Annotated in this window: 55 protein-coding genes (1 of these 55 running past the window's edge); 34 read left to right on the top strand and 21 right to left on the bottom strand. The window is 64.5% G+C overall.

Annotated features, from left to right (window positions below):
• The first annotated feature begins 98 nt into the window (after positions 1-98).
• The 6 genes from MST27_RS15280 to MST27_RS15255 all read left to right on the top strand — a co-directional run bounded on the left by MST27_RS15280 (position 99) and on the right by MST27_RS15255 (position 7,190).
• The gene (locus tag MST27_RS15280; RefSeq protein WP_243606800.1) at positions 99-1,658 is read left to right on the top strand and encodes an MFS transporter; all 1,560 of its coding nucleotides are present in this window, start codon (positions 99-101) and stop codon (positions 1,656-1,658) included.
• Positions 1,659-1,664: 6 nt separating this feature from the next.
• Positions 1,665-2,678 (top strand): HlyD family secretion protein, encoded by a 1,014-nt coding sequence (locus MST27_RS15275; protein ID WP_243606799.1) that lies wholly within the window; start codon positions 1,665-1,667, stop codon positions 2,676-2,678.
• Between the two features lie 72 nt (positions 2,679-2,750).
• Positions 2,751-3,338: a cyclodeaminase/cyclohydrolase family protein gene (locus MST27_RS15270; protein ID WP_243606798.1), complete on the top strand. Its 588-nt coding sequence runs from the start codon at positions 2,751-2,753 to the stop codon at positions 3,336-3,338.
• A 249-nt stretch (positions 3,339-3,587) separates the two neighbouring features.
• A complete protein-coding gene (locus MST27_RS15265) occupies positions 3,588-4,754 on the top strand; it encodes an iron-containing alcohol dehydrogenase (protein WP_243606797.1) in 1,167 nt (388 codons plus the stop codon).
• 4 nt (positions 4,755-4,758) lie between these two features.
• Entirely contained in the window at positions 4,759-6,261 is a 1,503-nt protein-coding gene (locus MST27_RS15260; RefSeq protein ID WP_243606796.1) for a CoA-acylating methylmalonate-semialdehyde dehydrogenase, read from the top strand.
• A 164-nt stretch (positions 6,262-6,425) separates the two neighbouring features.
• Positions 6,426-7,190: an IclR family transcriptional regulator gene (locus tag MST27_RS15255; RefSeq protein WP_243606795.1), complete on the top strand. Its 765-nt coding sequence runs from the start codon at positions 6,426-6,428 to the stop codon at positions 7,188-7,190.
• Between the two features lie 141 nt (positions 7,191-7,331).
• Here MST27_RS15255 and rep read toward each other — a convergent pair whose 3' ends face one another.
• The gene (rep, locus tag MST27_RS15250) at positions 7,332-9,341 is read right to left on the bottom strand and encodes a DNA helicase Rep (protein ID WP_243606794.1); all 2,010 of its coding nucleotides are present in this window, start codon (positions 9,339-9,341) and stop codon (positions 7,332-7,334) included.
• Positions 9,342-9,602: 261 nt separating this feature from the next.
• Between rep and MST27_RS15245 the strand changes: the two genes are divergently transcribed.
• Positions 9,603-11,240 carry a putative bifunctional diguanylate cyclase/phosphodiesterase gene (locus MST27_RS15245; protein ID WP_275973262.1) on the top strand — a complete coding sequence of 546 codons (1,638 nt, stop codon included), beginning with the start codon at positions 9,603-9,605 and terminating at the stop codon, positions 11,238-11,240.
• Positions 11,241-11,275: 35 nt separating this feature from the next.
• On the opposite strand, the gene MST27_RS15240 is transcribed toward MST27_RS15245, so the two are convergent.
• From MST27_RS15240 to MST27_RS15230, 3 genes are all read right to left on the bottom strand, one after another.
• Positions 11,276-13,240, bottom strand: a complete 1,965-nt coding sequence (locus MST27_RS15240; RefSeq protein ID WP_243606792.1) for a BCCT family transporter — start codon at positions 13,238-13,240, stop codon at positions 11,276-11,278.
• A gap of 200 nt (positions 13,241-13,440) precedes the next feature.
• Positions 13,441-14,940 (bottom strand): YifB family Mg chelatase-like AAA ATPase, encoded by a 1,500-nt coding sequence (locus tag MST27_RS15235; RefSeq protein ID WP_243606791.1) that lies wholly within the window; start codon positions 14,938-14,940, stop codon positions 13,441-13,443.
• A gap of 29 nt (positions 14,941-14,969) precedes the next feature.
• Positions 14,970-15,233: an accessory factor UbiK family protein gene (locus tag MST27_RS15230; RefSeq protein WP_243606790.1), complete on the bottom strand. Its 264-nt coding sequence runs from the start codon at positions 15,231-15,233 to the stop codon at positions 14,970-14,972.
• A gap of 387 nt (positions 15,234-15,620) precedes the next feature.
• On the opposite strand from MST27_RS15230, the gene glnK reads away from it, so the two are divergent.
• The 5 genes from glnK to sutA all read left to right on the top strand — a co-directional run bounded on the left by glnK (position 15,621) and on the right by sutA (position 19,668).
• Positions 15,621-15,959 carry a P-II family nitrogen regulator gene (gene glnK / locus MST27_RS15225; RefSeq protein ID WP_003096476.1) on the top strand — a complete coding sequence of 113 codons (339 nt, stop codon included), beginning with the start codon at positions 15,621-15,623 and terminating at the stop codon, positions 15,957-15,959.
• Positions 15,960-16,079: 120 nt separating this feature from the next.
• Positions 16,080-17,396 (top strand): ammonium transporter, encoded by a 1,317-nt coding sequence (locus MST27_RS15220; RefSeq protein ID WP_243606789.1) that lies wholly within the window; start codon positions 16,080-16,082, stop codon positions 17,394-17,396.
• Positions 17,397-17,474: 78 nt separating this feature from the next.
• Positions 17,475-18,728 carry an ammonium transporter gene (locus MST27_RS15215; protein WP_243606788.1) on the top strand — a complete coding sequence of 418 codons (1,254 nt, stop codon included), beginning with the start codon at positions 17,475-17,477 and terminating at the stop codon, positions 18,726-18,728.
• Between the two features lie 98 nt (positions 18,729-18,826).
• Positions 18,827-19,252, top strand: a complete 426-nt coding sequence (locus tag MST27_RS15210; RefSeq protein WP_243606787.1) for a secondary thiamine-phosphate synthase enzyme YjbQ — start codon at positions 18,827-18,829, stop codon at positions 19,250-19,252.
• Between the two features lie 74 nt (positions 19,253-19,326).
• A complete protein-coding gene (sutA, locus tag MST27_RS15205; RefSeq protein WP_243606786.1) occupies positions 19,327-19,668 on the top strand; it encodes a transcriptional regulator SutA in 342 nt (113 codons plus the stop codon).
• A gap of 69 nt (positions 19,669-19,737) precedes the next feature.
• On the opposite strand, the gene MST27_RS15200 is transcribed toward sutA, so the two are convergent.
• Genes MST27_RS15200 through lptM form a run of 6 tightly spaced genes read right to left on the bottom strand, consistent with a single transcriptional unit; the run spans position 19,738 to position 24,310 of the window.
• Positions 19,738-20,433 (bottom strand): HAD family hydrolase, encoded by a 696-nt coding sequence (locus MST27_RS15200; protein ID WP_243606785.1) that lies wholly within the window; start codon positions 20,431-20,433, stop codon positions 19,738-19,740.
• Positions 20,430-21,335: a tyrosine recombinase XerC gene (xerC, locus tag MST27_RS15195; RefSeq protein ID WP_243606784.1), complete on the bottom strand. Its 906-nt coding sequence runs from the start codon at positions 21,333-21,335 to the stop codon at positions 20,430-20,432. Before xerC ends, MST27_RS15200 begins: the two co-directional genes overlap by 4 nt.
• Positions 21,336-21,376: 41 nt before the next feature.
• Positions 21,377-22,072 (bottom strand): DUF484 family protein, encoded by a 696-nt coding sequence (locus MST27_RS15190; RefSeq protein ID WP_243606783.1) that lies wholly within the window; start codon positions 22,070-22,072, stop codon positions 21,377-21,379.
• Positions 22,069-22,899, bottom strand: a complete 831-nt coding sequence (gene dapF / locus MST27_RS15185; protein WP_243606782.1) for a diaminopimelate epimerase — start codon at positions 22,897-22,899, stop codon at positions 22,069-22,071. Before dapF ends, MST27_RS15190 begins: the two co-directional genes overlap by 4 nt.
• Positions 22,900-22,909: 10 nt before the next feature.
• Positions 22,910-24,157: a diaminopimelate decarboxylase gene (gene lysA / locus MST27_RS15180; RefSeq protein WP_243606781.1), complete on the bottom strand. Its 1,248-nt coding sequence runs from the start codon at positions 24,155-24,157 to the stop codon at positions 22,910-22,912.
• Between the two features lie 12 nt (positions 24,158-24,169).
• Positions 24,170-24,310, bottom strand: coding sequence for an LPS translocon maturation chaperone LptM (gene lptM, locus MST27_RS15175; RefSeq protein ID WP_243606780.1), 141 nt, complete (start codon positions 24,308-24,310; stop codon positions 24,170-24,172).
• A gap of 196 nt (positions 24,311-24,506) precedes the next feature.
• Here lptM and cyaY point away from each other — a divergent pair, with 196 nt between their 5' ends.
• A complete protein-coding gene (gene cyaY, locus MST27_RS15170; protein WP_243606779.1) occupies positions 24,507-24,839 on the top strand; it encodes an iron donor protein CyaY in 333 nt (110 codons plus the stop codon).
• Between the two features lie 163 nt (positions 24,840-25,002).
• Positions 25,003-25,413: a nucleoside diphosphate kinase regulator gene (rnk, locus tag MST27_RS15165; RefSeq protein WP_243606778.1), complete on the top strand. Its 411-nt coding sequence runs from the start codon at positions 25,003-25,005 to the stop codon at positions 25,411-25,413.
• 16 nt (positions 25,414-25,429) lie between these two features.
• Here the strand turns inward: rnk and MST27_RS15160 are convergent, their stop codons facing one another.
• The 3 genes from MST27_RS15160 to MST27_RS15150 form a co-directional block, all read right to left on the bottom strand.
• A complete protein-coding gene (locus MST27_RS15160; RefSeq protein ID WP_243606777.1) occupies positions 25,430-28,258 on the bottom strand; it encodes a class I adenylate cyclase in 2,829 nt (942 codons plus the stop codon).
• Positions 28,259-28,398: 140 nt separating this feature from the next.
• Complete coding sequence (locus tag MST27_RS15155; protein ID WP_243606776.1) at positions 28,399-28,644, bottom strand: TIGR02647 family protein; 246 nt, start codon at positions 28,642-28,644, stop codon at positions 28,399-28,401.
• A 78-nt stretch (positions 28,645-28,722) separates the two neighbouring features.
• Positions 28,723-28,992 carry a hypothetical protein gene (locus MST27_RS15150; RefSeq protein WP_243606775.1) on the bottom strand — a complete coding sequence of 90 codons (270 nt, stop codon included), beginning with the start codon at positions 28,990-28,992 and terminating at the stop codon, positions 28,723-28,725.
• Positions 28,993-29,127: 135 nt separating this feature from the next.
• Between MST27_RS15150 and MST27_RS15145 the strand changes: the two genes are divergently transcribed.
• Positions 29,128-30,093 carry a magnesium transporter CorA family protein gene (locus MST27_RS15145; protein ID WP_243606774.1) on the top strand — a complete coding sequence of 322 codons (966 nt, stop codon included), beginning with the start codon at positions 29,128-29,130 and terminating at the stop codon, positions 30,091-30,093.
• Here MST27_RS15145 and MST27_RS15140 read toward each other — a convergent pair whose 3' ends face one another.
• The 4 genes from MST27_RS15140 to MST27_RS22800 form a co-directional block, all read right to left on the bottom strand.
• Positions 30,094-30,627: a hypothetical protein gene (locus MST27_RS15140; RefSeq protein ID WP_243606773.1), complete on the bottom strand. Its 534-nt coding sequence runs from the start codon at positions 30,625-30,627 to the stop codon at positions 30,094-30,096.
• 68 nt (positions 30,628-30,695) lie between these two features.
• Positions 30,696-31,178: a GNAT family N-acetyltransferase gene (locus tag MST27_RS15135; RefSeq protein ID WP_243606772.1), complete on the bottom strand. Its 483-nt coding sequence runs from the start codon at positions 31,176-31,178 to the stop codon at positions 30,696-30,698.
• A gap of 91 nt (positions 31,179-31,269) precedes the next feature.
• Positions 31,270-32,664: an argininosuccinate lyase gene (gene argH, locus MST27_RS15130; RefSeq protein WP_243606771.1), complete on the bottom strand. Its 1,395-nt coding sequence runs from the start codon at positions 32,662-32,664 to the stop codon at positions 31,270-31,272.
• A 97-nt stretch (positions 32,665-32,761) separates the two neighbouring features.
• Complete coding sequence (locus MST27_RS22800; protein ID WP_243606770.1) at positions 32,762-34,693, bottom strand: methyl-accepting chemotaxis protein; 1,932 nt, start codon at positions 34,691-34,693, stop codon at positions 32,762-32,764.
• A gap of 268 nt (positions 34,694-34,961) precedes the next feature.
• Between MST27_RS22800 and MST27_RS15120 the strand changes: the two genes are divergently transcribed.
• From MST27_RS15120 to MST27_RS15080, 9 genes are all read left to right on the top strand, one after another.
• Positions 34,962-36,044 carry a sensor histidine kinase gene (locus tag MST27_RS15120; RefSeq protein WP_243606769.1) on the top strand — a complete coding sequence of 361 codons (1,083 nt, stop codon included), beginning with the start codon at positions 34,962-34,964 and terminating at the stop codon, positions 36,042-36,044.
• A complete protein-coding gene (locus MST27_RS15115; RefSeq protein ID WP_243606768.1) occupies positions 36,041-36,787 on the top strand; it encodes a LytR/AlgR family response regulator transcription factor in 747 nt (248 codons plus the stop codon). Before MST27_RS15120 ends, MST27_RS15115 begins: the two co-directional genes overlap by 4 nt.
• 204 nt (positions 36,788-36,991) lie before the next feature.
• Positions 36,992-37,930, top strand: coding sequence for a hydroxymethylbilane synthase (gene hemC, locus MST27_RS15110; protein ID WP_243606767.1), 939 nt, complete (start codon positions 36,992-36,994; stop codon positions 37,928-37,930).
• Positions 37,927-38,697: a uroporphyrinogen-III synthase gene (locus MST27_RS15105; RefSeq protein ID WP_243606766.1), complete on the top strand. Its 771-nt coding sequence runs from the start codon at positions 37,927-37,929 to the stop codon at positions 38,695-38,697. The genes hemC and MST27_RS15105 overlap by 4 nt, the downstream gene beginning before the upstream one ends.
• 16 nt (positions 38,698-38,713) lie before the next feature.
• Positions 38,714-39,961 (top strand): uroporphyrinogen-III C-methyltransferase, encoded by a 1,248-nt coding sequence (locus MST27_RS15100; protein ID WP_243606765.1) that lies wholly within the window; start codon positions 38,714-38,716, stop codon positions 39,959-39,961.
• Positions 39,958-41,193: a heme biosynthesis HemY N-terminal domain-containing protein gene (locus MST27_RS15095; RefSeq protein WP_243606764.1), complete on the top strand. Its 1,236-nt coding sequence runs from the start codon at positions 39,958-39,960 to the stop codon at positions 41,191-41,193. Before MST27_RS15100 ends, MST27_RS15095 begins: the two co-directional genes overlap by 4 nt.
• Before the next feature lie 118 nt (positions 41,194-41,311).
• Positions 41,312-41,803 carry a disulfide bond formation protein B gene (locus tag MST27_RS15090; RefSeq protein WP_243606763.1) on the top strand — a complete coding sequence of 164 codons (492 nt, stop codon included), beginning with the start codon at positions 41,312-41,314 and terminating at the stop codon, positions 41,801-41,803.
• A 253-nt stretch (positions 41,804-42,056) separates the two neighbouring features.
• Entirely contained in the window at positions 42,057-42,521 is a 465-nt protein-coding gene (gene rsd / locus MST27_RS15085; RefSeq protein ID WP_243606762.1) for a sigma D regulator, read from the top strand.
• Between the two features lie 80 nt (positions 42,522-42,601).
• Positions 42,602-43,438, top strand: coding sequence for an AlgP family protein (locus MST27_RS15080; protein WP_420864251.1), 837 nt, complete (start codon positions 42,602-42,604; stop codon positions 43,436-43,438).
• On the opposite strand, the gene MST27_RS15075 is transcribed toward MST27_RS15080, so the two are convergent.
• A complete protein-coding gene (locus MST27_RS15075; protein WP_243606761.1) occupies positions 43,411-43,896 on the bottom strand; it encodes a TIGR02444 family protein in 486 nt (161 codons plus the stop codon). The genes MST27_RS15080 and MST27_RS15075 overlap by 28 nt on opposite strands.
• A gap of 64 nt (positions 43,897-43,960) precedes the next feature.
• Between MST27_RS15075 and MST27_RS15070 the strand changes: the two genes are divergently transcribed.
• Genes MST27_RS15070 through MST27_RS15050 form a run of 5 tightly spaced genes read left to right on the top strand, consistent with a single transcriptional unit; the run spans position 43,961 to position 48,373 of the window.
• Positions 43,961-45,871, top strand: a complete 1,911-nt coding sequence (locus MST27_RS15070; RefSeq protein WP_243606760.1) for an ATP-binding cassette domain-containing protein — start codon at positions 43,961-43,963, stop codon at positions 45,869-45,871.
• Positions 45,868-46,449, top strand: a complete 582-nt coding sequence (locus tag MST27_RS15065) for a mechanosensitive ion channel family protein (protein ID WP_243606759.1) — start codon at positions 45,868-45,870, stop codon at positions 46,447-46,449. Before MST27_RS15070 ends, MST27_RS15065 begins: the two co-directional genes overlap by 4 nt.
• A gap of 5 nt (positions 46,450-46,454) precedes the next feature.
• The gene (locus MST27_RS15060; protein WP_243606758.1) at positions 46,455-47,216 is read left to right on the top strand and encodes a TerC family protein; all 762 of its coding nucleotides are present in this window, start codon (positions 46,455-46,457) and stop codon (positions 47,214-47,216) included.
• Between the two features lie 54 nt (positions 47,217-47,270).
• Entirely contained in the window at positions 47,271-47,903 is a 633-nt protein-coding gene (locus MST27_RS15055; protein WP_243606757.1) for a LysE family transporter, read from the top strand.
• Between the two features lie 8 nt (positions 47,904-47,911).
• On the top strand, positions 47,912-48,373 hold the full coding sequence (locus tag MST27_RS15050) for a YaiI/YqxD family protein (protein WP_243606939.1): 462 nt from the start codon (positions 47,912-47,914) through the stop codon (positions 48,371-48,373).
• Between the two features lie 10 nt (positions 48,374-48,383).
• Here MST27_RS15050 and MST27_RS15045 read toward each other — a convergent pair whose 3' ends face one another.
• Positions 48,384-48,854, bottom strand: a complete 471-nt coding sequence (locus tag MST27_RS15045) for a thioesterase family protein (RefSeq protein ID WP_243606756.1) — start codon at positions 48,852-48,854, stop codon at positions 48,384-48,386.
• A 139-nt stretch (positions 48,855-48,993) separates the two neighbouring features.
• Complete coding sequence (elbB, locus tag MST27_RS15040; RefSeq protein WP_243606755.1) at positions 48,994-49,659, bottom strand: isoprenoid biosynthesis glyoxalase ElbB; 666 nt, start codon at positions 49,657-49,659, stop codon at positions 48,994-48,996.
• A 302-nt stretch (positions 49,660-49,961) separates the two neighbouring features.
• On the opposite strand from elbB, the gene hemB reads away from it, so the two are divergent.
• Complete coding sequence (gene hemB / locus MST27_RS15035; protein WP_243606754.1) at positions 49,962-50,975, top strand: porphobilinogen synthase; 1,014 nt, start codon at positions 49,962-49,964, stop codon at positions 50,973-50,975.
• A 43-nt stretch (positions 50,976-51,018) separates the two neighbouring features.
• Entirely contained in the window at positions 51,019-53,226 is a 2,208-nt protein-coding gene (gene ppk1 / locus MST27_RS15030) for a polyphosphate kinase 1 (protein WP_275973246.1), read from the top strand.
• Positions 53,227-53,272: 46 nt separating this feature from the next.
• On the opposite strand, the gene ppx is transcribed toward ppk1, so the two are convergent.
• On the bottom strand, positions 53,273-54,775 hold the full coding sequence (gene ppx, locus MST27_RS15025) for an exopolyphosphatase (protein ID WP_243606752.1): 1,503 nt from the start codon (positions 54,773-54,775) through the stop codon (positions 53,273-53,275).
• A gap of 35 nt (positions 54,776-54,810) precedes the next feature.
• Between ppx and MST27_RS15020 the strand changes: the two genes are divergently transcribed.
• The 3 genes from MST27_RS15020 to rho all read left to right on the top strand — a co-directional run.
• Positions 54,811-54,975 carry a hypothetical protein gene (locus MST27_RS15020; protein WP_243606751.1) on the top strand — a complete coding sequence of 55 codons (165 nt, stop codon included), beginning with the start codon at positions 54,811-54,813 and terminating at the stop codon, positions 54,973-54,975.
• Positions 54,972-55,298, top strand: a complete 327-nt coding sequence (gene trxA, locus MST27_RS15015; RefSeq protein ID WP_003283463.1) for a thioredoxin TrxA — start codon at positions 54,972-54,974, stop codon at positions 55,296-55,298. Before MST27_RS15020 ends, trxA begins: the two co-directional genes overlap by 4 nt.
• 232 nt (positions 55,299-55,530) lie before the next feature.
• On the top strand, positions 55,531-55,690 hold the beginning of the coding sequence (rho, locus tag MST27_RS15010) for a transcription termination factor Rho (protein ID WP_243606750.1). It continues 1,100 nt past the right edge of the window; 160 of the gene's 1,260 nt are visible here — the first part of the coding sequence; the start codon lies at positions 55,531-55,533; its stop codon lies off the right edge, out of view.

Raw genomic sequence — 55,690 nt, 5'->3', positions numbered from 1 at the left:
CGCCTGCATTGTGTTTGTACCGTTAGGCGGTACACTGTACCGGTTTTTTATCCTGATGACAGTTCCTGACCCATGGCCTGCCGTGGGTAACGCTTACCATGAACACTTCCGTAATTCGAGCCCATGGCGAGGCGGCCCCGGTGGTTGCGAGTCCGCCGGTGCCTTTGCCCTTCACGTTTCGGCTGGCGCTGGGGCTGGTCGGGGTGCTGCTGGCCACGCTCACCGCAGGCATCAACAGCCGGATCACCTCCATTGCGCTGGCGGATCTGCGAGGCGCGTTTGGCATCGGCTATGACGCCGGCACCTGGTTCACCGCCTGCTACGCGGCCGCCGAGGTCGCGGCGATGTTTGTCGCCCCCTGGCTCGCGGTGACCTTCTCGTTGCGCCGCTTTGGCATCACCATGACCCTGATTTTCGCCGGCCTGGGCGTGCTATGCCCGTTGGCGCCGACGGCCGACAGCCTGATGCTGCTGCGCATCCTGCAAGGATTGGCCGCCGGTTCGCTGCCGCCCCTGCTGATGACCGCCGCGCTGCGCTTTCTGCCCTGGCACGCCAAGATCTACGGGTTGGGCGCCTATGCGCTGACGGCCACCTTCGGACCGAACCTCGCGTTGCCGTTGTCGGCGCTTTGGACGGAGGGTGTCGGCTGGCAATGGGTGTTCTGGCAGATCGTTCCGCCTTGCCTGATGGGCGCTGCGCTGATCGCGTATGGCCTGCCGCAAGACCCGCTGCGGCTGGAGCGTTTCAAGGGCGCGGACTGGCAGGGCGCGCTGCTGGGTTGCGTCGGCATCGTCTGTCTGGTGCTCGCGCTGGAGCAGGGGGAACGGCTCGATTGGCTGCACTCGCCGCTGATCCGGGCGCTGCTCGTCGGCGCCGGCGTGCTGCTACCGCTGTTCCTGTTGCACGAATGGTCCCACCCGCAACCGCTGATCAAGCTTCAGCTGCTCGCCCGGCGCAACTTCGCCTACGGCGTTTCAACGCTGGCGCTGATGATGCTCGTGGTGACCATCGGCAATCTGCCGCTTCTGTACATGAGCCAGGTCCACGGCTTTCGTCCGCTGCAGGTCGCGCCGCTGGCGTTGGGCCACGCGCTGGCGCAACTGCTGCTGGCGCCGCTGGTGGCCACGCTGATCAATCGCCGAGGGGTGGATGCGCGTTGGGTTGCCGGGCTCGGGTTGCTGCTGTTGTCGATGGCCTGCCTGGCGGGGAGTCAGCTGACGTCCGCGTGGGCGATGGAGAATTTCTACCTCATCCAGACCTTCCAGGCGGTGGGACAGCCGATGGTCGTGGTGCCGCTTCTGATGATTTCGACCGGCGTGGTCCACCCCATGGAGGGGCCGTTCGCCTCCGCCATGGTCAATGGCATTCGGGGTGTGTGCACTGTCGTCGGGGTGGCCCTGATGGATGCCCTGCTTGGTCACCGGGAGCAGTTCCATTCGTTCGTGTTGCTCGACCACCTGGCCGCGCGCGGCCATCACCCGGCGGCTGGAACCCTGGCTGATCTCGCCGGCCGGGTAAGCGATCAGGCGCATGTGCTCGCGATGGCGGACGCCTACCTGGCGGTCATCGCCGTGCTGGCCGTGATGTTCCTCTTGCTGCTGTTCCTGCCGACCCGGGCATACCCGCCGCCACCCCCAAAAGTTACCGCCCCACATTGAGTCAATATGAACGCGAAACTCTTGCTGCTTCCCGCCGCTGCCGTCCTGCTCGTTGGCGGCCTTTACGCGGCCACCGGCCCGTCCGATCCCAGTACCCATGATGCCTATGTGCGTGCCGATGCCACCTGGATCGCGCCCAAGATCGCCGGGCACGTGGCCGAGGTGCTCGTGCAGGACAACCAGACCGTCAAGGCCGGGCAGCCGCTGGTGCGCCTCGACGACCGCGACTACCGCATCGCCGTAACGCTGGCGGAGGCGGATGTCACCGCGGCGCGCGCGGCCATCGAGAACCTGCAGGCGACACTGAGCCGGCAGGACGCCCTCATCGAACAGGCCGCGGCCACCCTACGCGCCGACACGGCCTCGCTCGGGTTCGCGCAGGCCAGCGCCGCGCGTTATCAGGCGCTGTCCAAGCTTGGCGCCGTGCCCCGTGAAGAGCAGGAGAAGGCCAGCGCCGAGCTGCAGCAATGGCTCGCCGTGCGGGATCGCGACCGGGCGGCGCAGGCAGCTGCCAGCAAGGAAACGGCCGTGATCGATGCCCAGATCAGCCAGGCCAAGGCCGCCCTGGCCCGGGCAGAGGCGGTGCGTGACCAGGCTGCCCTGCAACTCTCCTACACCGAAATTCGTGCGCCCTTCGATGGCACGGTCGGGGCGCGTTCCGTTACCCCGGGTGCCTACGTCGCACCCGGCAACAACCTGCTGGCACTCGTTCCGCTGGCCGATCTGTACGTGACGGCCAACTTCCGCGAGACCGAGCTCGCCGGCATCCAGGCCGGGCAGTCGGTCATGCTGCGCGTCGATGCGCTGCCGGATGTGGCCTTGCGCGGCCATGTGCAGAGCCTGGCGCCAGCGACGGGTGTCACCTTCTCCGCCATCGTTCCGGACAACGCCACTGGCAACTTCACCAAGGTGGTGCAGCGCGTGCCGGTAAAGATCGTCTTCGAGCCCGACCAGCCGGAGCTGGCGCAACTGCGGGTCGGCATGTCAGTCATACCGACATTGCTGAACGTGGCCCACTGAGCCCCCGGCAACTCTCCCGGGGCCATCCAGGTCTGAAGGCTTCATGCAGATCAATGGCACCGGAGGCTGAAAATGCCAAGAAAAGAAGGCGTCTGGGAGCTGCCGCTGGCGGATTTCCGGGCTGCGACGGCGGCTGGCAAGCCCACCCCCGGTTGCGGCGCCGCCGCTGCCGTCACGGCAGATATCGGCCTTGCGCTGGTGGTGAAAGGGCTGCGTATCAGTGAAGCGCACGGTTCCGACCCGGCTCGTCTGCGGCTGTTGCACGCCGCCGAAGCGCTATTGGGCCGGCCGGGCAGCTTCGCCGGCGACGACATGCAGGCCTTCGACGATTACCTGACCGCCGCCCGCGACGGCGACGCCGATGACAAGCACGCAGCCGCGCGTCAGGCCTGTGCCGTTCCCCTGGCCTTGGCGCACTGCTGCCTGGAAGCCCTCGAAGTGGCCGCCGAGGCATGGCCTTGCGTAGCCGCGAACGTCCAGAGCGACGTTCAGGCCGGTGCGGTGCTCATCCACGCCGCCCTCAGCGCCGCCTTGATCAATGTCGATGTTGACCGGGCGAGCCTTGATGAGGCTGCGCGGGAGCAAGCCGGACGGTCACGCCAACGCCTGCAGATGGAAGGCGACACGCTCCTGCGGCGATGGCGCGATGCCCGCCGCTAGTGGCCAGGTGCGGTCCCGCTGGCACGCTGCGCTGCCTTCCTGCGGAGGGAGGCGAGCCGCGCTTCGGACGGTTCTACAGTCTGCATTCATCTATACCCTTGAGCGATATCGAGAATAAACGTCTCGTTTTAGGTTGACGTATAGGGGTGTTGTTTCTAGTCTCGAAGCTGATCGATACGAGTTATCAGGATCACGACAAACGAGACCTGCGCACCGTTCGCGCGGCGCGAATGTCCACCGGAGAACACCATGAGCCATCGCATCGTCCTGCCGCGCCTGATGGAAATCGGCGCCGGCGCCAGCCAGCAGATCGTCTCCGTGCTGCATAACCTGGGCTGTAAACGCCCTCTGATCGTCACCGACCGGATGATGGTCGAACTCGGCTACGTGGCGCGTATCAGCGAGACCCTGGCAAAAGCCGACATCCCCAGCGACTGCTTCGCCGACACCTTGCCAGAACCGACCGCCGCCTCGATTCGGGCCGGCGTCGAGATGGTCCGCCAAGGCGATTACGATTCGATCATCGCCCTCGGTGGCGGCAGCCCGATCGACTCGGCCAAGGCCATCGGCATCCTTGGCAAGTTCGGCGGCGAGATGCGCGACTACCGTTTTCCACGCGACGTCAGCGAGGCCGGGCTGCCACTGATCGCCATTCCCACCACCGCCGGCACCGGCTCGGAGGCGACGCGCTTCACCATCATCACCGACGAAACCAGCGACGAGAAAATGCTCTGTGCGGGCCTTGGCTTCATGCCCGTCGCCGCCTTGATCGACTACGAGCTGACCCTGTCGCTGCCGCCGCGTGTCACCGCCGACACCGGCATCGACGCGCTGACCCATGCCATCGAAGCCTACGTCAGCCGCAAGGCCAGCCTCTACGGTGATGCCCAGGCGCTCGAGGCCATGCGCCTGTTGGCGCCGAACCTGCGCGCGGCCTACCACGAACCCGCTAATCGCTCCGCCCGCGAGGCGATGATGCTCGGTGCGACCCTGGCCGGTATCGCTTTTTCCAACGCCTCGGTGGCGCTGGTGCATGGCATGAGCCGGCCGATCGGCGCGTTCTTCCACGTGCCGCACGGGCTCTCGAACGCCATGTTGCTGCCCGCGATCACGGCCTTCTCGATACCGGCAGCGCCGGCGCGTTACGCCGATTGCGCCCGTGCCATGGGCGTTGCGGCGCAGACCGACGACATCGATACCGCGAACGCCAAGTTGCTCGATGAGCTGCGCGCGCTGAACCGGGAGCTCAAGGTGCCGAGCCCGGCCGAGTTCGGCATCGCCCGCGAGCGCTTCTTCGAACTGCGCGAGACCATGGCGAAGCAGGCGCTGGCCTCCGGGTCACCCGGCAACAATCCGCGCGTGCCGACCGAGGCGGAAATCATCGACCTCTACGAAACTGTCTGGAACCAGGAGTGACGCCATGAAGACCCTCGGTAACCTGATCAACAACGAAGCCGTCCCGGGCCGCTCCGACCGCCATGCGACCGTCTACAACCCGGCCACTGGCGAGCCGCGTCTGTACGTTTCGCTGTCCTCGGCCAATGAAACACGCGAAGCCATCGCCGCCGCGCATGCAGCATTCGATGGTTGGGCGAAGACGCCACCTCTGGTGCGCGCCCGCGTCATGTTCCGCTTCAAGGCACTGCTCGAAGAGCGCCGCGACGACCTGGCCCGGCTGATCTCGCTGGAACACGGCAAGGTGTTCTCCGATGCGCAGGGCGAAGTCACGCGTGGGCTGGAGGTGGTGGAGTTCGCCTGCGGGATTCCACACCTGCTCAAGGGCGACTTCTCGCCCAATGTCGGCCGGGATATCGACTCCAACTCGCTGATGCAGCCGCTGGGCGTCTGTGTCGGGATCACACCCTTCAACTTCCCGGCCATGGTGCCGTTGTGGATGTTGCCCGTGGCCATCGCCTGCGGAAATACCTTCGTCCTCAAACCGTCGGAGAAGGACCCCAGTGCGACCATGCTGCTTGGCGAGCTGCTGGCCGAGGCCGGGCTGCCGCCGGGCGTGTTGAACATCGTCAACGGTGACAAGCAGGCGGTGGACGTACTGCTGACCGACAAGCGTGTACAGGCGGTGAGCTTCGTGGGTTCGACGCCCATCGCCGAGTACATTTACAAGACTGCTTCGGCACACGGCAAGCGCTGCCAGGCGTTGGGCGGGGCGAAGAATCATATGGTGGTCATGCCCGATGCCGATCCGCAGCAGGTGGTCAGCTCGTTGATGGGCGCTGCCTACGGCTCGGCCGGGGAGCGCTGCATGGCGATCTCGGTGGCGGTGTGCGTGGGCGAGGCGGTCGCTGACAAGCTGGTCGGCATGCTGAAGGACGAGATCGGACGGATGCGCGTCGGCCCGGGTACGGGCGTCGAGCCCGAGCCGCACATGGGCCCGCTGGTGACGCGCGAGCACCAGAGGAAGGTTGCCGGGTACATCGATCTGGGTGTCGAGGAGGGCGCGGAGCTGGTCTGCGACGGGCGCGGGCTGAAGGTCGAGGGGTACGAGAATGGCTTCTATCTCGGCCCGACGCTCTTCGATCGGGTGACCCCGGAGATGCGCATCTATAAAGAGGAAATCTTCGGGCCGGTGCTGGTTGTCATGCGCGTTGATTCCTTCGACGCGGCCCTCAAGCTGGTGAATGAACACGAGTATGGCAACGGCACCTCCATCTTCACCCGCGACGGCGACACCGCACGCCAGTACGAGGAAGAGGTGAAGGTGGGCATGGTCGGCATCAACGTGCCCATCCCGGTGCCCATGGCGTTCTATTGCTTCGGTGGCTGGAAACGCTCGATCTTCGGGCCGCTGAACATGCACGGCCCGGACGGGGTGCGCTTCTTCACCCGAATGAAGACCGTAACCCGGCGCTGGCCGACTGGGATCCGTGCCGGGGCGGACTTCTCGATGCCGACCATGAAGTGACGGACAGGTGCGGCCGACCAAGTGCGGCTGGCCAGGCGCGCCCGACTTGTCGTAGGCGTTTCAGCGTGCTGGCGGGGCGCTCTAGTGATCGCCAGCACGCTGGCGCCTACGAACGTTCAGTACGTCAGTCCTCAAAACTTCTCCATTCGACAACAGGGCATGTGATGCGCAGTACCCCCCGCGAAAAAGGCTCCTCCATTACCCGCGTCCTCGAAATCATCGAGGCGGTGGCCTCGGCTCAGGCGCCGCTGACGCCCAGCGCGCTGGCGGAGTACCTGGATATCCCCAAGGCCAGTGCCCATCGCCTGGTGCAGACGCTGGAGAAGGAGGGCTTCCTGCAGTTTGGCTTGCGCGGCGGGCTCTTGCCTGGCGACCGGCTGCACAGGACGGCAGTGGATATCCTGCGCAGCGGGCAGCACAAGGCGTTGCGCCAGGCGATCCTGCGGCAGCTTTCGGACGAGATCGGCGAGACGTGCGGCCTGTCCATACCGGACGGCCTGGACATGCTCTATTTCGACCGCGTGCAGACCAACTGGCCACTGCAGATCAACTTGCCCGTCGGCACCCGCACGCCGCTTTGGTGCACGGCCAGCGGCAAGCTCTACCTGGCTTCGCTCCCGGATGAGCGGCTGCAACGCATCCTGCCGAGGCTGCCGATCCAGCGCATGGCGCGCAATACGCTGACCGATCTCAGCGCCCTGCGTGACGATCTGGCGCGTATTCGGGACGAAGGCATGGCCACCGACTCCGAAGAATTCATCGACGGCATGGTCGCCTGCGCCGTCCCGGTGCGCGATGCGCGGGGTGAGCTGAGCGCCTGCCTGTTCACGCATGCGCCGGTGATCCGGTGTTCGATGGAGGCGCTGCTCGCTTTCGTGCCCCGTCTGCGCCTGGCGGCAAAGGAACTGGAGGCGATCGTCGCCGGCTGACTCAGGCAGTACGCCAAACGACGAGACGACCCCGACCTGTAGGCGCCAGCTTGCTGGCGGTTGGCAGCTTCCCGACCAACGATGATCGCGAGCAAGCGTGCTGCTCCACAAAGGGCAGCGGTGCGGTTCGCGATGCCGCCGTTACTTCTTCAGCATCGCGCGCATGGCGGCCAGGGCGTCGTTGCCGCGGGCGGTCTTGACCTCGGCCGGCGCGTCTTCCTGGCCTTCCCATTGGAGGTCCTCCTGCGGCAGTTCGTCGAGGAAGCGGCTGGGCATGCATTCGATGATTTCGCCGTACTGCTTGCGCTTGGCGGCGAAGGTCATCGCCAGGTTCTGCCGCGCACGGGTGATGCCGACATAAGCCAGGCGGCGCTCTTCCTCGATGGTGTCGGCTTCGATGCTGGAGCGGTGCGGCAGGATTTCTTCCTCCACGCCCATGATGAACACGTAGGGAAACTCCAGTCCCTTGGACGCGTGCAGGGTCATCATCTGCACACCTTCGGCGCCTTCTTCCTCTTCCTGCTGGCGTTCGAGCATGTCGCGCAACACGAGCTTGGCGATGGCCTCCTCAATGGTCATGTCGCCGTCTTCGTCCTTTTCCAGGGTGTTCTTCAACGCATCGATGAGGAACCAGACGTTGCCCATGCGGAAGTCCGCCGCCTTGTCGCTGGAGGTCTGCGAGCGCACCCAGGTCTCGTAGTCGATGTCCATGACCATGCTGCGCAGCGCGGCGATCGGATCGTTCTGCGCGCATTGCTGGCGCAGGTTGTCCATGTAGTGCTTGAAGCGCGACAGGCGCTCGGTGTAGCGGCTGTCGAGGTGTTCGCCGAGGCCGATTTCGTCACAGGCGGCGTACATCGAGATCTTGCGCGCGGTGGCGTAGTTGCCGAGCTTCTCCAGCGTGGTCGAGCCGATCTCGCGACGCGGTACGTTGATCACCCGCAGGAAGGCATTGTCGTCGTCCGGATTGACCAGCAGGCGGAAGTAGCTCATCAGGTCCTTCACTTCCTGGCGAGCGAAGAAGCTGGTGCCACCGGAGAGCCGATAGGGCACCTGGTGGTGCTGCAGCTTCAGCTCGATGAGCTTGGCCTGGTAGTTGCCCCGGTAGAGGATGGCGAAATCGCTGTAGGGGCGGCCGGTCTTCAGGTGCAGGGTGAGGATTTCCACCGCGACGCGCTCGGCCTCGGCATCCTCGTTGCGGCAGCGGATGACTCGGATCGGGTCGCCGTGCCCCATTTCGGACCACAGCTGCTTTTCGAAGGCGTGCGGGTTGTTGGCGATCAGGATGTTCGCGCATTTGAGGATGCGGCTGGTCGAGCGGTAGTTCTGCTCGAGCATCACGACCTTGAGCGAGGGAAAGTCCTCCTTGAGCTGCATGAGGTTTTCCGGTCGTGCGCCGCGCCAGGCGTAGATCGACTGGTCGTCATCGCCCACCACGGTGAAGTGCGCGCGCTCCTGGACCAGCAATTTCACCAGCAGGTACTGGCTGGCGTTGGTGTCCTGGTATTCGTCGACGAGCATGTAGCGCACCCGGTTGCGCCATTTCTCCAGCACCTCGGGGTGATTCTGGAACAGCTTGACCGGCTGCATGATCAGGTCGTCGAAGTCCACCGCGTTGTAGGCTTTGAGCGTGCGCTGGTAGTGCGTATAGACGATTGCCGCGGTCTGCTCCTTCGGATTGCGCGCGTTTTCCAGCGCCTCTTCCGGCAGGATCAGGTCGTTCTTCCAGTTGCCGATGTAGCCCTTGATTTCGTCGACGCCGTCGTCGCCGGCGTACTCCTTCTGCATGATGTCGGTCAGCAGGGCCTTGATGTCGCCTTCATCGAAGATCGAGAAACCCGGCTTGTAGCCGAGCTTGGCGTATTCCTTGCGGATGATGTTCAGGCCGAGGTTGTGAAAGGTCGAGACGGTCAACCCACGGCCTTCGCCACCGCGCAAGAGGCTGCTGACGCGCTCCTTCATTTCCCGCGCGGCCTTGTTGGTGAAGGTCACGGCGACGATGTATTGGGCGCGGATGCCGCATTGCTGAATCAGGTAGGCGATCTTGCGCGTGATCACGCTGGTCTTGCCGGAGCCGGCACCGGCGAGCACCAGCATGGGGCCGCCGACGTAGTTCACGGCTTCCTGCTGCCGGGGGTTGAGTCGGGACATCGTCGTTTGGTCTGTCGAAGGGGGGCGAGAGTTTAGCAGGGCTGGCGGCTCGATTTGAGGCCCACCGGCGGGCACGATGACCGGTCGTCGCCCGCGGGGCTGGGTTATGGGCCGCAATGCTCTAGTCTATGCGCCGCGGCGAGCGCATCAGGCGGCAAGGCCTGCGACCCGCTTGACACAAGGAGGTGTAACCCCAGGTGCCTGCACGCCTGACCGCTTCGTATGAACCGGGGAACCACCGTGACATCGTCCGTATCACTTTTGCGCCTGGTCCTGCTCGCCGACGAACCCGCATGGCGCGAGCGCCTCGTTTCGGCGCTGGGGCTGCTACCCGACCCGCATCCACTCATCGTCGCGCCGGACTGGGCGACCGCCATGGCGCACATGGCCGAGCCCGTCTCCAGCGTGCTGCTGGCTGCGCCCGCGCAGCGGCCCGCTTCTGCGCGCTTCCCCTGGCCGACGGTGCTGCTGGTCGAGGCGGAACTGAGCGAGACGCCCGAAGGCGTCATCGACTGGCTGATCGGCCCGTCGCTGGAGCTGGAGCCGCTGCGCCGTTGCCTGCGTTATGCCCGCGAGCGCTGCAACCTGCATGACATCGTCCAGCGCCTGGCCAAACAGGACGCTTTGACGGGCATAACCAACCGTCAGGGTTTCCAGGCGCTGCTGGCGACCCGACTGATGGATGATGCCGGCGAGGCGCTGGTACTGGGCGTGCTCGACCTGGACAACTTTCGCCGAGTCAACGATGCCCTCGGGCATCGGGCCGGGGATCGGTTGATCCTGCAGGTCGTGGCGCGCCTGAAGGCCGAGCTGGAGGTAGGCGACCGTCTAGCCCGGCTTGGCGGCGACGAATTCGGGCTGTTGCTCGACGCGAGCCAGACCGGTCGTATCGAGCGCCTGGCCGATCGACTGATGGGAACGCTGGCCGAGCCTTACTGGCTGGACGGCGAAAGCCTGATGATCGGCTGCAGCCTCGGACTGGCGCATGCGAAGCCGGGGGCGGATGCCGACCAGCTGTTCTGGCTGGCGCAGATCGCCATGCGTCAGGCCAAGGCGAAGCAGGGTTGCACCTGGTACCTCTACAACGAGCGAGTCAACCGTAGCGCCGGCAGCCTCGCCGACCTGGAAGACGAGTTGCGTCGTGCGTTGCGGCGCGATGATCTGGAACTGCATTACCAGCCAAGGCTGTGTATCGAGACGGGGCGCATCGTCGGCATGGAAGCGCTGGTGCGCTGGCCCCACGCCGAGCGCGGCCTGCTGGCGCCCGACGAGTTCATCCCCATGGCCGAGGAGAGCGGGTTGATCGTGCCGCTGGGGTACTGGGTCATCGCCCGCGCCCTGCGGGACCTGCAGAGCCTGCGCGAAAGTGGCGTTGGCGAATTGCACATGGCGGTGAACCTGTCGTTTCGGCAGTTCCAAGACAGCCAGCTGCTGGCGACCCTCGAGCGATTGATCGCCGAGCGCGGCGTAGACCCGCACTGGCTGGAGTTCGAACTCACCGAGACGGCGGTGATGCGCCGCAGCGATCAGGTGCGCGGCACCATGAACGCGCTTGCCGCGCTCGGCGTACGTTTTTCACTGGACGATTTCGGCACCGGTTTCTCTTCGTTCGTGCACCTGAGTCGGTTGCCGATCAGCCTGCTCAAGATCGACAAGAGCTTCGTCGACCAGATGGCCGCGCGTCCGCAGAACGGACGGCTGGTCCGGGCGATGATCGGGCTGGCGCACGACCTGGGGCTGGAGGTGGTGGCCGAGGGCGTCGAAGGCGCGGCCCAGCTCGGGCAACTGCGTCGCTTCGGTGCCGACCAGGTTCAGGGTTACCTGATCAGCAAGCCGTTGCCACTGGCCGAGCTGCGGCCCCTGCTCGACCGGGGGCACCGCCTCGAGATGCGTGGCTGAAACGAAGCGCCGGGCTGAAGCCCGGCGCGGTGTTGCTAGCGAACCATGTGCAAGAAGTGCATGTGCTTCTCGTACTGGTCGAGGATGTCGCCTATCACCCCTTCACGGCTCCAGCCCATCACGTCGTAGTTCTGCCCCCCTTCCTTGAGGTGTACCTCGGCACGGAAGTAGTTGCGCTCGTCTTCGTCTTCCTCGGTGGCGACGAAGCTGGGCATCGGGTAGCCGCGCGGACGGATCTGGTAGATGAAGTCTGGCGCGCCTTCGTGGGTGATCTCCAGGCCGGTGCGCTTGTCCTCCCCGCTGGTCAGCTCGACGCTGTAGCCCTGCTTGCGCAGCTCCTCGGCGACGGCGGCACAGGCGGGTGCGGCGGTTTCACTGATGAAACGCTCGACGTCGCGGCGTCGCGGGTACATGGTCAGGTTCTGCACGCGACGGCGCCAGCCGCCTTCGGATACCGGCGCGGTCGGCGTGGTGTTGATCGCCTGGTAGCGCAGCCCCTGCTTGGTGGCATCGAGGCGCAGCGCCTTGAGCAGCCCCCACATCGAGCAGAGCAAGGCCAGGGTGAACGGCAGGGCGCTGGCGATGGTGGCCGTCTGCAAGGCCGTCAGCCCGTCGGCGAGCAGCAGCGCGATGGCGACGGTGCCCATGGAGGCGGTCCAGAAAATCCGCTGCCAGACCGGCGTCTGGCCTTCGCCACCCGAGGCGAGCATGTCGACGACCAGCGCGCCGGAGTCGGCCGAGGTCACGAAGAACACCACGACCATGATCATCGCGATGGTCGACAGCACGGCCGCGAAGGGGAAGTGCTCGAGGAAGGCGAACAGCGCCAGCGAACTGTCTCGTTCGATGGCTTCGCCCAGGCTGGTGACATGGTCCCAGAGGATCATGTGGATCGCGGTGTCGCCGAACACGGTCATCCACAGCAGCGTGAAGCCGGTCGGTACCAGCAGTACGCCGGTGACGAAGTCGCGGATGGTCCGACCACGCGAGATGCGCGCGATGAACAGGCCGACGAAGGGCGACCAGGCCAGCCACCAGCCCCAGTAGAACAGCGTCCAGCCGCCGATCCAGTCATTTGGCTCGTAGGCGTAGAGGTTGAACGTCTTGTTGACGATGTCCGACAGGTAGCTACCGGTGTTCTGCACGAAGGTCTGCAGAATGAACACGGTCGGGCCGGCAACCAGCACCACCAGCACCAGCAGCACGGCCAGCGTCAGGTTCAGCTCCGACAGGCGTCGCACGCCCTTGTCCAGGCCGGTGACCACGGAGATGGTCGCCAGCACCGTGGTGCCCGCGATCAGCGCGATCTGTACCGGCACGGAGATCGGCACCCCATAGAGATGGTTCAGACCCGAGTTGATCTGGGTGACGCCCAGGCCCAGCGATGTCGCGACGCCGAGCACGGTGCCGATGATGGCGAAGATGTCCACCGCATGGCCGATCGGGCCGTAGATGCGCTCGCCGATCAGCGGGTACAGGGCCGAACGCAGGGTCAGTGGCAGGCCGTGGCGGTAGCTGAAGTACGCCAGGATCAACGCGACGATGGCGTAGATCGCCCAGGCATGCAGGCCCCAGTGGAAGAAGGTGATCTTCATGGCTTCGTAAGCGGCCTCGCTGGTGCCGCCTTCGCCTACCGGGGGCGAGAGGAAGTGCATCACCGGCTCGGCGACGCCGAAGAACATCAGGCCGATGCCCATCCCCGCGGAGAACAGCATGGAGAACCAGGTCAGGTTGCTGTAGTCCGGCTCGCTGTGGTCGGGGCCGAGCTTGATGTCGCCGTAGCGGCTGAGTGCGAGCAGCACGACCATCAGCAGAATGATCGCTACCGCGATGATGTAGAGCCAGCTGACATTGGCGATGATCCAGGCCTGGACGTCACTGAACAGCGCCTGGGCGTTTTCGGAGAAGGCGACGCTGTAGATGACCAGCGCGATGATGAGTACGGCAGAGCCGATGAAAACAGGTGGGTTGAGGGTGGGAGAAGACTTGTTGGCCTCCATGCTGCGCTCCTTGATTCGTCGATTTGGGGAGTGGCCGCCTGTGGCGAAGAGGGCGCAATCTAGCATATTGGTCAGCTTTTGACCGGACTAGAGGCCATCGCCGTCTCGTCGGGGACAATGAATCGGACCTCCGCAGTGGGCGAATTGTGCCGTTGCGCTTGCCGTCCGACCGCTGCGTAGAGGCGCCGCGCGGCTGTCGATCAGCCGGATTGGCTGGAGGGACGGTATTGCAGGGCTTCGGCCAAGTGCCCTCGGCCGATCGACTCGGCCCGCTCGAGATCCGCCAGCGTCCGGGCCACCTTGAGGATGCGGTGCGCCGCGCGCAGCGACAGGCCGAGTCGCTCGCAGGCGCGCTCCAGCCAGCGCTGATCCTCCGGCTGCAAATGGCAATGCTGGCGCAGGCCGGACAGGTCGAGAAACGCGTTGGCGCAGCCTTGACGAGCAAGCTGGATGCGCCGTGCCTCGGCCACCTGAACGGCCACCGCTGCGGTCGTCTCGCTACCGGCTTGCGGCGCATTGAGCGCCGTGGCCTCGCGGGCGACGGTCAGGTGCAGGTCGATGCGGTCGAGCAGTGGCCCGGACAGCTTGCCGCGGTAGCGCTGGATCTGATCCGGCGAGCAGCGGCAGCGACCGCTGGGGTCGCCCAGGTAACCGCAGGGGCAGGGGTTCATCGCGGCGACCAATTGGAAGCGGGCCGGAAACTTCACCTTGTCCCGAGCCCGGGCGATGACGATGTGGCCGGACTCCAGCGGCTCGCGAAGAACCTCCAGCACCTTGCGATCGAACTCGGGCAACTCATCGAGAAAGAGCACGCCCTGATGTGCCAGGGTGATCTCGCCTGGCCGTGGTCGACTGCCGCCGCCGACCAGCGCCGGCCCCGATGCACTGTGATGGGGCTGCCGGAACGGCCGTTGCGGCCAGTGTTCGAGCGGGGACTGACTGGCCACCGAATGGATGGCGGCGACTTCCAGTGCTTCCTGTTCCTGTAGTGGTGGCAGCAGGCCGGGCAGACGGCTGGCCAGAAGTGTCTTTCCGGTACCCGGCGGGCCGGAGAACAGCAGGTTGTGAGCGCCGGCGGCCGCGACCAGCAGGCCCCGCTTCGCCGCGGCCTGGCCCTGCACGTCGGCGAGGTCCGGATAGGGCAGCTCCTGGCGCAGCAGGCCTTGCGCCTGGAAGGGTTCGAGTGGCGTCACGCCGTTGAAATGCGCGGCGACCTCGAGCAGATGGTCGGCTGCGTAGACCACCAGACCCGAGGCCAGGCTGGCTTCCTCCGCGTTCGCCCGCGGCACCAGCAGTGCACGCCCGGCCTTGCGCGCGGCGAGTGCGGCGGGCAGTACGCCCTGCACCGGTCGCAAGGCGCCCGACAAGGCCAGTTCGCCGAGGCACTCGAGGCCGTCCAGCCGATCACCGGGCACCTGACCACCGGCTGCGAGGATGCCCAGCGCGATGGCCAGATCGAAGCGGCCACCGTCCTTCGGCAGATCGGCTGGGGCGAGGTTGAGGGTGATGCGGCGGGCAGGAAAGTCGAAGCCGGACGTGAGGATGGCGCTGCGGACGCGGTCCTTGCTTTCCTTCACAGCGGTTTCCGGAAGGCCGACCAGGGCCAGCGAGGGCAGGCCGTTGGCCAGGTGCGCCTCGACCGTGACGGCAGGCGCTTCCACGCCGAGCTGTGCCCGGCTGTGGACAATGGCGAGGGACATCGATCACTCCTTTGATCGGTGCCGCCGGATCACTCGTCGGCGGCGGGGGTTAGCTTCTCTTCCAGTTCGGCGACCTTGGCCTCGAGGGCCTCCAGGCGGGCTCGGGTGCGGGCCAATACGACCATCTGGCTGTCGAATTCCTCCCGACTGACCACGTCCAGCTTGCTCAGCGCACCCTGGACGATGCCCTTGAACTGGGCTTCGATTTCGCTGCGCGAGAGGGGCGTTTCGCCGTTGAACAGGCGCGAGGCCTGAGAGCCGATGGCGTCGAGAAAAGCTTTGGGCGGGAACATAGCATCACCTGTTTCTGAGCGGCGTGCAGTGTAGCACGGTCGTCTGCCGTAACTTAGGGCGGGCACCGTGCCCGTTTCCGGGCATGGTGTCGGATGCCATGGCACCAAATTGGTGCGTCGTTTCGCTTGTGGCGCCGGGTGCTGCTGCGCTGAAACGCGGCAAACCGCTGTTTTTCGGAGATTGGCACTGAATCTGCTTTGCTCAGCGTGACGCATGCACCAACGAATGAAGGGTGCACAGGCGATTCGGGACGTTTCGTCGGATTGGTTGATGGTGTCGGAGGGGCGCGCGGCGATGCCGGCGCGTTACAAGAGCCAGACACTGAGCTTAGACTTGAGCCGGGTTCGTACTTCTGGGGCAAGTCCACCTAAACGGGAGAAGTTTTCATGAAACTAGTCACTGCCATCATCAAGCCGTTCAAGCTGGACGACGTACGCGAGTCGCTGTCCGAAATCGGCGTCCAGGGCATCACGGTCACCGAAGTCAAGGGTTTCGGGCGCCAGAAAGGCCATACCGAGCTCTACCGCGGCGCCGAATACGTGGTCGATTTTCTGCCGAAGGTGAAGATCGACGTGGCCATTGCCGATGACCAGCTCGACCGCGTGATCGAGGCCATCACCAAGGCGGCCAACACCGGCAAGATCGGCGACGGCAAGATTTTCGTCGTGAATCTGGAACAGGCCATTCGCATTCGCACCGGCGAAACCGATACCGACGCGATCTGACGGGCACGCGTAGCGAATGCATGAACGGGCGGCGACGCCCGACACATCCGCCACGCAACGCTCCCACTCGCGATTGCCTGCCTGGCAGGCCTACGAACCCCACGCCCCAGGAGTAAAACCATGACTCTGCGAAAAATCGCAGGGCTAGGAGCCCTTTTGTCTCTGATAAGCCCAGGCATCGCCATGGCGCAGGAGGCAACGCTCGATGCAGGCGATACGGCATGGATGCTGACAGCCACCGCATTGGTGCTATTCATGACGATTCCGGGCCTGGCGCTGTTCTACGGCGGCATGGTCCGCTCGAAGAACATCCTCTCGGTGATGATGCAGTGCTTCGCCATCACCGGCCTGATGAGCATCCTCTGGATGGTCTACGGCTACAGCCTGGCGTTCGACACGACCGGCATGGAGGCAGGCGTCACCAACCTCAATTCCTTCGTTGGCGGTCTCGGGCGGGCATTTCTCGCCGGCCTGACGCCCGACAGCCTCACCGGCACGGTGCCGGAGAGCGTGTTCATCACCTTTCAGATGACCTTCGCCATCATCACCCCGGCGCTCATCGTCGGCGCCTTCGCCGAGCGGATGAAGTTCTCCGCGATGCTGGTATTCATGGGCGTCTGGTTCACCCTCGTCTACGCACCGATCGCGCACATGGTCTGGGGCGGCGACGGCGGCCTGATGTGGGACTGGGGTGTACTGGATTTCGCCGGCGGCACCGTCGTGCACATTAACGCCGGCATCGCCGGTCTGGTGGCCTGCCTCGTACTCGGCAAGCGCAAGGGCTTCCCCACTACGCCCATGGCGCCGCACAACCTGGGGTTAACCCTGGTCGGCGCGGCGATGCTGTGGATCGGCTGGTTCGGCTTCAACGCCGGTTCGTCGCTGGCCGCCAACGGCACCGCCGGGATGGCCATGCTGGTGACCCAGATCGCCACCGCCGCCGCGGCGCTGAGCTGGATGTTCGCCGAGTGGATGACCCACGGCAAACCCAGCGCGCTGGGCATCGCCTCGGGCGTGGTCGCGGGTCTGGTCGCCATCACCCCCGCAGCCGGTACGGTCGGCCCGATGGGCGCACTGATCATCGGCTTGGCGTCGGGCGTCATCTGCTTCTTCTGTGCCACCAGCCTCAAGCGCAAGCTCGGTTACGACGACTCCCTGGACGCCTTCGGCGTGCACGGCATTGGCGGCATCGTCGGCGCGCTGCTGACTGGCGTGTTCGCGGCCCCGGCACTGGGCGGCTTCGGTGAGGTGGAAAGCATCGCACTGCAGCTGTGGATTCAGTTCAAGGGCGTGCTCTTCACGGTCGTGTACACCGGCATCGTCACCTTGGTGATTCTCAAGGTGATCGACGCGGTGATGGGCCTGCGAGTCAGCGAAGAAGAAGAAACCATCGGCCTGGATCTCAGCCTGCACAACGAACGCGGCTACAACCTGTAAGCACACGGAGCGCGCCCGGAGCCAACCCGGGCGCCTGAACCGAATAGCGCCCCGGCGCTCGGCAAAAGGTGAAAACAAATGGATAGCACAGCACTGATACCCGTCCAGTACGGACTCGACACCTTCTACTTCCTCATCTGCGGCGCGCTGGTGATGTGGATGGCGGCCGGATTCTCCATGCTCGAAGCCGGCTTGGTCCGCGCCAAGAACACCGCCGAAATCCTCACCAAGAACATCGTGCTCTACGCGCTGGCGTCGATCATGTACCTGCTGATCGGCTACTACATCATGTACTCCAGCCCTGAAGGCGGCATCCTGCCGAGCCTGGGTTTCCTGATTGGCGATGAAAACGCGGTCGACGTGGTGGCCGCCGGTGGCGAGGATGCGCCCTACTATTCGGCGCGGGCTGACTTCTTCTTCCAGATTGTGTTTGCCGCGACCTGCATGTCGGTGGTCTCCGGTGCGGTCGCCGAGCGCATGAAGCTCTGGGCCTTCATCGCTTTCGCGGTGGTGATGACCGGCTTCATCTACCCGGTTCAGGGTTTCTGGAAGTGGGGCGGTGGCTTCCTCGACGCCGCCGGTTTCCTCGACTATGCCGGTTCCGGGCTGGTGCACATGGCAGGCGCCTCCGCCGCGCTGGCTGGCGTACTGCTGCTCGGGCCTCGTAAGGGCAAGTACGGCCCCAACGGCCAGATCAACGCGATCCCCGGTGCCAACCTGCCCTTGGCAACCCTTGGGACTTTCATCCTCTGGATGGGCTGGTTCGGCTTCAACGGCGGTTCGCAGCTGAAGATGAGCACCATCGAAGATGCCAACGCCGTCGCCCAGGTCTTCACCAATACCAACATGGCGGCCGCCGGCGGGCTGGTCGCGGCGTTGATCACTGCGCGCCTGCTGTTCGGCAAGTCCGACCTGACCATGATCCTCAACGGGGCGCTGGCCGGTCTGGTCGCCATCACGGCGGAGCCGCTGACGCCAAGCGCGCTGCAGGCGGTGCTGATCGGTGGCGTGGGTGGCGTGCTGGTGGTGTTCAGCATCCTCGGCCTGGACAAGCTCAAGCTCGATGACCCGGTCGGTGCGATTTCGGTTCATGGTGTCGTCGGCGCCTGGGGCCTGCTGGCCGTGCCGCTGACCAACGCCGATGGCTCGTTCGGCGCGCAGCTGCTGGGCCTGGTGTCGATCTTCGCCTGGGTGTTCATCGCCAGCCTCGTGGTCTGGGCGATCCTCAAGGCGGTCATGGGCCTGCGTGTCAGCGAGGAAGAAGAGTACGAAGGCGTCGACGTCGTCGAGTGCGGCCTGGAAGCCTACCCGGAGTTCACCAGCAAGCGCTGATGCCTCCTCGCTCAACGAAGGGCGCCCTCGGGCGCCCTTTGTTTTTTCTGAAGCCGCGCTAGAATGCGCTCCGTCCGGGTGACGAGAGGCTATCGACGATGTGGCGACAGACGATCATCACGCTGCGGCCCAGACCGCGTGGTTTCCATCTGATTACCGATGAGTTGCTCGGCCATCTGCCGGAACTGCGGCAATGTGAGGTCGGTCTGTTACACCTGTGGCTGCGCCATACGTCGGCGTCATTGACCATCAACGAAAACGCCGATGGGGCTGTAAGGCGCGACTTCGAGCGGTTCTTCAACCGTCTGGTGCCGCAGGACCAGCCGGGCTACGAGCATGACTACGAAGGGCCGGATGACTTGCCGGCGCACTTCAAGGCCAGCCTGCTGGGCTGCCAGGTCAGCCTGCCCATCCAGGCAGGGCGCCTGGCGTTGGGGACCTGGCAAGGCATCTATCTCGGGGAGCACCGCGACCAGGGCGGCTCCAGGCAGGTTGTCGCGACGTTGCATGGGATGGCGAGTTGAATTTTTTTTGGCGATGGCGAACAAAGTTCATCGCTGGGCTATAACTTTCGCTTTGGCAGGGTACGAGGTTGAACATGAGTGACGAAGAACTAGAACAAGACGATCTGGACGTTAACGACGACGAGGACGAAGGCGAGGAGCTTGCTGCTGCGGACGCCGACGACGGCGACGACCTTTCGGATGACGAGGGGACCGATAGCGAGCGTGCCACGCCGACCAGCAAGAAGGCCAAGGCCAAGACGGTCGTGGTCGACGAACTGCCCAGCCTGGAAGCCAAGCAGCGCGAACGCGAAGAGCTGGCCCGTGCCATGGAGGAGTTCCTGGCGCGCGGCGGTCGGGTTCAGGAAGTGGAGCCGAACGTGGTGGCCGATCCGCCCAAAAAGCCGGACAGCAAATACGGCAGCCGGCCCATCTGAACCGGCGATGTTCAGCCTCGAAAAAACCCGCCTTCATGGCGGGTTTTTTCATGCCTGCGAGGTGCGGTATCAGCGCCAGTGTTGGAGTAGCACCGGCAATTCGGCCAGGCTGCCGATTTCCGCGTCGGGGCGACCTTCGTGGGTCCAGCTCTTGCCGGCCGGGTTGAACCAGATGGCTCGAAGCCCTGCGCGCTGCGCACCAGCGATATCGTCGCTGGGATGATCGCCGACATGTACCGCGTGTGCGGCCTCGACGCCGCCGCGTTTGAGCGCTTCGCGAAACGGGTGGGGGTCGGGTTTGCCTACACCGAGGTCCTCGGCGCACAGACTGAAACGGAAGTAGTCGGCCAGTCCGAGTCGGCTGACATCGGCATTGCCGTTGGTCAGCACCCCAAGCGCATAGGTGTTGGCCAGTCGCTCGAGTGTCGGATGAACCTCGGGAAAGAGTTCGATGGCGTGGCGGGCTTCGAGGAATACCTCGAAAGCCTGGTGGGCCATGTCGCGAGCCTCGGTGGCACCGTAACCTGCGTCGTTCAAGGCGTGGAAGAGGATGCGCCGCCGCAGTTCGCTGATGCGGTGCTTCAGGCTGGGCTCGTCCTCGATCAGGCGGCTGCGGATCGCGGCCAGCGCCTCGACTGGAAAGCTGCCGAGCCGCGGTGCATGTTCACCGAGCCAGTCTCGCAGGCGTGTTTCCGCGCTCTGGATAACCGGTGCGACATCCCACAGGGTGTCGTCCAGGTCGAAGGTGATCAGCCTGATGGTCATGACTGCTGCTCGCTGTTCTGTTTGCGCTTGGCTCGCGGGTGCGCCTGGTCGTAGACCTTGGCCAGGTGCTGGAAGTCGAGGTGGGTGTAGATCTGCGTGGTCCCGATGTCGGCATGCCCGAGCAGCTCCTGCACGGCCCGAAGGTCCTGGGACGACTCAAGGATATGGCTGGCGAAGCTGTGCCGGAGCATGTGCGGGTGCAGATGCTGGCCGAGTTCGCGCACCCCCGCTTCGCGCACGCGCGCCTGCACCGCGCGTGCACCGAGCCGGCGCCCCTTCTGGCTGACGAACACGGCCGAATCGGCAGGGTTGCTCAGCGCTCGCAAGGGCAGCCAGGCTTGCAGCGCCTCGCGAGCCTTGCGTCCGACCGGCAGGATTCGTTGCTTGTTGCCTTTGCCGTGAACATGCACCAGGCCCGTGCCCAGGTCGAGCTGTTCGAGATTCAGGCTCACCAGTTCTGCCAGGCGCAGGCCGGATGAGTAGAAGAGCTCGAGCATCGCCTGGTCGCGATGGCCGATGAAGTCGTCCTCGATGCCCCCATCGAGCAGCTGCATGGCGCGGTCGGTATCGAGCAGGCGAGGCAGGCGCTTCTCGCCCTTGGGGGCGGAGATCCCCGCCGCCGGATCCTGGGCGCAGCGTCCTTCCTTGATGAGGTAGCGATAGAGTCCGCGCAGGGAGGACAACAGGCGTGACAGGCTGCGGCTGGATTGCCCGCGCCGGTGCTGCTCGGCGATGAGCTGGCGGACGTGGGCGGGCTTGATGTCGCCCCAGTCGCGCAGTTGATGCTTCTCCCCGAAGGCGATCACCTTGAGCAGGTCACGCTGGTAGCCATCCAGCGTATGCGGCGACACCTGGCGCTCGCTGCGCAGGTGCTGAAGATAGGCGTCCAGATCAGTGTGCATCATCACGCTCTTCAAGCCCGCGCCAGGCAGGCTTCCAGCTTTCAGCGTACCGACCGAAGCGGGGCGGAGTAGCTCGGCAGCACGCGCGTCAGGACTTCGGCGATATAACCCAGGAACAGCGTGCCCAGCGAACTCTTGTAGTGTTGCGGGTCTGCGCTGCCGATCGCGAGAATGCCCTGCTGCTGGTTCAGCGCGACCACGGCTGCCGAACCAATGCCATTGCTTTCATCCTCGCCGAAGAGGAAGGCCAGCTCATGGGGGCGCAACACACCACAGACGGTCTTGCCGCTGCCGAGCAGGCCGCCGATGGCCTGTTGCGCTTCGCTGGCGGTGACGCTGCGGCCGACCGGCAATGGCGTATCGCTGAACAGGATGAGGCTGACGAAGGGCACCTGGAACTCGTGTCGAAGGCTCTCGTCGACCGCGCTGATGACCTCTTCCAGGCTGTTCGCATCGAGCAGGTCGAGTACCAGACGGCGGGTCTTGTCGAACAGGCGGTCGTTGTCGCGTGCCACGTCCATCAGTTGCGACAGGCGATGACGCATCTCGATATTGCGTTCGCGCAGCAATTTGACCTGTCGCTCGACCAACGACACCGCGCTGCCTGGCAGGTGCGGGATGCGTAGCTCGGGTATCAGCTCGTCGTGATCGACAAAGAACTCCGGATGCGCGCGCAGGTAGGCCGCGACGGCTTCGGCGTCGATCAGTGGCGGCTTGTCCTGTTTTTGCTCGGTCATAGGCGAACCTGTCCTTCGAATACGCGAACGGCGGGGCCTGTCATCATAACGGGCTGACCGATGCCTGCCCATTCAATGGACAGGCGGCCACCGGGAAGATCGATCTGCACCGGCGAATCCATCCAGCCCTGGCGAATCGCGGCGACGGCCGCAGCGCAGGCACCCGTGCCGCACGCCTGGGTCTCGCCGACGCCTCGCTCCCAGACGCGCAGCTTCGCATGCTGGCGATCGATGACCTGGAGGAAGCCAGCGTTGACCCGCTGCGGAAAGCGCGGGTGGTGTTCGATCTTCGGCCCTAACTGGTGTACCGGTGCGGTTTCCACATCCTCGACACGCAGCACCGAATGAGGGTTGCCCATGGACACCGCAGCGATTGTCAGCTGCTCGCCATCGACGTCCAGCGGGTAGCTCATGGCCTCGCCATCCGCCTGGAACGGAATGTCGGCCGGTACGAGGTGGGGCGGCCCCATGTCCACGGTGATCTGCCCGTCCGGGCGCACGATCAGCTCGATGATGCCGCCCTTGGTTTCCACCCGTATCTGCCGCTTCATGGTCAGGCGCTTGTCCAATACGAAGCGCGCGAAACAACGGGCGCCGTTGCCGCATTGTTCGACCTCTGACCCGTCGGCATTGAAGATGCGGTAGCGAAAATCGACGTCAGGATTGTGTGGTGGCTCGACCAGAAGCAGTTGGTCGAAACCGATGCCGGTGTGCCGGTCGCCCCATTGCTTGGCGTGCTTGGGCTGTATATGCGCGTGCTGGCTGATCAGGTCGATAACCATGAAGTCGTTGCCCAGGCCGTGCATCTTGGTAAAACGCAAAAGCATCGTCGTGGCCTCAGGCAGGCAGCAGGCTTTCGCCAGCGTATAGCTCCTGCACGCTTTCGCGGCGGCGCACTTCGTAGGCGTCTTCCCCGTCCACCAGCACCTCGGCCGCACGGCCGCGCGTGTTGTAGTTCGAACTCATCACGAAACCATAGGCGCCCGCCGAACGGACCGCCAGCAGATCGCCTTCAGCCAGTGCCAGTGGACGCTCCTTGGCCAGGAAGTCGCCGGTCTCGCAGATCGGCCCGACGATGTCGTAGTGGCGCGGCTCGCCTTCGCGCGGCTGCACCGGCACCACATCCATCCAGGCCTGGTAGAGCGCCGGGCGGATCAGGTCGTTCATCGCCGCGTCGACGATGGCGAAGTCCTTGTGCTCGGTGTGCTTGAGGTATTCGACGCGGGTCAGCAGAACGCCGGCATTGGCGACGATCGAGCGGCCAGGTTCGAAGACGAGCGCGAGGTCGCGCCCATCGATGCGTCTGCGCACCGCCTGGATATAGTCGCCGGCTAGAGGCGGCTGCTCTTCGCGATAACGCACGCCCAGTCCGCCGCCCAGGTCCAGGTGGCGGATGCGGATGCCGCGCACGGCGAGCCTGTCGATCAAGGCAAGCAGGCGGTCAAGGGCGTCGAGGAACGGTGGCAGGCTGGTGAGCTGCGAGCCGATGTGGCAATCCACACCGATCACTTCGAGGTTGCTCAGCTCGTGGGCACGGGCGTACACGGCCTCGGCATCGGCGATGGCGATGCCGAACTTGTTTTCTTTCAGCCCGGTGGAGATGTAGGGATGGGTGCCGGCGTCCACGTCCGGGTTGACACGCAAGGACACCGGGGCGATCACGCCCAGTTCAGCGGCGACCTGCTGCAGGCGCTCGAGCTCGTCAGTGGATTCGACGTTGAAGCAGTGCACGCCGACCTGCAGCGCGCGGCGCATGTCGTCGCGGCTCTTGCCGACACCGGAAAAGACGATCCGCTCTGGCTGGCCGCCAGCGGCCAGGACGCGCTCCAGTTCGCCGATCGAGACGATGTCGAAGCCGGCCCCGAGCCGGGCGAGTACGTTCAGGACGCCGAGGTTGGAGTTCGCCTTGACGGCGAAGCAGACCAGGTGCGGCATCCCTTTCAGGGCATCGGCGTAGGCGCGGTACTGCGCCTCGATATGGGCCCGCGAGTAGACGTAGGTGGGGGTGCCGAAGCGTTGCGCGAGAGCGGGCAGCGCCACGCCCTCCGCGAAGAGTTGACCGTCGCGGTAAGAGAAGGCCTCCATGGAATGCCTCCTTTAAAGTTCGAATCGGTCTTTGGAACGTTCTTTGGCGGTCGCCTCGTCATCCGGTAGGTAGAGCGGACCTTTCTGCCCGCAGCCACCAAGGGCGGAGGCGAGCAGCGCGAGGGCGACGAGTGGAAGCAGCAGACGCTTCATTGGGGGGTAATCCTTGAAAAATCGATGGGCCGGAGTATACCCAGCACCCGTCGGATTGCCTATGTGGCGCAAGGGTCGGCCAGGCCCGCGCTGCCGATGCGAGGCTCGCTAGACGCGACGCAGGGCTGCTAAGCTCGCCGCCATCGTCGGCCGGCCCGGGTTGCCCGCCGCACCATCGAGAAGAAGGAATCCACTGATGAGTCTCAGCGAAGCGCGCTTTCACGACCTGGTCGACGCCGTGCAGGAAACCGTCGAGGATACATTCGACGACAGCGGCCTGGACGTCGATCTGGAAAACTCCGGCGGCGTCCTGACCATCCGTTTCGAAAACGGCAGCCAACTGATTCTCAGCCGCCAGCCGGCATTGCGTCAGTTGTGGGTGGCCGCCCGCTCGGGCGGTTTCCACTTCGATTACGACGAGGAGAGCGCGCTGTGGATCTGCGATGCGAACGATGAGCGGCTCGGCGAGCTGCTCGCCCGAGCGACGCAGGAGCAGGGCGGAGAGGCGCTGGAATTCGAGGACCTGTGAGCGAGCGCCACGCGCGTGACCCGGCCGTGGGCTAGTCGGCAGGCGTCGCCTCGTCGCTTGCTTCCTCGGTGAGCTGTGTTAGGGTCGCAGAACGAACCCCGCCTTGCATGGTGGGGTTTTGCATTTCTGCCATCCCAGTTTTTCGAGGAGCTTGTCCGTACCCATGACCAGTGCACCGCCGATCATCATCACCCAACCCGATCTGCAGCGTATCGAGCGTTTGCTCGATGGCCTGCCGGATTACGGCCCTGCCGCCGAGGCGCTCGAGGAGGAGCTGTCGCGTGCGCAAGTCGTCGAGCGTGCCGAGCTGCCGGCTGGCGTGGTATCGATGAACTCGCGCGTTCACTGTCGGGAAGAAGGCAGCGGCAAGGACTACCACCTGACGCTCGTCTATCCCGAGGCGGCGGGCAAGGAGGGTACCGTTTCGGTCCTGGCGCCGGTGGGTAGCGCGCTGCTCGGCCTGAGCGTCGGTCAGCACATCGACTGGCCCACGCCGGGTGGAAAGACGCTCAAGCTGACCTTGCTGGCGGTCGAATACCAGCCGGAAGCGGCGGGCGATGCGCACCGCAAATAACCGGCCGCCTTCGCTTTCAGGCTGACTGCAGCGCCTGGTTGATGGCCGTTTCCAGCTGTGTCTTGTAGCGCAGGTGCTGCACCGTTTGCGTGCGGCCGCCACCCAGCAGACCGGAAAGGTCGAGATCGGTGATGTAGCAGGGATAGCGCTCGTTGCCGCGTCGCTGCGCGAGGATGTAATGCGCGACGGCCGCATAGAGTTCCGCACCGTACTCGAGGCTGGAAAACTCCTGGTGGTTGCAGTACAGCGTGACCTGCGAGCGGCCTCGCTCGCCAGGTTCGACGATGGCCTGGATGTCATAGAACGGGTCGCTGACTTCTTCGCGCGGCGCCGGCCTGCGCTCGAGTGTGAGCGGGTTGTTCGGAGCGGCTGAGAGCAGGCGATAGAACAGGATGTCCATTGCGGCCAGCCGGCTCTCCTCGAACGGCAACTGCGTGGTGCGGCGATAGCTCACGGTCTGCAGGAAGCGTAACAGCGGCGTCAGCAGGCTCTGCTCGTCACGGAACACCTGTTGCTGCCGCCAGAGTGAATTGAACTCGTCCAGCACGGTGACTTCGGCCAGGCCGTTCTGCACGCGGTAGAACACCTGGAGGCAGTGCTCGCGAGCCTGGCCCAGTATGACGGCCAGGTCGGTTCCCTCCAGTGCGTGCCGGTCCAGGCGAAGCGGGCGGTGTGTGTGATGGGCTTCGCCAAGGTGTTCGAGCAGGGCGCCCATGTCGTTCAGCGCGGTATGGCGAATATTGCCCGCCGCCAGGTCGAGCATGTGAAAGTGCTGCCGGATCTGCAGCAAATAGCGGCTTTCGCCCGGCTCGTCGAGCGCCGCCTGGGCATCCAGGAACACCGTTTCGACCCGTCTCGCCAGGGACACACCGGCATTCCGGAAGCAGCGCACCTGCAGGTTCGGCCGCGCGCCTTGGGCGGGAAGCGCCTGCAGGTAGTCGCGCAAGCAATCGGCCAGGGGTGCCGGGTTTTCGTAGCGGGTGGCGATGAGCTCGCCCCAGCTGTTGAGGGTCAGCTGGTCGATGCTCAGCACCAGGTGTTCAGGCGACGAGCCCAGCCCCAACGAATCGGACAGTTCGTCGAACGAGAGCGGTTGCGCCGGGCTGAGCGGGTCGACACCGACATTGATCAGCAAGAGCACACGGACTGGCATCGCCGGGCTGAGCAGGGCTTCGTCAGGGACTGTCTGCGGCGGCATCGGCAGCGCCTGCCTCAGTTCGGTCAGCAGAGCGAAGAGTTCGCCTTCGGTCAGGCCACTGTCGCCTGGATGCACGGCAACGTGTGTGGAGACGTCGATAACGCCGTTGCGGTGGCACCAGGCAAGCAGCGGTATCAGCTCTCGCGAGCGTTTGAGCGGCGAGAAGTCGCTGAGTCGGCGGGCGTTCAGGCTGCCTTCGTACAGCGCCCAGGACACGTCGTCGGCCGCATCGTAACCCTGCACCAGGGTCAGGCTGTGTTCTGCCAGGTCCGGGGCGATACCCAGGTTGATCGCCTCGATCTTGCCGGCCTTGCGTTCGATGGCTGCGTGCAGGCGCCGGCCTAGCACACCGAAATCGCGGCCGTTGATGCTGCAGGTGATCTGCTGCCGGCGAGCGAATTCGCACAGGAAGCGGTAGCCATAGGTCAGTTCGTTGACCAGCGCCCGGCGCTCCTCGACGACACGACGCACCTTCCACTGGCTGCGGCCATCGAGCTGGACGAACTGTCGGCCGTCCCACTTCCAGTCGGCGGTCAGGCGTTCGAGCAGGCAATGCTTCCAGCTCTTGCTGCGCCCGGTAGGTGTTCGGCTCAAGGGTTTGTTGATCTTCAGATAGAGGCAACGCCGTAACAGGGCCAGGCGCTCGTGATCGGCTCGGTTGACGAGGTATTGCTCGATCCGCCGGTAGGCGACGATGTAGGGGTCGAGTTCGTCGAGCTCGAGTCGGTTGGCGTAGACGGCGCGCTTGAAGTCCAGGCTCAGGCAGCGAATGTGCGGGTAGTCGTTGGCGTAGGCTTCGACCAGCAGCAGCTTGAACAATGACTTGTAGGGCGCCTCGATGGCCTTGTACAGCTGCCACAGCCCGGCTCCGAGGTACTCGCCGGTCGGGATACTTCCCAGGTTGCCCAGGTCCAGTACCTCTTCGCTGCGTACGAAACGCTTGTCCAGCAGCGTGGCGGCATAGGCTTCGTAGCGGTGCTCCTCGTAATCGGGCACCAGCCACCACAGAGGGGTGCGCCCGCCAAGCCAGATCGCCGTTCGGTAGAACTCGTCGAGCAGCAGGTAGTGCTGAGTCGTGCCGCAGTCGTCAGAGGTCAGCTTGGCGTCGCGAGCGCCCTGCGTGAAACGGTCCGGGTCGATGAGGAAGAAGTGCGCCTCGCAGCCCTGCGCTTCGGCCCAGGTCTCGAGCTGGGCGCATTTGCGCGCAAGCTCGTCGAGCTGCGACTCGGCCAGGCCAGGGGCATGGCAAACCCAGACGTCCAGGTCGCTGTGCTCGTCCTGCGCCACAGTGCCCAGGCTGCCCATGAGGAACAACCCATGGATCGGCTGAGCCGGCTTGCCGCGCACCGCCCGGTAGGTGAACGAGCGGCTCAGACGCTGGGCTTCAGCGAGGGTGTCCGGATCGGGCTCGTAGCCCGAGACGCCCGCTGGCGTCGTGCCGGATACATAGCCCGGCAGGATCGGATGGTTGACGTGAAACAGCAGCGGCAGCAGCCGCAGCACCGCCTGCTGCCGTGCGGACATGCCCAGCCGAGCGCGCTCCAGGCGCCCCGAGTTGACGGCAAGGAAGCGGGCGCGCAATGCAGCGAGTTCCTTGCGGTCGATGCCTTCTTCGAGAACGGGGCGGATTTCCTGGTACAGGCTCATGCGAAATCGTGGGGCACGGATGGGTTGTCCGATGAGTGTAGGGTCATGCACGCAGAAAATACCACGTCGCCTGGCAGGACGGGAAAGCGAAGCTGCGGCGCGCGGCGCAGCTCGGTTCCGCTGGAGCCAGCGGCTCGCGGTCAGGCGGGCACGCTGTCGGAGAGAATCGTCAGCAGCACCTGTGCGTGCTCGGCGGCGTCACGGCCCAGGCTGGTGAGGTAGCCGCCGTCCGGCTGGGTCGTCAGACCTTTGGCATGGAGGCGCTGCGCTGCCGCGACGGCTTCCCGGCTCGCGTCATGGTGCACCTTGAGGCCCTCGAGCGAGTTGTCGAGGTTGAACAGTCGAAGGATTTCCAGCTCGGCTACCAGTTCGGGTGTATACGCCATGTTCGCATCTCGGTGGCTGGGCCTTGGCCCGGTTCGGCAAGTGTAGTTGCTTGACGGCCAACTGCTTGGCGAGCGCTTCTAGTCCGGCAGTTCAGGCAGGTCGCGAAGGTGCTGCTCGTAGCGTTCGCCATCGAATGGACGATCCTCGTCGAGCATTTGCCGAATCTCGTGGGCCAGCACCAGGGCCATCAGCTTCAGCGACTCCTCACGCTCGTAGCCCACCAGTGTCAGTTTGTTCAGCACCGCTTGAGCAGCGGCAGGCTCGCCCGCTTCGAGCTGGTTTTCAATCGCCTGGACGAGCGCCTGCTCGGCGAAGGCTTCGTCGTCATTCGAATCGGTTTGCGTCATGATGCGTGTCCTCGTATGCGTGTCCGGTGTATTGGACTCGACCTACCCGCGTCATACAACCCAAAGGCTTGAACGCTTCGCTTGGGCCGGTTTCTATCTCTTCTCTGGCCTTTCTTTCGGAGCACGACTGCCGCGATGATCACGATTTACAGTCTCGAAAATGGCGCACTGGCTCGGCAGGTCGTCGATACCCTCGACGCACTGCCGGACAATGTGGTGTGGGTCGACCTGCTCTCGCCCGACCAGCAGGAAGAGCGGCTTGTCGAGGCAGCGGTGGGCGTCGATATCCCCACCCGCGAAGAGCTGGCCGAGATCGAGGACTCCTCGCGCTTCTACGATGAGGACGGCGCGATCTTCATGACCACGACGGTGGTGATGGGGATCGCCGATCGCCGCCCGGAAAATGCCCAGCTCACCTTCGTGCTGACGCCCCGCTGCCTGGTGACCGTGCGCTATGCCGAGCTCAGCGCGTTTCGCCAGTTCGAGTCGAAGATAACGCGGCAGCCGTCGGCCCTGACCTCCAGTCACCCGCTGTTCGTCGGCCTGGCCGACGCGGTCGTCGACCGCATCGCTGATGTGCTCGAAAGTGTCCAGGTCCAATTACAGGCGCTTTCGCGACGGGTGTTCGATGAGCGCAAGACGCAGCGTACCGACCTGCAACAGGTCATCCAGCAGCTGGGTCAGCATCGGTCACTGCTGTCGCAACTGGGCGAAAGCCTGTTCAGCGCGAGCCGCCTGACGGCCTTCTACCGCCTGCATGCCGACGATTCTCGGCACGGCGTCGCCAAGGGCTCGCTCAAGGCGCTCGAGCGCGATGTTCGCTCGCTCGGCGAGCACCAGGCGCGCCTGCTCGGCGACATTGCCTTCCTGCTCGACGCAACGCTGGGCCTGATCAACATCGAGCAGAACGCCATCATCAAGGTGTTCTCCATCGCCGCGGTGCTGTTTCTGCCACCGACCCTGGTCGGAACCGTCTACGGGATGAACTTCGAGCACATGCCCGAGCTGGGCTGGCTGCTCGGCTACCCCATGGCGCTCGGCATGATGGTGGTCTCGGCAATCATCCCTTACGCCTGGTTCAAGTTCCGCGATTGGCTCTGATCAGTCGACGCCCACCACGTACAGCACGATGCAGAAAGCACCCAGCAATGCCCAGACGCTGCCGAAGATGATGGGCGTGCGCAGCGAGAAGAGCAGGGTGCGCTTGTAGCGTTCGCCACCGGCCGGATTGTCGCCCTCACCGAACAGCGCCGATTGGTGGTTGCTCAGCAGCGCGGCACTGCCTTCGGTTTGCAACAGTTCGGCCTGCTTGCGATGCCAGCGTTCGATGACATCGTAACTGGCGCGGATGCCCGGCACGGCGTGCAGCGAGGTGATCAGCCCGAGCGCGGCCAGCAGGCTGGGCACGACGAGGCGGAACAGGCTGCCCCATTCAGGATTGGTATTGGCCATGGAAGAGGCGAAGGCGATCATCAGGAATGACTGCGACGACAGATAGCTGCTGGTACGGCTGGCCAGCAGCGTCGACTCGAAGTGGATTTCCGAGCGATAGAAACTCAGCCGTTCCTTCGCGGACTCGAAGACTTCCGCAACCTCGGTGTCCCGGTTGAGCAATAGCGTTTTGAGGTCGGCCATCAGCTTGCGGCTTTTTCGACGATACCTGCGTTGGTCGCCGCCGCGTGGCCGGGAGTTCCCGCTGGCTGTCAGGGTTCTTCGGCAAGCGCCTGGAGGGCCGTGCCAGTCACGCGGTAGGTCGTCCACTCATCCTGTGGCCGGGCGCCAAGCGAGCGGTAGAACTGAATGGCCGGCTCGTTCCAGTCCAGCACTGCCCATTCGAAACGGCCGCAGCCGCGGCTCACCGCGATACGGGCCAGGTGCTTGAGCAGCGCCTTGCCGGCGCCGGTGCCGCGCGCCTCGGGCGTCACGTAGAGGTCTTCGAGGTACAGGCCGTTGCGGCCGAGCCACGTGGAGTAGTTGAAGAAGTACACCGCATAGCCGATCGGCTGGCCGTCGCGCTCGCAGATCAAGGCGTGGGCTGTTGCGTCGTCGCCGAACAGGCTCGCCTCGATACCCGCTGCGTCCGTCTTCACCTCGTGTTCGGCACGCTCGTAGATCGCCAGTTCGGTGATGAAGCGCAGGATGAGGTCAGCGTCTGCGCGGGTGGCGGGGCGGATAGTCAGGGGCATGGGGATCTCTTTCCTGTAGGAGCGAGCTTGCTCGCGAACGGACTTCGGAGCGGCCCTCTTCGCGAGCGAGCTCGCTCCGACAGACGGCGGGTTAGCGCTGGGCCAGCAGCTCGCGGCCGCGCTGAACAGCAGCGCGCACCTGCGCCGGGGCGGTACCGCCGATATGGTCGCGGGCGTTGACCGAGCCTTCCAGGGTCAGCACGGCGAAGACGTCATCGCCGATCTGGTCGCTGAACTGGCGCAGCTCGTCCAGCGTCATCTCGGCCAGGTCCTTGCCGGTCTGCACGCCGTACTTCACCGCATGGCCAACGATTTCGTGGCAATCACGGAAGGGCAGGCCCTTACGCACCAAGTAGTCGGCCAGATCGGTTGCTGTGGAGAAGCCGCGCAGCGCCGCTTCACGCATGATTTCGCGCTTGGGCTTGATCGCCGGGACCATGTCGGCAAAGGCGCGCAGCGAGTCGCGCAGGGTGTCGGCGGCGTCGAACAGGGGTTCCTTGTCTTCCTGGTTGTCCTTGTTGTACGCCAGCGGCTGGCCCTTCATCAGCACTAGCAGGCCTGCCAGCGCGCCAAATACGCGCCCAGTCTTGCCGCGTACCAGCTCGGGCACGTCCGGGTTCTTCTTCTGCGGCATGATCGAGCTGCCCGTGCAGAAACGATCCGGCAGGTCGATGAACTGGAACTGGGCGCTGGTCCAGAGCACCAGCTCTTCGGAGAAGCGCGACAGGTGCATCATCGCCACGGAGGCGGCGGCGCAGAATTCGATGGCGAAGTCGCGATCGGAGACGCCGTCCAGCGAGTTGCCGGAAATCGCTTCGAAACCCAGCAGCTCGCAGGTGACTTCCCGCTGGATCGGGTAGGTGGTGCCGGCCAGTGCGGCCGAGCCGAGCGGCATGCGGTTGGTGCGCTTGCGGCAGTCGACCAGGCGCTCGTAGTCGCGGCTGAGCATCTCGAACCAGGCCAGCAGGTGATGGCCGAAGGTCACCGGCTGGGCGGTCTGCAGGTGGGTGAAGCCGGGCATGATGGTGTCGGCTTCGGCTTCGGCGAGACCCAGCAGACCCTGCTGAAGACGGGTGATTTCGCCGAGGATCATATCGATTTCGTCGCGGAGCCACAGGCGGATGTCGGTGGCCACCTGGTCGTTGCGGCTGCGGCCTGTGTGCAGCTTCTTGCCGACGATGCCGATGCGGTCGGTCAGGCGCGCCTCGATGTTCATGTGCACGTCTTCCAGGTCCACGCGCCAGTCGAAGGTGCCGGCCTCGATCTCGCCCTGGATGTCCTTCAGGTTGGCGATGATCTGGTCGCGCTCGGCATCGGTCAGCACGCCGGCCTTGGCGAGCATGGTGGCGTGGGCGATGGAGCCCATGATGTCGTGGCGATAGAGGCGCTTGTCGAACTCGACGGAGGCGGTGAATCGGGCGACGAAGGCGTCGACGGGCTCGCTGAAACGGCCGCCCCAGGACTGGTTGGTCTTGTCGGTGCTCATGTATGCGCTCGCTGAATCGATGGGCAAATTGAAGGGCCCGAATAATAACAGGGTTACGCGCCGCTTCCGTGTTGGCGCTCCGCAGCGAGCGGCTTTATCAGGCCTTGAACTGTCCGAGGCTGGCCTCGAGCCTCTGCGCGAGCACGCCCAGCGCTTTCCCGCTGGCCGCCGTTGCAGTCACCGCTTCGGCAGCGCGCTCGGCTTCGGTGAGGATGACCTCGACCCGCTCGCGCACGGCCGTTGCGGTGCCGGCTTGTTGTTTCGCGCCCTGGGTCGCCTCCCTTACGACCTGATGCACTTGCTCGACGGCGGCCTGCAATGCGCGCTGAAGGTCGCGACTGCTGCCCAGGGAAACCAGGCCGCTTTCGGCTTGCTTGCCAGCGGTGTCGATTGCCGAGACGGCGTCTCTTGCGCCCCGTTGCAGGCTTTCGATATGCGCCTGGATGTCGCCGGTAGACTGCTGAGTCTTGCTGGCGAGCGCTCGCACCTCATCGGCCACCACGGCGAATCCACGGCCGCTTTCGCCAGCACGAGCGGCTTCGATGGCAGCGTTCAGCGCAAGCAGATTCGTCTGCTCGGCGATGCCCTGAATCACGGTCAGCACCACCTCGATCTGCTCGCTCTGCTTGGCCAGTTTTTCGATCACCGAAGCACTCGTCTGTACGCCACCGCCAAGCGCCTCGATTGTCCGTCCCACCTGCTCTGAAATCGCCTCGTTATCGACCGCCGCCTTGCGAATCGAGGCGACCTGATCGAGTGCGGTCTGCATGGCTCGGCTTTCGTCCTGCGCGCGCTGGGTCATGTCGGCCAGCGCCTGCAGGCTTCCGGCGACTTCGTCACGTTGCCGCTCGGCGGCGGCTGCAGCAGCGCGGCTACGGTTGCCCAGGGTGTCGATTTCCGCCCCCGTCTGGACGGCGATGTGGCGTGCTTCCTGGACGATCGGCTGAAGCTTGGCCAGGAATACGTTGACCGCGTCAGCCATTTCACCCACCTCGTCTGCGCTGTGGATCTCGACGCGCTGGGTAAGATCGCCGTGGCCGGCTGAGAGGCCGCGCAGTGCGGTGCTGAGCAGGCCCAGCCGGCGCAGTACCTGACGCCCAAGCACCAAGGTGACGGCGAGCAGGAGCAGCGCGCCGGTGACGGCGAGGGCGACACTGATTTTCCATAGCAGCGCCGAAGCCGAACGCTCTACGGCCTCCTGGCTATTGGACTCGATGCTTTGCGCCACTTCCGTCGCAGCGGCCAGGCCTGACGCCATGATCTTCGCACTGTCGTTGGCGGTGGTGGCGAGGCCGGCCTCCACCAGCTTGGCTCCGCCAGCGACAAGGGCCTGGAAGCGGCTGTCGAAGGCTGCCAGTTCGGTGCTCACCGCGGAGGTGGAGAAGCCGAGGATCACCTGACCGATGTCCGCGCCCTTGGGGTTGATCGAAGTCTTGGCGAGATAGAGCGTCGGGTCGTTCTCGGCGGCCGACAGTACCTTGTCGAACGCGGTGCGACCGGTGCCCTTGTCCAGCAGTGCCTTGACTCGGGGATCCTGGCGGTTCAGGTGGCGGGTGAGCTGGTTGCCATTGGCATCGAAATAGACGACGAAGACGACCGCCGGGTTGCGGTGAGCCATCCTGACGAACTCGGTTAGCGCCGGTACGTCGTTGTCCCAGATCGCTGCCGGCGCAACGCCAGCAAGCAGCGTGGCGAGGTCGTCTCCGGACTGTTTGAGATGGCGTTCCAGCACGTCTTTCAGCTGCTTCTGCTCTTCGGTCAACTGCTGCGTCAGCCCCTGGGACAGGTCACCGGTCATGCGCTCGGCCAGATTGGTAATGCCACCCCGGACTTCGGCATCTGCCGAACGCAGCGCGTGCAGCAGGCGCGCCGAATCCTCGCCCAGGCTTTGCTCGATGTCCTGTTCGAGCCCGTCGATGGTGCTCCGGGTCAAGGCCAGTGCAACCAGGACTTGCACCAGAACGGCGCCGCACAGTGTCAGGACTACCGGGCGTAGCAAGCGGCTACGCAGCGACGAAAACAGCAGCACGGGGCAATACTCCTAGGGCAGCGGTAGCGGTAACGTATCGGGGGTAGCGATGCAATCATTACGCCATCATGCGCCATGGCGAGTCATCCGTAGAAGTCCTTATCGGCCGATACGGGCGGATGCATAACTGCCAAAGGGTGGAACTGGCGACCGCTCGTCACCTTCTGATCGCGCCGAGTCGATAGACTGGCCTGCGGCTGCGCCACGGCGGGCATCCGCCTTGCCGGGCTCACCTTGCGTTGCGCCTTCGCGGCGCGGAACTCTGAACATGCGAACAAGAAAACCTGATCGAACGCGGCCGGCGCCCCTTGCCGATGACTTCTTCGTTCCCGAGCTGTGCCAGCCGGACGCGCTGCTCGGCCTGGTGTTGCTGGCCGAGTTGCTGGTCCTGGTGCTGGTACTGGCCGAGCCGATGCAGCCGGGGTTCAACTGGATGCGCCTGGCGCTGACGTCACTGTTCGTGCAGTGGGTGATGCTGCTCTCGGCCGGAACGACCTGCCAGCTGCGCCCGCTGCTGGCGAAGCTGCCGCCTTGGCTGGCCGGGCTCGCCTGTTGCGCGCTGGTGGTCGGCCTGACGCTGGCGTGCACGGCCGTGGCGGACATCTACCAGCTTGGCGGTCCCTTGACCCGTGCTGGCGAGGTCAACCTGTACCTGCGCCATGCCTTGATCAGCCTGATCATGTCGGGTTTGCTGCTGCGCTATTTCTATTTGCAAAGCCAGTGGCGGCGGCAGGAGCAGGCCGAACTCAAGGCGCGGATCGAGTCGTTGCAGGCGCGCATTCGGCCGCATTTCCTGTTCAACAGCCTGAACAGCATCGCCAGCCTGGTGGCGACCGATCCGGGCAAGGCCGAGCAGGCGGTTCTCGATCTTTCCGATCTGTTTCGCGCCAGTCTTGCGCGCCCGGGGACGCTGGTGCCCTGGGCCGATGAGCTGGAGCTGTCGCGCCGCTACCTGGCCATCGAGCAATATCGCCTCGGTGACCGCCTGCGCGTCGATTGGCAGGTCGCGGGTGTGCCGGATGACCTGCCGATCCCGCAACTGACCTTGCAGCCCCTGTTGGAAAATGCCTTGATTCACGGAATTCAGCCACGTATCGACGGCGGGCTGGTCTGCGTGAAGGCGGATTACGTCGATGGGGTGCTGAATCTGGAAGTCAGCAACCCGTTTGACGAAACCGCTCAAGCCCAGCCATCCCGGGGGACTCGCCAGGCGTTGCACAACATCGACGCACGACTAACGGCACTTTTCGGTCCTGCAGCGAGTCTCAGCGTGGAGCGGCGTAATGCCCGTCACTACACCTGTCTACGCTATCCGTGTGCGACACAACAGCAGGAAGCCAGAACTATATGAATGTGCTGATTGTCGATGACGAACCTCTAGCCCGCGAGCGCCTCAGCCGACTGGTAGGTGACCTTGACGGCTATCGTGTCCTGGAACCTTCCGCCTCCAACGGTGAGGAAGCACTGTCCCTCATCGAGGAACTGCGTCCTGACGTTGTGTTGCTGGACATTCGCATGCCGGGCCTCGACGGCCTTCAGGTCGCTGCCAAACTCTGCGAGCGCGATGCGCCGCCGGCCGTGATCTTCTGCACCGCCCACGACGAGTTCGCGCTGGAAGCCTTCCAGGTCAGTGCCGTGGGCTATCTGGTCAAGCCGGTTCGACCGGAACACCTCGCCGAAGCCTTGAAAAAGGCCGAGCGGCCGAACCGCGTGCAGCTTGCCGCGCTGACCCGTCCGGCCGCCGTTTCCGGCGTCGGCCCGCGCAGCCATATCAGCGCCAGGACACGCAAGGGCATCGAACTCATCCCGCTGCCACAGGTGATCTATTTCATTGCCGATCACAAATACGTGACCTTGCGCCACGAGGGTGGCGAAGTCTTGTTGGACGAGCCGCTCAAGGCGCTGGAAGACGAGTTCGGCGATCGCTTCGTGCGGATCCATCGCAACGCATTGGTCTACCGCGACCGTATCGAGCGCCTGCAGCGCACCCCGCTCGGGCATTTCCAGCTGTTCCTCAAGGGGCTCGAGGGCGAGCCGCTGACCGTGAGCCGGCGGCATGTCGCTGGGGTGCGGAAGCTGATGCAGAGTCTCTGATCGGCCGCTGGAAGCGAGAAGCGAACACAGCGAGCTGGCGACGGCCTCAGGTGCAGCCAGCTGCACGGCCCGCATGGTGAGCGCTTGATGGCGCCACGTGGGTCCGCTTCGAGCTTCGAGCCGCCTTTTCCTTGATCCCCGCCAGCTCAGTCTGGCGATCTGGCCTGTTATCATCGCCGGCAGTTCATCTGTCTGGAATCGTTCATGTCCCGCGAAATTCGCATCGCCACCCGCAAGAGTGCCCTGGCCCTGTGGCAGGCCGAATACGTCAAGGCTCGCCTCGAAGCAGCGCATCCTGAAGTCCGCGTAAGCCTGGTGCCGATGGTGAGCCGCGGTGACAAGTTGCTCGATGCGCCGCTGGCGAAGATCGGTGGCAAGGGGCTGTTCGTCAAGGAGCTGGAGACGGCGCTGCTGGAAAACGAAGCGGACATCGCTGTTCACTCGATGAAGGACGTGCCCATGGAATTTCCAGAGGGGCTGGGCCTGTATTGCATTTGCGAGCGGGAAGACCCGCGCGACGCCTTCGTCTCCAATCGTTACGAGAATCTTGCCGCGCTGCCGGCCGGTGCAGTGGTCGGTACGTCCAGCCTGCGGCGTCAGGCCCAGTTGCTGGCACGGCGACCCGATCTGAAAATCCAGTTTCTTCGCGGCAACGTGAATACTCGCCTGGCCAAACTCGACGCTGGCGAGTATGACGCCATCATCCTGGCCGCAGCCGGTCTGATCCGGCTGGGCTTCGGCGAGCGTATCCGCGCCAGTATGGGTGTCGAAGAGAGCCTGCCGGCCGGCGGCCAGGGGGCGGTGGGTATCGAATGCCGTACGAGCGACACCGAGCTGCACCAGTTGCTGCAATGCATGAACGACGCCGACACCGCCGTACGCGTCAGCGCGGAGCGGGCCCTGAATCGCCACCTGAACGGTGGCTGCCAGGTGCCGATCGCCTGCTATGCGGTGCTCGAGAACGACGAGCTCTGGTTGCGCGGTTTGGTCGGGCAGCCCGATGGTTCGCAATTGCTGCGTGCCGAAGGACGCGCCCCGGCGGCTGAGGCCCAGGCGCTCGGCGTGCGAATCGCCGAAGACTTGCTTGCTCAGGGCGCCGGCAAGATTCTGGCGGATATCTATGGCGAGGCGGGCAAGGCGTGACCGGCTGGCGCCTGCTGCTGACGCGGCCGGCCGAAGAAAGCGCCGCGCTTGCCGATCTGCTGGACGAGCACGGCATTCACAGCAGCAGCCTGCCGCTACTGGCCATCGAGCCGTTACCGGAAACCGCGGAACAGCGTGCGACGATGCTCGAGCTCGATCGCTACCACGCCGTCATCGTCGTCAGCAAGCCCGCTGCGCGGTTGGGGCTCGAACGGTTGGATCGCTATTGGCCGCAACCCCTGTTCGGGCAGGTCTGGTTCAGCGTGGGTGCGGCGACCGGGGGACTGCTGGAGGCGTACGGGCTCGACGTGAGCTGGCCGGACAGTGGTGACGACAGCGAAGCCCTGCTCGCGCTGCCGCGTCTGGCCGAGGCCGTCGCGGTGCCCGAACCAAAGGTGTTGCTGTTGCGGGGCGAGGGCGGCCGCGAGCTGATCGCCGAGACCTTGCGCCAGCGGGGCGTGCAGGTCGACAGCCTCGAACTGTATCGCCGCTACCTTCCCACCTACCCGGCCGGAACACTGCTCGGGAAGGTGCGCTCGGAACGGCTGAATGCGCTGGTGGTCAGCAGTGGACAAGGTTTGCAGTCGTTGCGTCAGTTGGCGGGCGACGATTGGGCCGAACTGCTTGAGCTACCCTTGTTCGTACCGAGCCCCCGAGTTGCGGCGCTCGCGACGCAGCTGGGTGCAAAACGAATTGTGGACTGTCGCGGTGCTGGAGCCGCGGCGTTGCTGGCGGCGTTACGGGAAACCCCGAGCCCGCATCCCTGATGCAAAGGATGGAAACGTGAGCGAAACAGATCCCGACAAGTCACCGCAGCAGCCCAAGGGACATGATCCCGCCACCCCGCAGGAACCCGCCAAGAAAGACGCTCCCAAGGACACGAAGGTACCCCCTCAGGCTCCTCCGCCCAAGGCATCGGCCGCAACCTCGAGTTCCGGCGGCGGCGGCGGCGGTGGCAAGGCGCTGGCCGGTGTGGCGCTGCTGGTTGCATTGGCGGGGTTGGCGGCGGGCGGCTACGGCGTCTGGCAGACGCAGCAACTCGCCGAGCGTGAGCAGGCGCAGCGCGAGGCCGTCCAGGCAACCCGCGAGCAATCCCGCTCGGTGGAAGACCGCAGCCAGCAACTGGCCAGTCGCATCGCGCGCCTGGAGCAGTTGCCCTCGGCCGAGCAGCTGGACGAGCAGCGCAGGCTGCTGGCGCAGGTGCAGAGCGTCCAGCAACGACTTGCCGGGCGGGTCGAACAGGTGTTGGGCGCCAGCCGCGAGCAATGGCGTCTGGCCGAGGCCGAACATCTGCTGCGCATGGCGATGCTGCGGCTGTCGGCCATGCAAGACGTGAACAGCACGGCATCGCTGGTCGAAGAGGCTGACGTGATCCTGCGCCAGCAGGACGATCCAAGTGCCTACGGTGCGCGGCAGAAGTTGCTCGAAGGGCTCGAGGCGCTGCGCAGCCTGCCGGACGTCGATCGGACCGGCCTTTTCCTGCAGCTCGGTGCGCTGCGTGGCCAGGCCAGCCAGTTGAGCGGGTTGGCGCCTGAGTTCGAAATGGCCGACGGCGCGGCTGAGGGTGACGGCAGCACGTGGCAGCGCTGGCTGAACGAGCTGACCCGCTACGTGCGCGTCGATTTCAATGCGGGCAACGACGTCCGCCCGCTGCTGGCCGGGCAGAGCCTGGCGCAGGTAAGGCTCGCGCTGTCGTTGGCGGTCGAGCAGGCTCAGTGGGCGGTGCTCAACAGCAATGCCGAGGTCTACCGCCAGTCCCTCGAGCAGGCCGCGCAACTGATCGACGATCATTTCAGTGACGACAACGCCCAGAGCCGCGGGCTCCGTGATCGCCTCCAGGCACTCGCCGAGCGGCAGGTAGCCGTCACGCTGCCGGATCTCTCGCCTGCCCTGGATGCCCTGCAGACTTACGTGCAGAAGCGCGAGTCGGCCGAGCGTGCCGGCGCGCCTGAATCCAACCCCGAGGAGGGCGAGGATGCCGAGCAGGCGCCGGCCGCGGCCGAATCTGACGAAGGAGGTCTGAACACATGAAGCGATTGGCCGTGTTCCTGATCCTCCTGCTGCTGGTTGTCGGCTTTCTGGGTTGGGCCATTTCGCAGGACGCCGGCTATGTCCTGATCAGCTATGACCGCTTCCGGTATGAATCGAGCTTCTGGATATTCGTCGGGTTGGTCGCTGCGCTCTGGCTGCTCGCGGTGGTGGTTCACTGGACGCTTGGCGTGCTGCATGCCTCCGGCGCGCTGGTCAATCCCTGGTCGCGTCGGCACCATGCGCGGCGCATCGCCAAGGCCTCTCGTAGCGGGCTGCGCGAACTGGCCGAAGGGCAGTGGAGCCAGGCGCTCGGCCACCTGCGCACCGCCGCCGAGCATGATCGGCAGCCACTGGTGCATTACCTGGGCGCCGCCCGTGCCGCCAGCGAACTGGGTGAGTACGAGCAGAGCGACGAGCTGCTGCGCAAGGCGCGCGAACGCGAGCCCGAGGCGGGTCTCGCCGTGGGCCTGACGCAGGCGCAGTTGCAGATCGCGCGCGGGCAATACGCCGAAGCGCGCGCGTCGCTGGATGCCCTGCACAACGAACATCCGCGTCACCCGCAGGTCCTGATCCTGCTGCAACAGCTGCATGTGCAGCTGCAGGATTGGCCGGCCCTGTGCCGCTTGCTGCCAGAGCTGCGCAAGCATCGCGTTCTCCCTCCGGCCCGGCTGAATGACCTGGAAGTGCTGGCGTGGACAGCCGCACTCGAGCAGGCGGGGCAAGCCCAGCTGGTGCCCAGCGACGAGGCCCGCCAGGGTCTGGAACAGCGCTGGCAGACGGTCCCCGGATCGCTACGCAACGAGCCGGCGATCGTGCGGGCCTATGCCGATGGCCTGAGTCGCCTGGGTGCACAGGACAAGGCCGAGGAAGTCCTGCATGCTGCGATCAAACGGCAGTTCGACAACCGCCTCGTCGAACGATACGGTCGCGTCGAGGGGCGCGATCCGGCGCGCCAGTTGGCCAACGCGGAGGGCTGGCTGAAGGCCCAGCCTGACAACGCCGAGCTGCTGCTCGCCCTGGGGCGGCTGAGCCTGCGCAATGCCCTCTGGGGCAAGGCCCGTGACTACCTTGAAGCCAGTCTGGCGATCGAGCATCGGGCCGACACCTGTGCCGAGCTCGCTCGCCTGCTGGCGCAGCTGGGCGACAACGAGCGCAGTAACCGGCTGTTTCAGGAGGGCTTGGTGCTGCTCGATCAGTCGGGTGCAGGCACACTGCCGGTGCTCAGCCGCTAGCCCTTTCAGCTTGCCGCGTGACGTCTGTCCCGCGGCTTGGCGCGGCCATCTGCAAGTTACTTGCAGCTGGCGCCGCGCGGCACTACCGTAGCGAGCTTTTCTTCCCCGCGGAGTCATCATGAACCTGGCAAGCCCACGTTCGTTGTTCCTACTCGCCTTCATCGGTTGCGTGCTGATGATGGTGGCTGCGCTCTATCTCGAGCATGTGGTCGGCCTAGCGCCGTGCCCCCTGTGCATCGTTCAGCGTGTTTGCGTGATCGGCTTCGGCCTGGTCTGTCTGCTGGCGGCGATCCACGGCCCGGCCAGAACGGGGCGGCGTGTCTATTCGGTGCTGGCGCTGCTCTTTGCAATGGCCGGCGGGGCTACTGCGATTCGCCAGATATGGCTGCAGAACATGCCGGCCGACGAACTGCCGGCGTGCCTGCCCAGCCTCGAATACATGATGGACGCGCTGCCGTTCCAGGACATCGTCCGCCTGGTTCTGCATGGCACGGCCGAATGCGCGGAGGTCAGCTGGACGCTGCTGGGTATGAGCATTCCCGAATGGACGCTGCTGGGCTTCATCGCCATGGCCGCCTTCTGCCTCTGGCAGCTGTTTCGCCGAAGCTGAAGCATTTTGTCGGGCCTTGCGAATGATTGCCGGGCGAGGCGGTCAATGATCTGATCGAAGTCATTCCGCTGGCCCTTGCGCTCGAGGATTTTTAGCCAGCGCTGCTTGATGCTTCGTTCACTGCAGCTTAGTCTGCGGGGGCAGCACCGGCTCCCGCCCGGCTTGCTGCCACTCACCCAAGGCCGATACCCCAAGACAACAAACCGTCTCGGAAGGCGCAACAAGCATCATCGATTAGGGAAGTGAGGTCATCATGCTCGAGAGCTGTCGGAACGCCCAGGAACGCTGGGGAGGTGTGCATCTGCTGATCGATCGTTGGCTGCAGGAACGCCATGAGCTGATCAATGCTTTCGATGGACTGCATGCCGACGAAGGGGCGGATAGCCGCTCGGCACTGCAAAAATTCTGTGAAATCCTGCTCGACTACGTTTCGGCCGGGCATTTCGAAATCTACGAACAATTGCTCAACGAAGCCGAAGCCTTCGGTGACAAGCGCGGCCTGGAGCTTGCTCGGCAGATCTACCCGCGCATCGAAGCCATCACCGAGGTGGCGGTAGCCTTCAATGATCGCTGCGACAAGGGTGAATGTCTGGAAAGTGCAGGTTTCCCCGAGGAGCTCAAGCGCCTGGGGCAATTGCTGCATGAGCGTTTCGAGTTGGAAGACTGCCTCATCGAAGTGCTGCACACGGCACACAAACAGGCTGCCACGCCGGCCTGATCGCGAGGTTCCGGGGCTCTTCGCCGCTGCGCTGTGCCGCTGCGGTGACCCGGTTGGCGGAAGCGCGTAGCCCGTCTAGTATGGCTACACCATTCCCGCCAGGAGGCGTCTCCATGCCAGCGAAGAAACAGTCGGTCGACACCCCCCTTCATCTGCTCCAGCAGTTGTCAGCCAGCCTGGTGGAGCATCTGGAAAAGGCCTGCGGCGCCGCGCAGAAAGAAGCTGAGGCACTGCTGGCCAAGCTCGAAAAGCAACGCGGCAAGACTCAGGAGAAGCTGGTCAGGGCGCGCGCCAAGCTCGACGAGGCCGGCAATGCAGGCAAGGCGAAGGCGCAGGCACGTGCTCGGAGTCGTATCGCCGAACTCGACGACATGTTCGCCGTGTTGCAGGCGCGTCAAAGTGAAACCCTCAACTACCTTGCCGAACTCAAGCGGGATGCCGAACAGAGCTTGAAGCTTGCGCAGGGGGTGACCCAGGTCCAGCAGGCGGCGGCCCAGGCACTGGAGGCGCGCAAAGCATCGGTATCGGCCAAGTCCTCCCAGAAGTCGGCCTCGCCTAAGGCCGCTGCGAGCCGTGCGGCAACCAGAAAAGAGGCTCCGGCCTCGACCGCAAAGGCCAATCCGACCGTGAGTCCCGCTTCGGGAAATGGCCGGGCGCGTCCAGCGGCGAAACCTTCCTCCGCACCGGCCAAGCGCTCGTCATCCAATAGTGCAGCGGCAGGCAAGCCCGCAACCAAGTCCACGCCCAAGCCGAGCGCTACGGAATCTGCATCGCCCAAGACGGCGGCTCGCTCGACCGGGGCGTCGAGAAAACCGGCAAGCGCGCGAAAGCCTGCCGCGAAAAAGCCGACGAGCCGCAAGCCTGTAACGGCGAAGGCGTCAGGCGATGGTCAGGCGTCGCCCACGCCAGCGGCTTGATCCTGCGCGGCGTGTCGGAGCGTTGCGATCGCGTGGCGCAGGTCGCCGCCCAGCGGCTGGCTAAGCGGTTCGAGCCAGTCCGACGCACCGGCCCCTGGCGACCAGTGCTCCGCGGCGGCTTGCAGGCGATTTAGCTGAACGCGCTCGGCATCGAGCTCGATGCCCTTGAGCCGCTCACGCAGGTCATACAGTTGCGGGTCGTCCTGCGCCGCCGTCCGCCAGGCTTGACGGAGGGCGCGCGCGGGACGTACGACCTGCTCGCGCCATGCCGTGCTGATCCTTTGCAGTTCATCCAGCCTCTCGTGGCTGAAGCCCGTCCCGCGGCGCTCCAGCCAGGCGCCAGCGAGTAACAGGCAGACATCACCGCCTGCTGCCTGCAGCGCGAGGCAGGCGCCTTCGACGCCAGGCCTGGCATAGAGCCTATGTGCGAATGTCCACAACGTGTCGTCAGTTGTCATTGGCAGGTTTTTTTCTCGCCGGCCGGATGGATTTCCAGGCGAACTGATAAACTCCGCCGCCATTATGATCCGACTCCAAGACCTGACTCTACAGCGCGGTCCCCAGCGATTGCTGGAGGGCGCCGAATTGACCCTGCACCCCGGCCACAAGGTCGGGCTGGTTGGAGCCAATGGCGCCGGCAAATCCACCTTGTTCGCCTTGCTGCGCGGCGAACTGAGCGCTGATGGCGGCAACTGCCAGTTGCCACCCGATTGGCGCATCGCCCACATGCGGCAGGAAGTCGATGCGCTCGGCCGTCTGGCTGTGGATTACGTGCTTGATGGCGACGTGCAGCTGCGACGCATCCAGGCCGAGCTCGCCTCCGCCGAGGCCGCGCAGGACGGCGCTGCCCTGGCGCGACTGCATACCGAACTGGACAACGCCGACGGTTACAGCGCCGATGCGCGAGCGCGCAAGCTGCTCGCCGGGCTCGGCTTTGCCAGTGAGCAGATGGAGCGACCGGTGGACAGCTTCTCCGGTGGCTGGCGAATGCGCCTGAACCTGGCGCAGGCGCTGATGTGTCCGTCCGACCTGTTGTTGCTCGATGAGCCGACCAACCACCTGGATCTGGATGCGATTCTCTGGCTCGAGTCCTGGCTCAAGGGCTATGGCGGCACCTTGATGCTGATCTCCCACGACCGTGACTTCCTCGACGAAGTGGTCGGCCACATCGTGCATGTCGATCAGCGCAAGTTGATCCTCTACCGGGGTGGCTATTCGGCCTTCGAACGGGCGCGCGCCGAGCGGTTGGCGCAACAGCAACAGGCATTCGAGAAGCAACAGGCCCAGCGTGCCCACATGGAGGACTTCATTCGCCGGTTCAAGGCCAAGGCGAGCAAGGCGCGCCAGGCACAGAGTCGGATCAAGGCGCTGGAAAAGCTTGAACAGCTGGCGCCAGCCCATATCGATTCGCCGTTCGATTTCGTCTTCCGCGAGGCGGACAAGGTCTCCAGTCCGTTGCTCGATCTCGGCGAGGGGCGCCTTGGCTACGGTGACAAGCTCGTTCTGGAGAAGGTCAAGCTGCAGTTGGCGCCTGGCGCACGGATCGGCCTGCTCGGCCCCAACGGCGCGGGCAAGTCGACCCTGATCAAGACCCTTGCCGGCGGGCTGCAACCGTTGGGCGGCCGGTTGCAGCGTGGTGAGAATCTGGTGGTCGGCTATTTTGCCCAGCATCAGCTGGACGCGCTCGATGCCAAGGCCAGCCCGCTCCTGCACCTGCAGCGGATCGCCCCGGGCGAGCGCGAACAGGTGCTGCGTGATTTCCTTGGCGGCTTCGATTTCCGCGGCGATCGCTGCGACGAACCGGTCGTGAATTTCTCGGGAGGCGAGAAGGCCCGGCTGGCGCTGGCCCTGATCGCCTGGGGCAAGCCCAATCTGCTCTTGCTCGATGAACCGACCAACCACCTCGACCTGGAGATGCGCCTTGCGCTGACCCTGGCCTTGCAGGACTTCCAGGGTGCGGTGGTGGTGGTGTCGCACGATCGCCATCTGCTCAAGAGCACGACGGATGAGTTCCTGCTCGTCGCTGACGGGCGGGTCGTGTCCTTCGAAGGTGATCTGGATGACTACGCGCGCTGGCTGGCCGATTACCGGGTTCGCCAGCAGCCGTCGGTCACGGCCGAGGCGGCGGGCGAAAAGACGGACAAACGTGCCCAGCGCCAAGCGGCTGCGGCCTTGCGACAGCAGTTGGCGCCGCTCAAACGCAAGGCTGAAGCCTTCGAAAAAGACCTCGCCAGCGTGCAGGAGAAGCTCGCGGCGATCGAGGTGCAACTGGGTGATGCGGGGCTTTACGACGGCGCCAGGAAAGAGGAGCTGCGCGACCTGCTGAGCAAACAGGCAACGCTGAAGGCGCGCGAATCAACGCTGGAGGAGTCCTGGCTCGAGGCTCTGGAAGCACTGGAGTCGTTACAGGGCGACCTGGAGGCCAGTGCATGAGCGAACAGCTCGTCTACCTGTCACGCGAATGGAGCGATCAGTGGCTGCTCGGGCTGCAGATCCTGCTCATTGTCGTCGTCGCCTACGTGCTGCAGCGCCTGCTCGTGCGCGGCATCACCCGCCTGGGCAGTCGCTACCCGCTGCCACCCGAGCTGCTCCTGCCACTGCGCGGCGGGGTCCGCTGGTTCATCATCGGCGGTGCGCTGATCATGGTCCTGGAGCGCTTCGGTGTGTCGGCCACTGTGCTCTGGACCGCGTTTTCCGGCTTCGTGGCAGTCGCAGCGGTCGCCTTCTTCGCGATCTGGAGCGTACTGTCGAATCTGCTCTGCGCCGTGCTCATCCTGACGGTCGGGCCGTTCCGGATCGGCGATCTGGTCGAGTTGATCGAGAGCGCCGACAAGCCCGTCGTCAAGGGGCGCGTCGTTGACATCAACCTGCTCTATACCACCCTCGAAGAGGTGGTCGAGGAAGGAACCGGGCCGGTCGTGCAAGTGCCCAACAGCTTGTTCTTCCAGAAGGTGGTGCGCCGCTGGCGCGGCACCGATTTGAAGCCCTTCAATCACAACATTCACGAGTAGCATTCATGGAATGGCTCAGCAGCCCTGAAATCTGGGTCGCGTTTCTGACCCTCACCGCCCTGGAGATCGTCCTGGGCATCGACAACATCATCTTCATCTCCATTCTCGTGGGGCGGCTGCCCAAAGAGCAGCAGCCGCGGGCGCGTTTCTTCGGCCTGGCGCTGGCGATGGGGACACGGATCCTGCTGCTGTTGTCCATCGCCTGGGTGATGCGTCTGACCGATGAGCTGTTCCGAGTCTTCGACCACGGCGTGTCCGGGCGGGACGTGATCCTCTTCTTCGGCGGATTGTTCCTGCTGTTCAAGAGCACCATGGAGATCTGGCACAGCGTCGAGGGCGAGGAGGAACAGGAGAGCGGCGCGGGTGGGGCGGCCAAGGCTGGTTTCATTGGGATCATTCTGCAGATCGCGGTGATCGATATCGTCTTCTCGCTGGATTCGGTGATCACCGCGGTGGGGCTGGTCGACAACGTGCAGGTGATGATCGCAGCCATCGTCATCGCGGTAGGCGTGATGATGCTCGCCGCCGGTACCATCAGCGAGTTCATCGAACGGCACCCGACACTGAAGATTCTGGCGCTGTCCTTCCTGATCGTGGTTGGCACGCTCCTCGTGGCGGAAGCCTTCGGTGCGCATGTGCCCAAGGGCTATGTCTACTTCGCGATGGCCTTCTCGCTCGGGGTCGAAGCGCTCAATATCCGCATGCGCAAGGCAATGAATCGCAAGCTCAAGGAGCCGGTCAAGCTCAACAAGGACCTGCCGGACTAACCGTTCCCGGGCCGCGCCTTGCCGGCGCGGCCCGAATGCCTGAGGAGGCGCTGCATGACGCTCGATACCTGGCTCGCCTTTTTCGTCGCCTGCTGGATCATCAGTCTGTCGCCCGGTGCCGGTGCGATCGCCTCGATGTCGTGCGGCCTGCAGTATGGCTTCTGGCGTGGCTATTGGAATGCACTTGGCCTGCAGATCGCACTGGCATTGCAGATTGCGGTGGTTGCGGCCGGGCTTGGCGCAGTGCTGGCGACGTCATCGCTGGCGTTCAGCCTGATCAAGTGGTTCGGTGTGCTGTACCTGCTGTGGCTCGCCTGGAAACAGTGGCAGGCGCTGCCTTCGGCATTGGATGCACCTGATGCCCCGCGCCCGGTGGGCCGTCCGCTCGCGCTGGTCTTTCGCGGTTTCCTCATCAACGCCAGCAATCCCAAGGCGATCGTCTTTATCCTTGCGGTGCTGCCGCAGTTTCTCGACCCGCAGCGCGAATTGGTGCTGCAGTATGTCGAGATGACCGTCACGATGGTGGCGGTGGATCTGGTGGTGATGGCCGGTTACACCGGGCTGGCGGCAAAGGTCCTGCGTTTGCTGCGTACACCGCGGCAGCAGAGGCTGGTCAATCGCAGCTTCGCCACGCTGTTCGCCGGGGCGGCGGCTCTGCTGGCGACGGTACAGCGGGCCTCGACATGAGCGCACCGTTGCGGGTGTGGATAGACGCTGACGCCTGTCCCAAGGCAGCCAAGGACCAGGTGATCAAGTTCGCGCGCAAGCGTCGGTTCGAAGTGGTGCTCGTGGCTGGGCAGAGCCAGGTCAAGCCGGCGTTTGCCTGCGTCAGGTTGATCGTCGTGCCGAGCGGTCCGGATGCGGCGGATGATTATCTGGTCGAGCATGCCGAACCGGGCGAGCTGGTCATTTGCAGCGACGTGCCGCTGGCCGATCGGTTGGTCAAGAAAGGCGTGGCTGCGCTCGATCCACGGGGGCGCGAGTTCGACGAACGCAATATGGGCGAGCGCCTGGCCGTCCGTAACCTGTTCACGGACCTGCGCGAGCAGGGGCAAGTGGGCGGCGGGCAGGCCGCTTATGGCGACCGCGATCGGCAGGCATTCGCCAATGCGCTGGATCGCTTGCTCACTCCACTGCTCAGGGCGCGTTCGAACTGAGCGTGACCGGTCAGCCGCAGAGATAGGTTCCGGTGCCCACCGCAATGAGCACGCCGTGCTCGTTGAGCAGTTCGGAGCGCACCACCGCAACCTTGTTACCCGAGCGCAGCAGCGTGGCGCTGGCGCTGAAACGCTCGCCTCGTCCTGGCCGCAGGTAATCCACGCGCAGATCAATGGTGCCCAGCCGCGACAGGCGCAGGGCGCGTTCCTCGGCGCTCAGGTGCTGGTGTTTCTCGAAGGCGCCGATCATGGCCATGGCGCCGCCGACCACGTCGAGCAGCGAGGCAATGACGCCGCCGTGAAGAATGCCATGGAAGAAATTGCCGATCAGTTCGTGCTTCATCGGCAAATGCATGACCACCCGCTCGCGGGACACCTCGTCAAGTTCGATGCCCAGGTAGGCGTTGAAGGGGATGCGTTCGAACAGTTGACGGACAGCCTGGTGCTGCGCGTCCGGCGAATCGGCGTCTGAATGAGGCATGGGCGTGTTCCTGGTGAGTAGGAACACGCTGCCGGATCGACGTGCGAAAGACCAGAGGCGCGGCGTGACCGGCGGACGGATTGGCGGTATACCCACCGCCGAGAAAACCGGCGAGGCCGGTTCTCTCGTTGTCGGTGCGTTACTTGGCGTGGGTCAGGTCGAGAACGCGGTCGACCAGCTTGTAGATGCCCGATGCCGCCTCGCTGATCGATTGCGCGAGCATGTAGGCCGGCGTGGTGACCAGTTTGCGCTGGGTGTCCTCGACGATCTCACTGACTTCGCAGGCCTTGTGCACGGCGCCCATTTCGCGTGCCGCCACGGCGGCTGGATCGTCATCATGCCCAAGCGTGCAGAGCACGCCGGGGCCGAAGATCTGCGCGGCCATGGTCGGGGCTATGCACATCATCCCGATCGGTTTGTCGGACCTGGCAAAGGCTTGCGCAACGGCAAGTACGTCGGGCTGAACCTGGCAGGCGGCGCCCTTGCTGGCGAAGTCGGAGAGGTTCTTCGCCGCGCCGAATCCGCCCGGGATGATGAGTGCATCGAAGTCAGCAGCGTCGGCTTCACGCAGGTCTTTGATCTGACCGCGTGCCAGGCGGGCGGCCTCGGTCAGCACGTTGCGGCTCTCGCCCGTTTCCTCGCCGGTGCGGTGGTCGATGACATGCAGCTGCGGCCTGTCGGGCGCGAAGCACTGCACCGTCGCGCCCCGCTGGTCAAGGCGGAGCAGGGTGATGACGCTCTCGTAAATTTCCGAACCGTCATAGACACCACAGCCGGACAGTATTACGGCGACCTTTTTGTTCATAGCGACTCCTGGGCTGGTTTGCACTCGATGTTCTCAGGCGGATAAGCAGATGCTAATGCCTTGCAGGGCGCGAGTTAAGCGGCATCTTCGTCAGTTGGATGTCGCCGCTGTGTGGGTGGTTCAGTACCCGGACCGGGTCGGCGGCTGGGTGGAAACCCTTGATCGAAAGCACTGGCAGCGCTCGTGCCGGCTGGCGACAATGCGCGGTCTACATGGGCCGCTTGCCATTGGCTGTCATATTTCGGTCATATGGTCGGCCTATAAACGTCATATTCGCCCGTGCTGCGGGCTTGGAGTGCGTCGTGAGTTTCGTTCCTGCCAATCGCCTGTTTCCTGCCACTCGCCTGCGCCGTAACCGTCGGGACGAGTTTTCCCGCCGGCTGGTACGCGAGCATGTGCTGAGTGTGGACGACCTGATCCTTCCGATCTTCGTCCTGGATGGCGAGAACCGGCGTGAGCCGGTGCCTTCGATGCCGGGTGTCGAGCGGCTATCCATCGACCTGCTGGTCGAGGAAGCGGCCGAGCTGGTCGCGCTGGGTATTCCGGCGCTGGCGCTGTTCCCGGTCACGCCGCTGGAGAAGAAATCCCTGGACGCGGCCGAGGCCTGGAACCCCGACGGTATCGCTCAGCGTGCCACGCGGGCACTGAGAGCGCGGTTCCCCGAGCTGGGCATCATCACGGATGTGGCGCTCGATCCGTTCACCACTCACGGTCAGGACGGGATCCTCGACGACCAGGGTTACGTACAAAACGATGTGACGGTTGACGCTCTGGTGCGCCAGGCGCTGTCGCACGCCGAGGCCGGGGCACAGGTGGTGGCGCCCTCGGACATGATGGACGGGCGCATCCAGGCCATCCGCGAGGCACTGGAAATCGCCGGTCACCACAACGTGCGGATCATGGCTTATTCGGCCAAATACGCCAGCGCCTACTATGGCCCCTTTCGTGATGCCGTCGGGTCGGCAGCGAACCTTGGCAAAGGTAGCAAGAACACCTATCAGATGGACCCGGCCAACGGCGACGAGGCGTTGCACGAAGTTGGCTCGGACCTCGCCGAGGGCGCCGACATGGTGATGGTCAAGCCGGGGATGCCGTACCTGGACATCGTCTGGCGAGTGAAGGAAGCCTTCCGCGTGCCGACCTTCGCCTATCAGGTGAGCGGCGAGTATGCGATGCACATGGCCGCGATCCAGAACGGCTGGTTGAGCGAGGCGGTCATCCTCGAGTCGCTGACGGCCTTCAAACGTGCCGGAGCCGATGGCATCCTCACCTACTTCGCCAAGCAGGCGGCACAACAGTTGAATCACGGGCGCTGAGCCCGTTTTGAGCAAGGGCCGAAAGGCCCGACGAGGCAGAGTGATGACGAACCAGGGATTGAGCGAGAGCGACTTTCAGCAGGCCGCGGACGAAGCCCAGCCGCTCGATACCGTGGCCACAGCCGTCGAGGGCGAAGTCGTCGACGAGCTGCCGGCGCCCTTGCCGGCGCCGGTGGTGACGAACCTGGACGACAGCAGCCTTTACATCCACCGTGAGCTGTCTCAGCTGCAGTTCAATATCCGTGTGCTGGAGCAGGCGCTGGACGAGTCCTACCCGTTGCTCGAGCGGCTCAAGTTCCTGCTTATCTTTTCCAGCAACCTCGATGAGTTCTTCGAGATTCGTGTCGCCGGTCTGAAGAAGCAGGTCGCGTTCGCCCGCGAACAGGCGGGTGCCGACGGCCTGCAGCCACACCAGGCTCTGGCGCGGATCTCCGAGCTGGTGCACGAGCAGGTCGGTCGCCAGTATTCGATACTCAACGAAGTGCTGTTGCCTCAACTGGCCAATCACCAGATCCGGTTCGTCCGCCGCCGTCACTGGACAACGAAGATCAAGAGTTGGGTGCGCCGCTATTTCCGGGACGAGATCGCGCCCATCATCACGCCGATTGGCCTGGACCCGACCCATCCGTTCCCGTTGCTGGTCAACAAGAGCCTGAACTTCATCGTCGAACTCGAAGGGGTGGACGCCTTCGGACGCGATTCCGGCCTGGCGATCATTCCGGCGCCCCGATTGCTGCCGCGGGTTATCCGCGTACCGGAGGACGTAGGCGGGCCCGGCGCCAACCACGTGTTCCTGTCGTCGATGATCCATGCGCACGCCGACGATCTGTTCCATGGCATGAAGGTCAAGGGCTGCTACCAGTTCCGTCTGACTCGCAACGCCGACCTGTCGGTCGATACCGAGGATGTCGAGGATCTGGCACGGGCGCTGCGCGGCGAACTCTTCTCGCGGCGGTATGGCGATGCGGTGCGGCTGGAAGTGGTCGACACCTGTCCGTCGCACCTGTCCGACTTCCTGCTCAAGCAGTTCAACCTCAGCGAAAGCGAGCTGTATCGCGTCAACGGGCCGGTCAACCTGACGCGCCTGTTCAGCATCACCGGCCTGGACAGCCACCCGGAGCTGCAATACGCCCCGTTCACGCCAGCCATTCCGAAGCTGCTGCAGAACAGCGAGAACATCTTCAACGTCGTCGGCAAGCAGGACGTCCTGCTGCTGCACCCCTACGAGTCGTTCACCCCGGTCGTGGACCTGCTGCGCGAAGCCGCGAAGGACCCGTGCGTGCTGGCCGTCAAGCAGACGCTATATCGTTCGGGTGCCAACTCGGAGATCGTCGATGCCCTGGTCGAAGCGGCACGTAACGGCAAGGAAGTCACGGCCGTCATCGAGCTGCGGGCGCGGTTCGACGAGGAGTCCAACCTGCAGCTGGCGAGCCGCCTGCAGCAGGCTGGCGCCGTGGTGATCTATGGCGTCGTCGGCTACAAGACGCACGCCAAGATGATGCTGATTCTGCGGCGCGAAAACGGCGAGCTGCGCCGCTACGCCCATCTCGGGACCGGCAACTATCACGCCGGCAACGCCCGCCTTTATACCGACTACAGTCTGCTGACCTCGGACGATGCGCTCTGCGAGGACGTTTCCAAGCTGTTCAGCCAGCTGATCGGCATGGGCAAGACCATGCGCATGAAAAAGTTGTTGCATGCGCCGTTCACGCTGAAAAAAGCATTGCTGGACATGATCACCCAGGAAACCCAGCACGCCAGCGAGGGGCGAGCGGCGCACATCATCCTCAAGGTCAATTCCCTGACCGATGCTAAGATGATCCGCGCGCTGTACAAGGCCAGCCAGACCGGCGTGCGCATCGACCTGATCGTGCGCGGCATGTGCTGCCTGAGACCGGGGATTCTGGGCGTATCGCACAACATTCAGGTGCGATCGATCATCGGGCGCTTCCTTGAGCACAGCCGCGTGTTCTATTTCCTCAACAACGGCGACGAAAAGCTTTACCTGTCGAGTGCCGACTGGATGGAGCGAAACCTCGACCGGCGTGTAGAAACCTGCTTTCCGGTCGAAGGCAAGAAGCTGATCACGCGGGTAAAGAAGGAGCTCGAGGGCTTCCTTACCGATAACACGCAAAGCTGGACGCTGCAGCCCGACGGCACTTATCTGCGCAACAGCCCCAGCGGTAACCAGAATCCGCGCAACGTGCAGAACACCCTGCTGGAGCGCCTGGGCAGCCCGTCGACACGGTGAGGGGCTCGGCACATCTGACGCGGCGTCGAGCTGGCGCCGCACCCGCTCAGTGTACGGTCAGGTCGAAATCGATTCGCTTGAGCCACTCCGCTTCGAGGGCGAAGTCGGCTTGTGTCAGCGGATTCTGTGCCAGCCACCCTTCGGGGAATGCCACGTCCAGGTGGTTCTCGCCCGCGCTGAGCCTGAAGTCCGGTGCCTGTTGCGGCCCGCGAATATGATGGAAGAGGATGGCGAACCTCAACAGTACGCACAGCCGCGTGAGCTTGACGCCGTCTTCGCTCAGTTCCTCGAATTTCTGCTTGGGTATGTTGCGCCGATGCCCCCTGACCAGCAGCGCCAGCATCTGCTGGTCCTGGCGAGAGAAGCCGGGTAGATCGGAGTGCTCGATCAGGTAGGCGCCATGCTTGTGGTAATGGTAGTGGGCGATGTCCAGGCCCACTTCGTGCACCCGTGCGGCCCAGCCGAGCAGCTCGCGGTGCCAGTCCTGGTCCAGGCTCCAGTCGTTGGCCACCTGGTCGAACGCCTCGAGGGCCTTGCTCTCGACGCGCGCGGCTTGTTCAGTGTCGACGTGGTAACGCTCCATGAGAAAGCTCAGGGTGCGGTCGCGAATGTCCTCATGGTGATGACGGCCGATGAGGTCGTACAGCACGCCCTCGCGCAGCGCGCCTTCGGAATGCGCCATGCGGTCGAGCTCCAGGGCATCGAAGATCGCTTCGAGGATCGCCAGGCCGGCGGGGAAGATGCTTCGACGGTCCGGCTTGATGCCTTCGAGGTCGAGCTTTTCGACCTCGCCGAGTTTGAACAGCTTGCGCTTGAGCCAGCCGAGCCCTTCGGCGGTGACCTCGCCGTTGCTCAGTCCTGCCCCCTTGATCGCCAGGCCAACTGCCCGAATGGTCCCGGACGCGCCGACGGCGTCCTGCCAGCCGAGGCGCCTGAGGCCATGTTCGATGCTCATCAGCTCCAGCCGCGCTGCGGTATAGGCCTGGGCGTAGCGCGCAGGCGTGATCTTGCCGTCACGGAAGAAGCGCTGGGTAAAGCTGACGCAGCCCATCTGCAGGCTCTCGCGCAGCAGCGAGTCGAAACCTTCACCGACGATGAATTCGCTGCTCCCGCCACCAATGTCCACCACCAGCCGCTTGCCGGCTGCGGCGGGAAAGGTATGCGAGACGCCAAGATAAATCAGGCGCGCCTCTTCCCGGCCCGAAATCACCTCGACCTGATGGTTGACGATGGCTTCGGCTTGGCGGATGAAGTGCGCACGGTTGCGGGCTTCGCGCAGCGCGTTGGTGCCTACGACACGCACCGCGCCCTGCGGCAGATGATTGATCAGCTGCGCGAAGCGGCGCAGACAATCAAGGCCGCGTTGCATGGCTTGCTCATCGAGCTGTCGGTTCTCGTCGATACCCGCAGCAAGCTGCACCTTTTCACCCAGCCGCTCAATGATGCGCATCTCGCCGTTGCTGGTGCGGGCCAGCACCATGTGGAAACTGTTTGACCCGAGATCGAGCGCGGCGATCATCGGGAAGGCATCGGCAGCGTGTGTGCGCATGGGGCGGTCTCTGTGCAAAACCCGGACATCCTGACATGATCGGTCGCATCCGCCAACGCGCAGGCGCCGTCCTGCGTCGTTCTGCCCGCTGGCAGGTGGCTCCGGCCGAATGCCCGAGCGACAGGCTGCGGCTTTCGATCCTCTCCAAGCCGGGCTATGATGGCGTCACTTTCGGTTTTGACCCTGGAGAAACTCCATGAGCGAATACATCAACAACGTCAGCGACAGCAGCTTCGAGCAGGACGTGCTCCAGGCCGACGGTCCTGTTCTGGTCGATTACTGGGCCGAGTGGTGTGGCCCGTGCAAGATGATCGCTCCGGTGCTCGACGAGATCGCCAAGGACTATGAAGGTCGGCTCAAGGTCTGCAAGCTGAACATCGATGAGAACCAGGAAACGCCGCCGAAGTACGGTGTTCGCGGTATCCCGACCCTCATGCTGTTCAAGAACGGCAATGTCGAGGCGACCAAGGTCGGCGCGTTGTCCAAGTCGCAGCTGGCGGCTTTCCTCGACAGCAACATCTGATCGAATTCCTGCCGCTAAAAAAAGCCCCCGCTCAAAGCGGGGGCTTTTTTTTGGCGGCAGGGTGGACGCTTCGTCTGGGCAGTGCTAAATTCGGCCTCGCGACGCTTCTTCCGTCGCCCTCTGCATGCCGTCGCCGACGCACTTCCGCCTACAAAGCACAACGACCCCGTTCGTCTCTTGCTGCGCGGCTTCTCAAGCTAATCGCTTTCTTCATCCTCCCTGATCTCTTTCTATGAATCTGACCGAACTTAAGCAAAAGCCCATCACCGAACTGCTGGAAATGGCCGAACAGATGGGCATCGACAACATGGCCCGTTCGCGCAAGCAGGACGTGATTTTCTCCCTGCTGAAAAAGCACGCGAAAAGCGGCGAGGAAATCTCCGGCGATGGCG

Source organism: Stutzerimonas marianensis (assembly GCF_022810315.1).
GTDB classification, from domain to species: Bacteria; Pseudomonadota; Gammaproteobacteria; order Pseudomonadales; family Pseudomonadaceae; genus Stutzerimonas; species Stutzerimonas marianensis.
The sequence above is the reverse complement of the archived record's forward strand: the minus strand, read 5'-3'. Positions and strand labels throughout refer to the sequence as shown.

Excerpts from the sequence above, each read along its gene's own strand:
- MST27_RS15280 (WP_243606800.1), top strand. The coding sequence starts at position 99 with ATGAACACTTCCGTAATTCGAGCCCATGGCGAGGCGGCCCCGGTGGTT.
- MST27_RS15275 (WP_243606799.1), top strand. The coding sequence starts at position 1,665 with ATGAACGCGAAACTCTTGCTGCTTCCCGCCGCTGCCGTCCTGCTCGTT.
- MST27_RS15270 (WP_243606798.1), top strand. The coding sequence starts at position 2,751 with ATGCCAAGAAAAGAAGGCGTCTGGGAGCTGCCGCTGGCGGATTTCCGG.
- MST27_RS15265 (WP_243606797.1), top strand. The coding sequence starts at position 3,588 with ATGAGCCATCGCATCGTCCTGCCGCGCCTGATGGAAATCGGCGCCGGC.
- MST27_RS15260 (WP_243606796.1), top strand. The coding sequence starts at position 4,759 with ATGAAGACCCTCGGTAACCTGATCAACAACGAAGCCGTCCCGGGCCGC.
- MST27_RS15255 (WP_243606795.1), top strand. The coding sequence starts at position 6,426 with ATGCGCAGTACCCCCCGCGAAAAAGGCTCCTCCATTACCCGCGTCCTC.
- rep (WP_243606794.1), bottom strand. The coding sequence starts at position 9,341 with ATGTCCCGACTCAACCCCCGGCAGCAGGAAGCCGTGAACTACGTCGGC.
- MST27_RS15240 (WP_243606792.1), bottom strand. The coding sequence starts at position 13,240 with ATGGAGGCCAACAAGTCTTCTCCCACCCTCAACCCACCTGTTTTCATC.
- MST27_RS15235 (WP_243606791.1), bottom strand. The coding sequence starts at position 14,940 with ATGTCCCTCGCCATTGTCCACAGCCGGGCACAGCTCGGCGTGGAAGCG.
- MST27_RS15230 (WP_243606790.1), bottom strand. The coding sequence starts at position 15,233 with ATGTTCCCGCCCAAAGCTTTTCTCGACGCCATCGGCTCTCAGGCCTCG.
- glnK (WP_003096476.1), top strand. The coding sequence starts at position 15,621 with ATGAAACTAGTCACTGCCATCATCAAGCCGTTCAAGCTGGACGACGTA.
- MST27_RS15220 (WP_243606789.1), top strand. The coding sequence starts at position 16,080 with ATGACTCTGCGAAAAATCGCAGGGCTAGGAGCCCTTTTGTCTCTGATA.
- MST27_RS15215 (WP_243606788.1), top strand. The coding sequence starts at position 17,475 with ATGGATAGCACAGCACTGATACCCGTCCAGTACGGACTCGACACCTTC.
- MST27_RS15210 (WP_243606787.1), top strand. The coding sequence starts at position 18,827 with ATGTGGCGACAGACGATCATCACGCTGCGGCCCAGACCGCGTGGTTTC.
- sutA (WP_243606786.1), top strand. The coding sequence starts at position 19,327 with ATGAGTGACGAAGAACTAGAACAAGACGATCTGGACGTTAACGACGAC.
- MST27_RS15200 (WP_243606785.1), bottom strand. The coding sequence starts at position 20,433 with ATGACCATCAGGCTGATCACCTTCGACCTGGACGACACCCTGTGGGAT.
- xerC (WP_243606784.1), bottom strand. The coding sequence starts at position 21,335 with ATGCACACTGATCTGGACGCCTATCTTCAGCACCTGCGCAGCGAGCGC.
- MST27_RS15190 (WP_243606783.1), bottom strand. The coding sequence starts at position 22,072 with ATGACCGAGCAAAAACAGGACAAGCCGCCACTGATCGACGCCGAAGCC.
- dapF (WP_243606782.1), bottom strand. The coding sequence starts at position 22,899 with ATGCTTTTGCGTTTTACCAAGATGCACGGCCTGGGCAACGACTTCATG.
- lysA (WP_243606781.1), bottom strand. The coding sequence starts at position 24,157 with ATGGAGGCCTTCTCTTACCGCGACGGTCAACTCTTCGCGGAGGGCGTG.
- lptM (WP_243606780.1), bottom strand. The coding sequence starts at position 24,310 with ATGAAGCGTCTGCTGCTTCCACTCGTCGCCCTCGCGCTGCTCGCCTCC.
- cyaY (WP_243606779.1), top strand. The coding sequence starts at position 24,507 with ATGAGTCTCAGCGAAGCGCGCTTTCACGACCTGGTCGACGCCGTGCAG.
- rnk (WP_243606778.1), top strand. The coding sequence starts at position 25,003 with ATGACCAGTGCACCGCCGATCATCATCACCCAACCCGATCTGCAGCGT.
- MST27_RS15160 (WP_243606777.1), bottom strand. The coding sequence starts at position 28,258 with ATGAGCCTGTACCAGGAAATCCGCCCCGTTCTCGAAGAAGGCATCGAC.
- MST27_RS15155 (WP_243606776.1), bottom strand. The coding sequence starts at position 28,644 with ATGGCGTATACACCCGAACTGGTAGCCGAGCTGGAAATCCTTCGACTG.
- MST27_RS15150 (WP_243606775.1), bottom strand. The coding sequence starts at position 28,992 with ATGACGCAAACCGATTCGAATGACGACGAAGCCTTCGCCGAGCAGGCG.
- MST27_RS15145 (WP_243606774.1), top strand. The coding sequence starts at position 29,128 with ATGATCACGATTTACAGTCTCGAAAATGGCGCACTGGCTCGGCAGGTC.
- MST27_RS15140 (WP_243606773.1), bottom strand. The coding sequence starts at position 30,627 with ATGGCCGACCTCAAAACGCTATTGCTCAACCGGGACACCGAGGTTGCG.
- MST27_RS15135 (WP_243606772.1), bottom strand. The coding sequence starts at position 31,178 with ATGCCCCTGACTATCCGCCCCGCCACCCGCGCAGACGCTGACCTCATC.
- argH (WP_243606771.1), bottom strand. The coding sequence starts at position 32,664 with ATGAGCACCGACAAGACCAACCAGTCCTGGGGCGGCCGTTTCAGCGAG.
- MST27_RS15120 (WP_243606769.1), top strand. The coding sequence starts at position 34,962 with ATGCGAACAAGAAAACCTGATCGAACGCGGCCGGCGCCCCTTGCCGAT.
- MST27_RS15115 (WP_243606768.1), top strand. The coding sequence starts at position 36,041 with ATGAATGTGCTGATTGTCGATGACGAACCTCTAGCCCGCGAGCGCCTC.
- hemC (WP_243606767.1), top strand. The coding sequence starts at position 36,992 with ATGTCCCGCGAAATTCGCATCGCCACCCGCAAGAGTGCCCTGGCCCTG.
- MST27_RS15095 (WP_243606764.1), top strand. The coding sequence starts at position 39,958 with ATGAAGCGATTGGCCGTGTTCCTGATCCTCCTGCTGCTGGTTGTCGGC.
- MST27_RS15090 (WP_243606763.1), top strand. The coding sequence starts at position 41,312 with ATGAACCTGGCAAGCCCACGTTCGTTGTTCCTACTCGCCTTCATCGGT.
- rsd (WP_243606762.1), top strand. The coding sequence starts at position 42,057 with ATGCTCGAGAGCTGTCGGAACGCCCAGGAACGCTGGGGAGGTGTGCAT.
- MST27_RS15080 (WP_420864251.1), top strand. The coding sequence starts at position 42,602 with ATGGCTACACCATTCCCGCCAGGAGGCGTCTCCATGCCAGCGAAGAAA.
- MST27_RS15075 (WP_243606761.1), bottom strand. The coding sequence starts at position 43,896 with ATGACAACTGACGACACGTTGTGGACATTCGCACATAGGCTCTATGCC.
- MST27_RS15070 (WP_243606760.1), top strand. The coding sequence starts at position 43,961 with ATGATCCGACTCCAAGACCTGACTCTACAGCGCGGTCCCCAGCGATTG.
- MST27_RS15065 (WP_243606759.1), top strand. The coding sequence starts at position 45,868 with ATGAGCGAACAGCTCGTCTACCTGTCACGCGAATGGAGCGATCAGTGG.
- MST27_RS15060 (WP_243606758.1), top strand. The coding sequence starts at position 46,455 with ATGGAATGGCTCAGCAGCCCTGAAATCTGGGTCGCGTTTCTGACCCTC.
- MST27_RS15055 (WP_243606757.1), top strand. The coding sequence starts at position 47,271 with ATGACGCTCGATACCTGGCTCGCCTTTTTCGTCGCCTGCTGGATCATC.
- MST27_RS15045 (WP_243606756.1), bottom strand. The coding sequence starts at position 48,854 with ATGCCTCATTCAGACGCCGATTCGCCGGACGCGCAGCACCAGGCTGTC.
- elbB (WP_243606755.1), bottom strand. The coding sequence starts at position 49,659 with ATGAACAAAAAGGTCGCCGTAATACTGTCCGGCTGTGGTGTCTATGAC.
- ppk1 (WP_275973246.1), top strand. The coding sequence starts at position 51,019 with ATGACGAACCAGGGATTGAGCGAGAGCGACTTTCAGCAGGCCGCGGAC.
- ppx (WP_243606752.1), bottom strand. The coding sequence starts at position 54,775 with ATGCGCACACACGCTGCCGATGCCTTCCCGATGATCGCCGCGCTCGAT.
- MST27_RS15020 (WP_243606751.1), top strand. The coding sequence starts at position 54,811 with ATGATCGGTCGCATCCGCCAACGCGCAGGCGCCGTCCTGCGTCGTTCT.
- trxA (WP_003283463.1), top strand. The coding sequence starts at position 54,972 with ATGAGCGAATACATCAACAACGTCAGCGACAGCAGCTTCGAGCAGGAC.